Origin of the sequence: Alteribacter salitolerans, assembly GCF_016901055.1 — a bacterium.
Taxonomy (GTDB): domain Bacteria; phylum Bacillota; class Bacilli; order Bacillales; family Salisediminibacteriaceae; genus Alteribacter; species Alteribacter keqinensis.
On sequence record NZ_JAFEUX010000004.1, the window covers coordinates 173,015 to 228,505 of the forward strand.

Here is a 55,491-nt window from a genome sequence, read left to right on the forward strand (position 1 = left end):
CGATAGTGTACTCTTCTTCAGGTACTTCTTCACGGAAAGAACGGTAAAGTTTCATGTGCTCAAGGAATACAACCGGATCGTTGTCACGGATTGCAGAGATTAAAAGTCCTTTTGCATCGTATGGAGTAGATGGAATCACCACTTTTATCCCAGGGCTCTGTGCCATAAGTCCTTCAAGGCTGTCCGCATGAAGCTCAGGCGTTTTAACTCCACCGCCGAATGGTCCGCGGATTGTTACAGGAGAGTTATACACGCCGCCGGAGCGGTAACGCATACGTGCCATTTGCGCTGCAACAGCGTCAAATGTCTCGAAAATGAAACCGAAGAATTGAACTTCCATTACCGGACGGAAGCCAGTTACACTAAGACCGCAAGCCAATCCGCCGATACCGGACTCTGCAAGTGGCGTATCAAATACGCGATCTTCCCCAAATTCCTTCTGAAGACCTTCTGTGGCACGGAAAACTCCGCCATTTTGACCTACGTCTTCACCGAATACGAGGACGCTTTCGTCGTTCTTAAGTTCGTTGCGCATCGCATCCGTAATCGCTTGAATCATTGTCATTTGCGCCATAGCTTACTTCGACTCCTTTTCTTTATATTGTTCCATTTGCTCCTTCAGGTTCTGAGGAAGTTCCTCGTACATGAAACCGATAAGGTCAGTAACCTTCTGCTTAGGAGCGCTGTCTGCTTTTTTGATTGCTTCTTTAATATCTTCTTTCGCCTGTTCAACGATTTTGTTTTCTTCGTCTTCACTCCAAAGGTCTTTCGACTCTAGGAATTTACGGAAACGCACAAGTGGATCTTTCTTTTCCCACTCGTCGTCCTCATCAGACGTACGGTACCTTGTTGGATCGTCCCCGGCCATTGTGTGCGGGCCGTAACGGTATGTGAGTGTTTCAATTAAAGTAGGACCGTTACCGTCAAGCCCACGCTGACGCGCTTCTTTTGTCAATGCGTAAACAGCAAGAATGTCCATTCCGTCTACCTGTACACCGTGAATTCCGGCTGCAACTGCTTTTTGTGCAATTGTCTTGGCAGCAGACTGCTTTTCAACCGGTACAGAGATGGCAAAACGGTTGTTTTGAACAACGAATACGGCTGGTACGTTGAATGCACCTGCAAAGTTCATACCTTCATAGAAGTCACCTTGAGAAGCACCACCGTCACCGGTATAAGTAATGGCAATTGTGCCTGTGTCATTGCGCTTAAGCCCCATCGCTACACCGGCAGTCTGAGTGATCTGCGCACCGATGATGATCTGTGGCATCATCACGTTTACACCTTCAGGCATCTGCCCTCCGCCGTAGTGTCCACGGGACCATAGGAATGCCTGGTCCATTGGTACTCCGTGATAAACAATCTGAGGAATGTCACGGTATCCCGGGAGGATCCAGTCTTTTTTATCAAGAGCGAACTGCGAACCGATCATTGAAGCTTCCTGACCTGCTACAGGAGCGTAGAAGCCAAGACGGCCTTGTCGGTTAAGGGAAATCGCACGCTGGTCCCAGATACGCGTGTAGACCATACGCGTCATTAACTCCTTAAGTTCTTCATCTGAAAGGTCCGGCATCGCATCTTCGTTAACGATTTCACCGTCTTCATTTAATATTTGGAAGGTTTCAAACTGGCTTTCAATCTCTTGTAGTTCTTTTGTCTTTTCCATGAATCCTTTCACCTCTTCCTTTCTTTTCACATTACATTTAAGGCTGTCTTCAACAACACTTGACTATTCTGCAAAAGCCGGCAGCAATCAAGGCGCTGTCTGACTCGCCTGCTTTCCGGTGTTCACCATCTTATAGATTACCCATCTTCCTAAAAACAATGAGAAATCCAGCTGTTCCGACAAAAACCTCTAATGGTTGTATACCCAATACAAAATTCCCTTAACCAAAAGTCAGCTGACTTTTACACGTCAAAGCAACACTGTATTACTGTTTTTATAAAATGAGTGATACAACTTTCTTATTCGACAATAAGTTTACATTAAGCTTTTGCAGTTCGTCAATGGTTTTGCTCGTGTTTTTGTTCTTAAATAAAAATCAGGATCAGCGAACTGTTATATTGAAAAAAACTTACTGTTATACAGACAGGGGTGATTCCGGTATGTAGTTGAAGCTGCCTTTCTGTCCTTCGCTGCGGTGCAAGTTTATGAAAACAGTGCCGCTCTCAAATAAGATAGTAACAAAGAGAAATATCAGAGACAAAAAAAGACACTCGGCTGAGTGTCCTTAAACAGGTTCTTCAACGCCCATGTCAGCCGCTTCGTAAAACGCCCGTTTGGTCTCGTTGTATTCCTGTGTCCGTTCATTAAAAGCTGTGTTCAGCTGATTGATACGGTCATACGCTTCATTTACTTCATCGTGCTTTTCCTGAAGTTCCTCTATTGTGAGCTCTTCTCGTTTAATCATTTCGTAGAGTTCAATGTCCATATCAATTGTGTTGTTATACTCCTCGTACAGCTCCTGGTAGGCTTCGTATCGTGCGTCCATTGCTGCGATCATGTCTTCTGCGGCAGGCTGCACATCCTCATCAAGATTACTGACGTGACCTTCTACTTCCTGAAACTCTTCATAGGCATCATCGATACTTTGTTTTTCATTATCAATCAGCGCACGGCGCTCTTCTGCTGAAGCAATCGCTTCATCAGCCAGAGGCTCAATTTCTTCAACTTCTGTAAGAGTGAGCATTTCATCGTAAAGCTCGTGCTCCTGCTTTTCGGCTTCAGTTAACGGAGACTGTTGTTCCTGAAACACCTGTTCTTTTTCTACTGCGTTCTCTAAGTGTTCGTGCATGTCCATGGCAGCGTCGTTTCCAAAGCAGGCTGTCAGGACTGCAGCCAGACCAACCGTGCCCAGGAGCTGGATACCTTTCTTCACTTATGTAATCCCCCTTCAAAAAACTACAATAAACTTCCTTTTTCAACCTACCTTATTTTTCCCGATTTTACAAGGTATTTCTGAGTGTTTTGGACCTTTAACCAATAAGTTCTCTGAATTCTGGGTATTCATCCATTCACTCAGAGCCAATTCGCATAGCATGTAGTAAATCGCTGATAAAAAGCGGTGAAAACAAAGGAGGCAATTGCATATGTACGGATATGGAAACGGTTGTGGATGTTGGGACCCTTGTGGGTATGGATATGGTGGTCAGGTAGCTGGAGCAGGCTATAACGGTGCAGGAAAAGGATTCGCGTTAATCGTCGTTCTTTTCATTTTGCTTATCATCGTTGGTGCGTCTAAATTCGGCTGCTAATAACCAATATGGAATGAAACGGGGGTTAATACTCTCGTTTCTTCTTTTTTTTACAGGTTATTCTCCGTCTTTCGCCTGTTCATTTATTATATAATATTATATGATGGAAAACGAATCTGCATGGAAAGTAACTGTCAAAGGAGTGTGTAATGCATGATTACCATGGATGATATTATCCGCGAAGGTCACCCGACACTCAGAAAAAGAGCGGAAGAAGTGTCCCTTCCTGCATCAAATGAAGAAAAAGAAATCCTGCAAAAAATGGTGGAGTATTTAATACATAGTCAGGACGAGGAAACGGCAGAAAAATACGGCCTCCGTCCAGGTGTCGGCCTTGCAGCCCCCCAGATCAATGTGAGCAAGCGGATGATCGCTGTTAGAACTCACGACCACAACGATGAACTGATTGAACTGGGTTTATACAATCCGAAAATCGTGAGCCATTCTGTGGAAACCACCTATCTTGAAGGTGGAGAAGGCTGCTTAAGCGTTGACCGCATGGTGGAAGGTGAGGTTCCCCGCTATGCCCGGATAAAAGTAAAAGCGACCACTCTTGAAGGTGATGAGATCACTCTTCGTTTGAAAGGATTCGCTGCTATTGTGTTCCAACACGAAATTGATCACCTGAATGGCATTATGTTTTATGACCGTATTGAAGGGAACGATCCTCACAAACAGTCCCTCCCTCCAAAGGAAGTCATGAAACTAAGCGATGATCACGGTCCCGTTTCTTAATTGAAGCGGGATTTTTTATTTAGATGTACTTTTAAGTAAAATGAGTATACCCTTACGTCAGTTTATGTGTGATGAAGTTCCGCTGAACGCCATCCGCTCGCTTTCCGCGGCGGTGCCGGCAGGGAGAAAGAACCCTGCTTCTTCCTCTATAAGTAACGCTTCGAAGTGTTATGCGTCGAAGCAACTCGCAGAGGACTCACGATGTTGATGCTAGTCACTGTCGCAGGAGTCTCGCTGCTGGCGTTCAGCTGCGCATGATACAAAAAGGATTTAATTACACTTTCGGTTTTGTAAAAGAAATTTACTGACTCACAGGGATACTCATTTTAAGTAAAATTAACTGGTTGATTTCCGCCTGAAAATTGAGCTATATAAGATCGGGGCCAAGGATAAAACAGAATTCACTCGGGAGAAGCACCTTTTATCCTGAACATTTCGTGAGATATCCTGACAATTTTTTGTTTATCCTGAACAAATGCAGCTTTATCCTGAAAAATAATCTTTTATCTGGAACAATCATTCATTTATCCTGAAAATCACCTTATTTTAACTCATGTAAAAGAAAAAAGCGCTACCTTCCTTTGCAGGAAAAGTACCGCATATAAATTATGCTTTTATAAGTCCGAGTTCTACAAGGGCTTTATGAATTCCGTCGTTACCAACGTGATCTGTTTCGAGGTTGGCAGCTTTTTTTGCTTCCTCGACGGCGTTACCCATAGCGACACCTGTGCCAACATAACGGAGCATTTCCAGATCGTTCAGGCCATCTCCGAAGGCATAACTGTTTTCAAGTGAAATGCCGAGTCTTTCGAGTACAGCTTCGATACCCTTTGCTTTTGATCCGCCCGGAGGAAGAACATCAATGGCTTTTTCATGCCAGCGAATGTAGTCAAACCCCAGATGATTGTCCCGGTAATGCAATTCGTGACCATCTTCACAAAAAAGAAGGGCCTGATAGATGTCCCGCTGTTTATGAAACGACTCGTCATGAGGCGGATGAGCCATCTTAAGACTGCCCATGGACTCCTGAATTAACGGATGATTCCCGTGATTGGCACGGCCCGTTTCATGATCAAGAAACACCATCGGATGCTCTTTATACCATGCATCTTTTTCAAGTTCGAGGAGACGCTCTGAATCAAGAGGAGACCCTGAAATCTTCTGCCCTTCAAAAACAACATAGGAGCCGTTAAAACTTACAAACGAATTAATTTTTAATTCTTCCCTCAGCTCTTTAAACATAAAAGGCGCACGGCCCGTTGCAATCGCTACGTTAATATTATTTGCATGAAGCTTGGAAACTGCATCGCGTGTGGACTTTGGAAGCTGTTTATTTTCATCAAGAATAGTACCATCAATATCTAAAAAAACGACTTTCTTATCAGTCACAAGGATCGTCCTTTCTTCGTCTGAGGTGTCGGTTATTACGGGTTAAATCGTACCACCTTTCCCCGTTCACGTCTATACAGGCGGGTGACCGTTCCCAAGGATTATAAGTTAAGAAGAAACCGTTTTTTAAGCGTAAGATTAAAAATGCAGTCGGAATGTCCATCGCTTTCCACTGTTGGGCCCTCGAGCCTCCTCACTCCGTTGCGGGGTCTCTCCCAGTCCCTGCTAGCGCAGGAGTCTTCGAACATTCCGGCTTCACTGCTTCTCACATCCAAAATAAGCAGGTTTAAGTCCGAAAGTGGCCTCTGGCTTTTACATATTGTTATTATCCTTGTGCAAAACAAAAGCTTTTTTTGAGTAACCCATTCCTAAAGTTGTGTTTTTTCTGTTAAAAAATGTAAATCACTTGCTGATACTCCACATGATAGAACCCGTCATGTTATCCTTAGTTTTACGGCTATGTTGCACTTTCCTCCATAAAAAAGAGGTGGCAGAAGAGGCTGTACATCCCTTCTGCCACCCTGTTATTCTATGCTCTCGTGTTTTGACGCTGCAGTTCTTCCAGCTCCCGTCTTGTCTTTTCCGTACCATAACGGTAAATCATTTCAAAGAGTTCACGGGTGTCATATTTCAGTTCCTGCTTATCTCTGTCTGCCGCCGGTTCGTTAAAAGGCCTTACAAATATCTGTTCCGGTTCCACATCTTTTTCCCTGAAGCGGCGGATAAGATTAAGAAAGTCCTCGACTTCTTCCCCATCTACTTCAACTTCATATTGAATCAGGGCCGGATCTGTCGGCTCGGTAAAAATTTCGATCCTGCTGCCCTGATTAATGGAAATAAAGTATGTTTGCTTGTTCATTCTATCCCCTCCATTATCTCTTACAACCCTATTACCCCCTTATACAAGAGAGTATTCATCGAATTGCCCCAACCCGATTTGCCAGCGATTCCCTTCAATAAAACATGAAAATGATTCCATACTATAAATAAAATCAGAGCGCTAGTCTTGAATAAGTTGCGAGGAGGGTTTAAAATGTTGAAAAGGTGGAGAGAACGGTTATTAAAACGATGTCGCGATTTATTTCCTAAAAAGATATACGCGTAGTCATTGAAATGATCCTTCTTTCTCAGCGAGGAGAAAGAAGGTTTATCATTTCTATGCGTAGAAGTGCAGGAAGACATAACTCAGCATTTCATAGACGTACATACGTATAATTAACTCATTTCTATCAATGCATACTTTTACTTAAAAACTGCGAAAAGAAACGCTGTAACCGGCAAATTGAACCGGCAATATGAAGCGAGGGACTGCCCTGCCTGCCGTTCAATTTTGTTCAGCCTTTCTTTTATTCTGCAGTAAACAAATAAAAAGGAGAGGATCCTATGATTTTCAAAGTTTATTTTCAAACAACAAAAACCGAAGTTCCTGTTCGTGAAAACACGAAATCTATTTACGTAGAAGGAAGCTCACAGGAAGACGTGCGCAAAAAACTGGCTGACCGCAACTACAACATTGAGTTTGTAACCCCCCTAAGCGAGGAAGCCCTTGAGTACGAAAAACAACATGAAGATTATAAAGTGGAGCAGCTCTAACGATGAAAGCTAAAAACCATCAAGCTGCCGTTTTCGCCCTCGGGGGTCTGGGTGAAATCGGAAAAAACACATATGCCGTCCAGTTTCAGGATGAAATCATTTTAATCGATGCAGGAATTAAGTTCCCTGAAGATGAATTATTAGGGATTGACTATGTCATCCCGGATTATACGTATCTCGTTAAAAACGAAGACAAGATCAAAGGTCTGTTTATCACTCACGGACACGAAGATCACATCGGTGGTGTCCCTTACCTGCTCCGTCAGGTAAACATTCCGATTTACGGAGGAAAACTCGCACTCGGCCTTTTAAGAAACAAACTCGAAGAACACGGCCTCCTTCGTAATGCTAAATTAATTGAAATTCAGGAAGATGACGTCATTAAGTTCCAAAAAACGTCTGTCTCTTTCTACCGTACCACTCACAGTATCCCGGACTCATTTGGTGTTGTCGTAAAAACACCTGCTGGAAACATCGTTCATACAGGCGACTTTAAATTTGATTTTACACCAGTAGGAGAACCTGCCAACCTGACAAAGATGGCTAAAATCGGTGAGGAAGGTGTTCTCTGCCTTCTATCGGACAGCACAAACAGTGAGGTACCCGGCTTTACCATGAGTGAACGTAAAGTAGGAGAGAGCATTGATAACATCTTCCGCAGCGTGGAAGGCCGTATTATCTTTGCTACTTTCGCGTCAAACATCTACCGCCTTCAGCAGGCTGTTGAAGCTGCGGTTAAATTCCGTCGTAAAGTGGCAGTGTTTGGACGAAGCATGGAAAACGCCATCAATATCGGACTTGATCTCGGTTACATTAATGCACCAAAAAATACGTTTATTGATGCTTCCCAGCTGAACAAAATTCCTGCTGAGCAAGTGGTTATTCTCTGTACAGGAAGCCAGGGAGAGCCGATGGCGGCACTTTCCCGTATCGCTTTTGGAACGCACCGTCAGATCCAGGTCATCCCTGGGGACACGGTTGTGTTCTCTTCTTCACCAATTCCAGGGAACACACTCAGCGTAAGCAAAACGATCAACCAGCTTTACCGAGCCGGCGCAAACGTGATTCATGGGTCTCTTAACGACATTCACACATCCGGTCACGGCGGCCAGGAAGAACAAAAGCTCATGCTCCGCCTGATGAAGCCGAAATACTTCATGCCAATTCACGGGGAGTTCCGTATGCAGAAAATGCACGCCACTCTCGCTGAAGGCTGCGGCATTCCTGAAGAAAACTGCTTCTTAATGGACAACGGTGATGTTCTTGCTTTGGACAAGGAAGAAGCACGTCTTGCAGGAAAGGTACCTTCAGGCTCCATCTATGTAGACGGAAGCGGAATCGGTGATATCGGAAACATTGTACTCCGTGACCGCCGGATTTTATCCGAGGAAGGACTCGTCGTTGTTGTTGTCAGCCTGAACATGAAAGAGTTCAAAGTGACTGCCGGACCTGACCTTATCTCCCGCGGTTTCGTATACATGCGTGAATCAAGTGATTTAATTAACGAAGCCCAGAAAATGCTCGCTTCCCACCTTGACGGCATGATGGAACGCAAAACTACACAGTGGTCTGAGATCAAAAATGAAATCAGCGATGTCCTAGGACCGTTCCTTTACGAAAAAACAAAACGTAAGCCAATGATCCTTCCAATCATTATGGAAGTATAATGAATAACCCCCTGAGGATGATCCTGATTCTCAGGGGGTTTGTTTTAGGTTTTACCTGACAGTGACAGGTGACCCCGGATTTTGTCGGGCGGCATACTCTTCTTGAAGTACCGAATACATTTTCAAATCCTGATGCTTTCCTTTCACATACATCCCTTTTCTTATAAGCCCCTCGTAAGTCATGCCGGTCTTTTCCATCACCCGCTCTGAACCTGTGTTTGCGGCAAAGCATCTCGCCTGAATGCGTACCAGGTCCATCTTTTCGAATCCAAACTTCAGCAGTTCCTTTGCAGCTTCAGTTGTATAGCCTTTTCCCCAGTGGTTTTTTGAAATCACATAGCCGATTTCTGCGGTTTTATGTTCCGGCTTCCACCATACAAAATCTATCGTTCCGATAAACTCTCCGGTCGCCTTGAGTTCGATTCCCCAGGGAGCCACTTGCTTTTTTTCGTACTGACTTAACACAAAATCGAGAAACCCTTTTGTATCAGCCAGAGATTGATGGGTCTCCCAGGTGACGAACCTCGATACTTGACCGTCTGACCCGTAGCGGTGCATCTCTTCTAAATCTTCCAGTCTTATTTTTCTAAGGAGCAGCCTCTTTGTTTCCAGTTGCGGCAGTTCGCAGTAAATATCTTCAATTTTCATATAGACACCCTTTCAAAAAAGCAGCACCCGCTATTGAGTGCTGTTCTTACCCGTTTAGTCATCATCGTCAAACAAAGCCTGCTCGAGGCGGTTTATGTCACTGTCTGCACCAATAACGATCAGGATATCCCCGTGCTCAAGCATTTCGTCAGCCTGAGGAGACACATTGATGTCATCAGCACGCTTGATGGCCATGATGTTACATCCGTACTTTGCACGGATATCCAGTTCAATGATGGATTTTCCGCTCACCATCCCGCCGGCCATTAGCTCCACAATGCTGTATTCATCGGACAGCTCAAGATAATCCAGTACATTTTTCGAAACCACGTTATGGGCAATCCTTACGCCCATATCACGCTCAGGGTGTACCACTTTATGTGCCCCGATTTTATTGAGTACTTTTTCATGATAGTCGTTCTGGGCTTTTACAGTGATGTGTTTAACCCCTTGTTCCACCAGCATGAGTGTTGTCAAAATACTCGATTGAATGTTGTCCCCGATCGCTACGACAACATGGTCGAAATTACGGATGCCGAGACTTTTAAGTGTATTGTCATCAGTAGCATCTGCTACAACTGCGTGAGTGGCAATGTTCGCATATTTATTGATGCGGTCCTCATCTGTGTCGATCGCAAGTACTTCCATGCCCTGTTTGGATAAGGCATGGCATACACTTCCCCCAAAACGTCCGAGACCGATTACCGCAAATTGCTTTTTCATCTATGTCCCCCATCTCAATGAGTTACTGTTTATCATTATCATAGCAAGATTTGCTTGAAATTGGCAATACCATGTTCCGTTAAGTTCCGAAAGAAACTGTGCTTCCATAAAGGGCTCTCTTTGTTTTTGGCCCTGTGATCCCATCTGGGGTGAGACCTTTTTCTTTTTGAAACTTTTTCAGGAGCCGTTCCGTCTCCGGTCCGAAGATGCCATCTTCTTTGGCCCCGATCACCCGCTGCAGACTACGGACATCGTCGCCGGTCATTGCGGGAATCATTCTAAACAGCTGGCGTGGATTGGGAGTTCTGTGAAGAGCGGCGGATGAAAGAGGACCATAGATTCCGTCTTCTCTTATACCGGAGTCTTTCTGGAGGGCCAGGACGGCTTTCTCAGTGAGGGGACCGAACAGACCATCCACGGGGCCCGGATCATATCCGGAATCCTTGAGGCCCTGCTGAAGGTCTCCTACGTCCTTTCCTTGGTCTCCTTTTTTCAAAGTCGTGTGTGAGTGTGGCGCAATGTTCCTGCGAAATGCATGCATGTTCAGGCCTGGACACTGGTTTGATTTATGCCCGCTGAATTCCCGGTGTCCCAAAACAGCGTTTACCGGTAGAAAGAGCATATTCATTAACGTTAGAACAAGATTTTCTGCTGAGCGCCGCTGAGCTGTTGGGAGCTTCTCTCTTGTGAAGTTTCCAATCAGGCATATCCCGACAGCTCTTCTGTTCGAGCCGCTCACATGATAGCTCACCGTTTCAAGCTCGTTGGACGTCCTCACTGACCCGTCCTTACTGATCACGTAATGATAGCCGATGCCCGGCCACCCGAGTGCGTCTACATGGTACCTGGCAAAAGACGCAGCACTTCCTTCCAGCGTCCCGCTGTGATGAATCGCAATCCGGTCAATATCCTGCAGTTGTCTTCGGCCGTATAACTTCGTCTTGTGTGTGTGCAGCTTTTCCAAATTTATCACCTCACAAGATAAGTAACACCATAGTCAAATATTCGGGGGTCTGTCCCCCGAACTTTCTTATATTCCTGTTGACATGTCTTAAACAGGTGTTTAACTAGCACAGGTAATCATTTTGGTGTATCGTTTCCCATGATTTAACATACTTGTTCGGGGGACAGACCCCCTTTTAGGAAAATTTAAAACCGCTGTGCGATTCACAGCGGTTCTGACGTTTCTCTGCTATTCTTTTACACCAAGAACACGGTTTACGCGTTTAGTTAGCATCTTCATGCCGCCGCCGCCGGCCTGGAAGTGGCGCAGCTGCCCTTCTGCGTCAAATACGTAGTAGCTTGGTACGTATTGATTTTCAAAGGCATCAGTCAGTTTATGCTCGCTGTCAACGAACGTCGGCTGAGTAATGTCGTGCTCTGCTGCCACTTTCTTGATCTCATCGATGTCGAGATCCTTTTCTGAACGAGGCATATGAACGCTCATAACATTCAGTTCATTCTTATACTTATCACGGAAAGCATTAACCTCAGGCATTGCTTCTTTACACAAGTGACAGCTGATTGACCAGAAGTGAATCAGAGTCGGCTTCTCCCCTACCAGTTCATCCTTCGTAAGCTGTCCGTTTAACCATTCTGTTGCGCCTTCAAGCTCAGGCATTGGTGAACGTAATTTCATTCATAATCCCTCCATATCAATATTTTTCCAGACTATGTACGGAATAGAAAAGGCCTGAACAAATCGTATTTGCCAGGCCTTTTCTGTCTGATTCTATTTTACCCTGGTTAAAGGATAATTACACCTTTAGTGTTTCTTGTCCCGGCTTCCAGTTTGCAGGGCAAAGTCCGCCAGTTTGAAGTGCTTGAAGTACACGAAGAGTTTCGTCTACGTCACGGCCGATGTTGTTGTGGTTAACAACAGAATACATAAGTTCACCTTCTGGGCTGATGATGAACAATCCGCGAAGAGCAACACCTTCATCTTCGATTAGTACACCGTAGTCGCGGGAAACCTGGTGGTTTGTATCCGCAGCAAGTGGGTATTTTAGATCGCCAAGACCATTTTCGTCACGATCTGTCTTGATCCATGCAAGGTGAGTGTGAACTGTGTCAGTAGATACACCGATCACTTCTGCATCTAAGTCTTCAAACTCATCGTAACGGTCACTTAGAGCTGTAATTTCAGTTGGGCAGACAAAAGTGAAGTCCATTGGATAAAAATAAAGAACTGTCCACTTGTCTTCTTTCATGTTCTGCTCAAGGCTTACTTTACCGAATTCTTTGTTGGAAAGAACGGCATCCATTTCAAATCGTGGTGCTTGTTTTGCTACCATACGCTTGTCTGACATATGTAACCCCTCCTGAGATGTTGTTAGTTTAATTTACAATGATTATTATAAGAAAAGAATTATAATCAGTCAACATTTGACACGATTCTTTCTTTTCTCCACTAATCATTCACACTTCGTCAGTATTTCCATTTGTGCATTTTTTAACACAGATGAACACCAACGTCTCCTATTATAACGAATCCTGAAACTCAATTAAAGCAAAAGCCCTTGTACTTCACATCATTTGAAGAGACTGTTTTCTTTTTTCAGATGGATGGGTATGATAAAATGAATGACATCGTTCACCAAAATAACCCAATAACCTTACCGTTGTAAAAGGAGTGATAGATTATGAACGATTGGCTGAGTTCCTTCACCTGGGAAGCACTTTTACTAGCAGCTGCACTATTAATCCTGCAGTTGATTGGTATATTTGTCGTATATCTGATTGTCCGTGCCATCGGCCGCCGCATTATTTCATCCAGCTTTGACCGGATGAGCAAGCAGCGCAGTATGACACCCGGACGAACAAAAACCCTTGAAAAGTTATCCTTGAACATTTTTTCCTATGTATTGCTCTTTGTTTTCATCACCATTATTATCGGTCTGTTTGACTACGATGTGACTGCTCTTATAGCCGGTGCCGGTATCGTCGGTCTTGCCATCGGTTTCGGTGCCCAGGGCCTTGTAAGTGATGTTGTAACAGGCTTCTTCCTCCTTCTCGAAAAGCAGGTTGAAGTAGATGAATACGTCACAATCGCAGGGATTGACGGCGTAGTCGAAGAAGTTGGTCTCCGGACAACAAGAATCCGCGGCTTTGATGGAACTGTTCATTACATTCCTAACCGGGAAATCGGCTCACTAAGCAATCACACCAGGGGCAATATGCGCGCCCTCGTGGACATCGGCATCAGCTACGATGATAACATTGACCACGCCATGAAGGTTATTCAGGACGTGTGTGACCGCATTGCAGCTGAAGATGAAACCGTCGTTGAAGGTCCGAACGTATTAGGTGTCCAAAGCCTTGATGACAGTGACGTCGTGATTCGTGTAATTGCCAAAACAATCAACATGGAGCAGTGGGGCCTTGAAAGAAAGCTGAGAAAATCAATTAAAGAAGCCCTCGATGCGAATGGAATCGACATCCCATTCCCTCATCAGGTTTATATTCAAAAAGAAGAGAAATAAAAACGAGATATCCCCTAAAGCTAACACGCTTTTGGGGACATCTTTTTGTTCAACCCTCTATTGTTGCTGGACGCGCTGGTCAACCTGCTGACAAACTTCATCTGCAGTCATACCATGACAGTTAATAACAGAACCCTGGTTTTGCGTATCCTGCATGCCCATCATATTCTGGTCCTGCCCGCTGATTACGCAGCAGTCACACCCTTCTTCATCACCTTGCTGCTGAAGCTGTATCACTTCATGTCCTTGCTGCTGAAGCGCCTCTTGAATATCCGATAATGACTGTTCTACTCCTACTCGAGCCATCGTAAATTCCTCCTTTAAGGTATTAGGAATGTTCTTCCAACGATTACTATGCCCAAAGGATTTGATTTTACTCAGTGCAAGTAGCAATTTTTCATTTTACACGCGTTATTTTTCACTTCCGTCCGATTAGTTTTCACTTTCAGCAGCTGATTTTTTACTTCCTCCTGTTTATTTTTCACTTTGCTTCAAACACCCCACCCAATTAAAAACAGCCCCGCTCACGAAGCAGGGCTGCCATAAACACACTCTATTTCTTCTGCACATCTTCCAAATAATCGATAAGAAGCTGGACGGCAAAAGGAATCGCTTCTTCTTTTGCATCCAAAGTTGACGAATGAAGTCCGCTCGGGCTGTTTACTCCAAGCCAGAACATGAGACCAGGAATTTCTTCTAAAAAGTAGCCGAAATCCTCGCCGGTCATGGCTTTTTCACATTCCACAAGCACCGAGTTCTCCCGATTGCGGGTAAAAGCCATAAAACGCTCGGCACTGGCATGATTATTATACACCTGGCAGTAATTTGCACCATAATTAATGGAAGCTGCACAGTCAAAACCTGTTTCAATCCCTGAAACAAGAGATTCGATGCGCTTTTTTACCACGTCCATCGACTCTATGGACAGCGTACGGATCGTGCCTTCAAGCCGTGCGTGTTCCGCAATAATGTTCTGCTTCGTCCCGCCGCTTATTTTCCCAACTGTTACCACTGCGGAATCCAGAGGTGCTACGTTACGGGCCACAATCGTCTGGAACTGGGTAACAAGCTGACTGCACGCAACGACCATATCATTCGCAAGATGGGGAAGTGCTGCGTGGCCGCCTTTCCCTTTCAAATCAATAAAAAGCTCGCTCGTATTAGCAAACAGAAGGCCCGGCTTTGTTGCAACCGTTCCTACAGGATACTCTGGCGCAATATGAAGAGCCATCATTTCATCAGGCTTCCAGGCACGGAATTCCTCTGATTCCAGCAGTGGCTGGGCACCGCCAGGACCTTCTTCTGCCGGCTGAAAAATAAACAGAAGATTGTCTTTTGGCTGATTAGCTGCAAAGTGGGCAAGCACACCGAGAGCGATGGTCATATGAAAATCGTGTCCGCATGCGTGCATAAACCCTTTGTGGCTTGACTGATACGCCGCACCCGTTTCTTCGGGAATTGGCAGACCATCGATGTCCGCTCTGTAACCGTAGGTTTTTTCGGGTGCGCTTCCCGTTACACGAACAAGAAGCCCTGTGCGCCAAGGCTTGATTTCAATATTGTCCTGAGGAAATTCTTCAATTGTCTTTTTTATGTACTGCTGTGTTTTAACTTCTTGAAACCCGGGCTCCGGGATCCTGTGCAGATCCCGGCGGATTTCAATCAGTCGGTCCGTTTGCATTGTCATAAATGAAACGTCTCCTTCTGACACTTATTCGTCGTTAAGTTTACGAAGCTCTTGCTTAATTTCTGTTTTTCCTTTTGTCTTATCATCGATTTCCTTGATCACACGTGCCGGCGTACCTGCAACAACAGTGTTTGGAGGTACATCTTCTGTTACGATGGCACCTGCTGCAACAACAGCTCCCTCTCCGACAGTAACTCCTTCAAGAATTACAGCGTTCGCACCGACAACTACACCGTCTTCTACAACGACAGGCTTAGCAGATGGTGGCTCGATAACGCCTGCAAGAACGGACCCTGCACCGATGTGACAGTTTTTACCGACTGTTGCACGGCCGCCAAGAACAACGTTCATGTCGATCATCGTGCCTTCACCGACAACAGAACCGATGTTGATGGAAGCACCCATCATGATTACCGCACCGTCACCGATTTCCACCTGGTCACGGATAATAGCACCCGGCTCAATGCGGGCTTTGATGTTTTTCATATCGAGAAGTGGAATCGCAGAGTTTCTGCGGTCGTTTTCCACTACGAAGTCTTCAATTTTGCTTTCATTTGTTTCAAGGGCTTTTTTAATGTCTTTCCACTCACCGAAAAGTACACCTGTGCTTCCTTGGATAAATGACTTTGTATTTGCACCAAAGTCAACATTTTCAAGGTCTGAACCCTTGATATGTACTTTTACCGGCGTTGACTTTTCTGCATTTGAAATAAATTGAATGATCTCATTTGCATCCATCATTTTCATGGTTGGATCGTCCTCCCTTAATCAGGCTAAAATATTTTACTTCCCTAATGATAGTCACTCTAAAGTAAAAATGCAATCAAAGAGTTTAATACCCCGGAGCAAAACGGCCCCGGGGTAAGTAATTGTGATTCGTTACTGAAACAAACCGTTAACGGTTAACCAGACAAACTCGGGCTCTCCATTCTCTTCAGAGCGCTCGATGACAATGTCTCCTCCGCTTGTTTCATAAATGTCCATCCACATATTGTCCATTTTATTTTCGCCACTGAAAACCTTCGTGTAATCAAGTTCACTTGTAAACAGTTCCCAGTCTGTGTCGTTCATTTCATGGGCTTTTATTGCAATCGCATTAACCTCGTCTGATTCAGGATCGACAAAGTACGTGTATGTTCCGTAGTCAAAGTAGTAACTTCCATTATACATACCTTCATCAATAAGAGAGTCGCCGATCTCCCTTACTTCCTGAGCTGATTCTCCCAGGGTAACGTCTGCCTCTTCAAAGATCTTATGGTAAAGCGGTGCTTCCTGATTTTCGGTGCTGATCCCTTTAACCAACGCAGTCTCTTTCATAACGAATTCTCGTTCCTGATGGTGCTTATTGAAAAAACCTGACGTAACATCACCGCTGTTTGCCTGAAATACGCCTCCGTTTAATAGTAGAAATAAAGCTGATGCAGCGAGAATGACTCGTGTATGTAGTTCCATCATTATGAATGTCCCCCTCTCTATTTTGAGGGTTTCCCGAATTTGCAGAACATTAATCTTTATTTTTATGTTTTTTTCTGCTATACGCATTTTTTTATTAAATAAAGGGATAACTAAGTGTACTCGGGATGAACCCTTTTGAAAGGGAAACGGCCGTTTTCTTGCAAAATGGTCCTTTCAGGTGCAAGCCCTGACCATCCCGCCACTTTTTGAGTGTGGGCTCCTTGTTGGTACAGCCCCACAGCTGGCTCGTGTCCGGGTAAACACCAGTCAGTACAAAAAGAGAGCTCGCCGCGATGGCAAGCTCTCTTTTTTTTAATATTCCCGTTCAAGAAATTCATGCTTTTTTTCTTCAGACACCTCTTCGTGCTTAACATGAAGGCTCCGGGTAGGATATGCGATTTGAACGCCTTCCACTTCAAGAATTCTCATAATATCAAGGTTGATTTGTTCTTTGATTTCCAGGTATTCTTCCCAGGCTGTTGTTTTCGTAAAGAAATAAACAAAAATGTCCAGACTGCTCTGGGCAAAGGATTCAAAACGCACAAGGATCAACTCCTGATCCACATGCTCGCTTTCTCTGAGAAGCATCTTAATCCGGTCCACACATGTTTCCATCTTGTCACGAGAAGTAGAATACGTGACCCCAAGCTTGAATGTAATCTGCCTTTTCCCCATCTTCGACCAGTTCTGGATCGGTTCATTGGCAAGTGTGGCATTTGGCACGACTACAAGGGAATGGGCGAATGTCCGGATTTTCGTACTTCTGAACGTAATGTCCTCTACAATTCCCTCAACACTCGGTGAGCTGATCCAGTCGCCGATCGTAAACGGCTTCTCCGTGATGATTACAACACCTCCGAAGAAGTTGCTGAGCGTATTTTGCGCAGCGAGGGCAAAGGCAAGTCCCCCGAGACCAAGACCGGCTACAAAGCCGTTTACGTCATAGCCCCACTCACTGGCGATGATACTGAGCGCCATGGCAACAATCGCAAACCTGACCAGCTTGGATAAAAAGGGCAGGAGGATCTGATCGAGTTCAATATCCAGTTTCCGGCCTACTTTTACAAACAGTGTGGATGACGTCGATGAAAGGTTAAATAGGCCCCAAGCCATCATAATAATAACGAGGGTTCTGAAGATCCGTATCATCGGCTGGTTAAACCCATCCGGAAGCGGAAGGTAAAGAAGGGCCAGATATATTCCGATGATGACAAAGAACAGTTGGAGCGGACTCTTGAACGCCATAAGAATATTATGGAGAACATCCGTTTTCGCACGGTCGGAATATTTTAGGATAACCCGGAATAAATACCGGGTAAAAATCTTCCTGAAGACTATAAACAATATAAAAATCCCAGCGGCTATACCGTAATCGTACAGGGAAATACCCGTTACTGTCTCAACAACGACTTCGGTGTCGATTAAGGGATCTCTTTCTTCCTCATTCATAAAGCTCATCCTTTTCGCAGCATAATATCCTTTTTATTTTACATAAGGTATGTAATTTGTCTATAGTCCCCTGGTCACTGTCATGAGGTGCTCTTGATAACGCAAATGACCCAGTGGTATACTTACCCAATGATACCAAGATTAGAGGGAAACATCTATGAAAAAACAGTTTGCCATTATTGGCCTGGGGCGCTTTGGTTCTAGTGTGTGTAAAGAACTCCATCGTATGAATCACGACGTTCTGGCTATCGATAAAGATAAGCATAAAGTAAATGAGCTTAAAAATCATGCTACTCACACAATGGTTGCCGACGGTACCGATGAAACCGTGATGAGTAAAGCCGGAATCCGCAATTTTGATCACGTGATTGTGGCCATTGGCGAGGACATTCAGGCAAGTATTCTCTGCACTTTGATTCTGAAAGACTTCGATATCAAACAGGTGTGGGTAAAAGCCCAAAACGACCATCACCATAAAGTGCTGGAGAAAATCGGGGCTGATAAGGTCTTCCACCCGGAATCGGATATGGGAGAGCGTATTGCAGAGTTCCTTACATCGGAGAAGGTTATTGACTACATCGATTTATCCGACGAATTCAGTATCGTTGAAACGCTTGCCACCGAAAAAGTAAAAGGCAAGTCTCTGGCTGATCTTGATATCCGTGCCAAGTACGGCTGTACGATCATTGCCATCAAGCAAAAGAATAAAGTTGATGTGACCCCTCACCCGGAAGACAGGCTCAACCCGGGAGATATTCTCGTAGTGATCGGCCATAAAAACGACCTTCGCAGGTTTCAAAAAGAAGGACTCTAAAAACTTCTTTCAGCACACAGTTGCTGAAAGAAGTTTTTTACATTCGTGGAGAGAATAAATGCTAAACTTAACAGTGTATTAATGTTAAACATTATTGGCATCGGAGGTCAGGTTATGAATCCTGTTCATTCACGCGTTTTGAGGGCTTTTCAATTAACATACGACTTTTATAAGCATCTTCCTGAAAGCAGTTTACAACGAAAGATTGCAGATGTACCGTCCAATACGATTGGAGAACAAGCTTATTGTATAGTCGGGGCTCGCGAAAGCTACTTGCAAGCCATGAGGAACGGGGCTTGGGCCGGGTTTTCATGCAGCCTGGAAGAACCAGAGGTTAAAAAAGCCGTTCTCGCAAAACTGGAAGAAACAAAAAACAACATACATACATTCCTTCAAGAAACAATTGAAGATCCCAGCACCCTTAATTTCACTCTTGATTTACTGGAACACGAAATTCAGCATCATGGTCAGCTGATCCGCTTCGGGTACGCTAACACATTATCATTTCCTCAAACATGGCATGAACGTTATACAGTCTGAACGTGAGCGGCTCACAAGGTGACAATAACCTTTTTAAGCCGCTCTATTTTTGTGATCGAGCTCACGAGCTTATTGTTATTCACCAGATAAAGAACAGCTGAGGGCACCACTTTCAAGAGGACTGCAATGAACCAATCCCCCCTGTCAACCCCTCCACCCACTTTTACACAATTAGTCGGGGGACAGACCCCCGAATTATTGGTTATGAAAAGCCGTTTGCTGCGTACACATAGTATTAGAGGGGTGTGGATAAGCTCCATTCTAACTGACAGCGCTATCAATAGAAAACGAATTGTTCTCTGGGAGGTGATGTGTAAAATGTTTGCTGTAGAAATCAAAAACGTCCTGAAGCGGTTCTCCAGCGGGGATCGGATGAACGTGTTGTTTAATGACCTGAATTTCACTGTACAGGAAGGTGAACTGGTTGTCGTACAAGGGAAAAATGGGGCCGGAAAGTCTACGCTCCTGAACATGATTGCTGCCATGACGCCGCCAAACAAAGGAACAGTCAGCGTTTTTGGACAGGACCTTTTGTCTCTTACCAGGCGTCCGGAGTGGAGGATGGAAACCATCGGCTATATTACAGATGACTGCTGTCTTATACCCTATTTAACAGCTAAACAGAACCTGCTCATGGGAGTGCCGTCAGATGATCCGGCATACGAGCGGGTTGAGAAGCAGGCTGTCGCTCTCCTTTTGGAACTTGGTCTTAATGAGCAGGTGATAAATGAGAATTTGGAAGGTCTTGATGTTAAAGATCAGATGCTTGCCACAATCGGCCGGATTTTCATGACCGAACCAAAGCTTATTTTAGCCGATGAACCGACAAAAGCCCTGGGCGGCTGTGAGGGCATAGAAATTCTGGAACGCCTTCTTTCTTTTTCCAGAAGAAAAGGAACCACGGTGATTATGGTGAGTAATGAAAACCATTTTATTGATCAGGCTGACAGAACGTTTCGTATGGATAACGGCCGGGTTATCCCCCTGGAACCGAGGGAACGGGCCTTGTAGCAGACAGATTAAAAACAAAGAAGCTTCTCTCATTAATCAAGAGGAGAAGCTTCTTTGTTTTCAACACCGAACATAAGTCCGAATATGACGTAAACAATATAGATCATCATTACGGCTCCCGTACCTAAGAGGAAAAACGCAATTAAAAATTTATGAAACTTCTCCATAATACTGACTCCTTATCGAATTTTCATCGTTGTTTTCTCCATTATAGCGATATCACCCTCATTTTTAAAGCCGGCAATGTTACACGAAATTATAATACACGAATGCAGCCGTTCCCGTGATAATGGCCGCATTACCCAGCATTTGTAACAGAAGCCGCTTTTTAACACTGCGCTCTCTCCGGATCTCCACCATCTCTTCCAGAAATTCGTCCAGCATCTCCTGCCCGTAATCGACCTTGGACAGTCCCTTGACCACAAGATTCACATTTACAGGATAATCATCATTTATTTTTGACGTACGCCATTCGGCTCTGATAAAAATTCCCTTATCTAAATCCAGCACTCTGTAATCCTTATACTTATAGTCGTATCTCGTTTCCCTTCTGTCATAGGGAAGATTATACTTCTCTATCTTTTCATCAAGAACCTTGATTACTTCATCTTTCGTTCCATTTGTAATCAGATAGCTATTATTTATTAACAGAGGAATGCCGTAACTTAACGCGGCTGCTCCGATGATAAATAAAACAATTCCTCCAAATTGAAAATCATCCAGAATATCAATGAAGGTAAAATAAGCCATTCCTAAGAGGAGCACAAAGACTGCCGACGAGTTTAAAAGTGTGGGACTGTTGTTATACACGCCACGGTATTTTACCGTTTTCAACACATCACTTAATGACATGACCCACATCTGAATCAATGGAAACAGTAAACTAAACCAGACGGCACCTCTCATCTTTTCACCCCTCTCCCTCTTTCATACTACACACACAGCCCAAGGTTTCATTCAGCTGCACATGATCGTCAGGGCATTTGCCTAAACAAAACGCCCGCCCTTTTCATATAGTAATAACGGAATAACGAACGAGGTGAGCAGCATGGAGGATTTTAAAAACAACCGCAGGACACCTAAACCGATTCACGAAAAACCCATAGGTGACATTTTGAGCTCGATTGACGGTTTTTTTCAGGATACGATGAAACAGATAAGTACCCCGCGTGCCATCAACGTGTATGAATATGAAACAAAGCGTGAGTACGTCATTGAAGCAGAGCTTCCCGGTGTGAAAAAAAATCAGATTTCCATTGATATTTATCACAATTACATCCGGATTGCAGTAAATGACCATGAAGTTTCAGAAACCCGTAACGAAAAGAAAGGTTACGTCTCTCAAAGCCGCAAGTTTCAGCGGGCAGAGCGCACAATCAGCCTTCCTTTTTATGTAAATGAAAGTGAAGTGAAAGCAACGCTGAAAGACGGCCTGCTCGTAATCCGGATTCCCAACCGCCGGAAACGGATCCAGGTTGATTAACAAGGGGGAATGTTTATGTACCCAGAAGAGCAACGCTGGCTGACACACCCACGTCCCTGGCCCCAGTCAGGGCAGACGAAGTACCAAGGTCAGTGGGAGCAGCCCCAGTCGTACGTGCACCATCCTTTCCCGGAGCCCGGAGGCTACAGCCATTCAGGGTGGCAGGCCCCTCAACAGCATGGCTGGTATCATGGATCCCCCCATCAGGGGAACTACCAAGGCTACGGCCAGCAGCCATACGGAGGCAGCTATTACCCGCACCAGTACGGCCAATACGGGTATCAGCCCCAGTCAAAATTCGGCGGTATTTTATCCACCTTCCAGGGAAAAGACGGAAAGTTTGATTTTAACAAAGCGTTCGTCACCGTGGACCAGGTGATGAAAACCGCAAACCAGATCAGCCCCCTCATGAAACAAGTAGGAAGCTTTTTTACAAACTTGACCCCTTAGGACCTGGTGAAAGTCTTCAGGTCCTGTTTTATTCCGTAAAAATTCCGATTAAAATCACAATAGTCGTTACAGCAACCACAAGAAGAAACCCATAAAACATTTTTTTGTTCATTGGAAAACCTTCTTTCTTTCAGAACTTAAAATGATGTTGAAATTCATGATGTTCTGCAGATTAAGAATAGTATTCTTCGTATGTATTCCCTTTTCCCTTTTAACTTTGATACCAGTCTTATCCCCCACTCTTATTTATCGGGACCCTGCTGCGTGAGGTCTCTCAGCACATTGTGATAGACTTATTACTATCATACCAAATATGGAGCTGATTACCTTGAATTCAACGATTGAAACCTTGTTAAATCACCGTTCGATCCGTAAATTTACACAAAAACCGCTCACCCGTGAACAAATCGAGACCATTGTTGAAAGTGCACAGATGGCATCTACTTCCAGCTTTATTCAAGCCTATACCATTATTGGAGTGAAAGACGAGGCTAAAAAAGCCAAACTTGCCGAACTTGCCGGCAATCAGCCTTATGTTGAACACAACGGACACTTCTTTGTATTCTGTGCCGACCTCCACCGTCATAAGACAGCAGGCAGTATGGAAAACACCGATGTTACGGCATCGATTGAAAGTACCGAAAAATTCCTGGTCGCGGCCGTCGATGCTGCCCTCGCAGCCCAGAATGCCGTGATTGCTGCTGAATCAATGGAACTTGGAATCTGCTACATCGGGGGTCTTCGAAATGATATTGAAGCTGTAGGAGAATTACTGAACCTTCCGGATTATGTAATCCCTGTATTCGGACTGGCTGTAGGGGAGCCTGCAGCAGAATCCAGTATTAAACCGCGTCTGCCTCTTACACATATTTATCACGAAGACAGCTACGAACGAAATGAAAAAGCTTTCACGAAGGGGCTTGAGGAATATAACAGCACCATTTCTGCCTACTACGACCTCCGTACTGCCGGTAAACGAAAAGACCGCTGGACCGAGCAGATGGCCGGCATGCTAAAAGAGCCGAAGCGCCTTCATATGAAGGGCTACCTTGAGAAAAAAGGCTTTATGAAGCATTGATAAAGAGAAGCACCTGCTGCGGAGTGATTAATCCGCCGGCAGGTGCTTTTTTAATCTGTAATTCAGTTTTCGTCTGGTAGTTTATCAGTTATTTTTATTCAGTACGTGAAATATAGCCAGATAAGCCCGAAGAAACCAGCCAGAACGGCAAGACCCAAAATGGCTGACCGTCTGCTCGAACCACGGGAATTTGATCCAGTCTTTCTCCCTTTTAACGTTTCATATTCACTTTCCCGCCGCCCCTGTATCATCTGATGATCGTGTTCGTTATACCCCATCACTCATCCCCCTTTTCTTATTCGTATTGCACTCAGGACCGGCTGATGATCTTACCTGAAAACAGAAATGCGATCCCGGCCGCCATGTTTGAAAAGACCAAAGGCAGAAACGAGTATTGTCCAAAGGTGACTGCAGCAGCTGCATTACCATGTGTCCCACCTGCCACTGCCGGTGTATGATTTGACGTCAGTATCAGCCCAGACACGATTTGGAAGACGACAAATAAAACATTAAAACTGATCATAAAAACGAAAAATTTCTTTACCTTCATGGATAACGCCCCCTGATCTTTTTACGAAAAGGAGGCGTTAAAAGTTTCATGTTATGCAGGTTTCGCTTCTTTCTTCAGGTACTTGAGCTTTGACCACCGTTTCTGCGTATCATAAACAAACAGCACGACGATAATCCAGAACAGGAATCCATCAAAGCCAAAGCCTGCCTGGGATTCCCCGCCCATGAAGTTAAAAAGAATCAGCATTAACATAAAATAAAGATTAAACATGATACCGAAAATTATGTTTTCTGCTTTTCCCGCTCTGAGTGAATTTAAGACGTAAACCCTTCCGATAACCACAACCACAAGAGCGGCAATAATCATCCCTTTGGATAAAATAAAGTCCGGCTGAAAAAAATCAACCCATAAAAATAATGCAATTAACCCAAATAGTAATGTATTCAAACCGATTCCTACACTTCTCATGTTAAAGTCCCACGCACCTTTTCTGCTCGTTTAATGCTTTCCTTAGTCCAGACCGGGGCATCGGGATGATTGAGAACTTCTTCTGTTGTCATCCAATAGACTCCACCCACTTCTTCCGGACTTTTTACCCACGGCTCTCCCTGCACGTTTCCGCAGAGAAACACGACATCCACAACAGGGTCCTCGCCGGCCAGAAATGACGTGTTGTGTACATAATGAAGCGGCCCGGAAATGTCCACTCCCACTTCCTCTTTCACTTCCCTCTTGATTGTGCTTTCCAGAATGTCAGAAGCGGCCCCTTCGTTTAATGCCTTGCCTCCAACGAGTGCGAGCGTGCCTGCCGCGTGGGACTCTTCTTTTCCCCTTTTAATGACCAGCCATTTGCCGGCCCGGTAAATCGCCGCTTCAACGTTAACAATAAACATGGTCTTTCCCCTCGCTTCGCATGTAATTGACTCGTGACGCTGCATCAGCCTTCAACGAGTGCCCGGTATACAATTTCTTCGTCATCAGCCACTCCGATTAAATAATAAATACCGCCCTTACTTACGTTGAAAATATTTGTACCTTCAGGCAGATGGGTGGCAGACCGGTTCCTGAAAAACCACCTGCTACCGGACTGTCTTTCTATTTCCCCAAGCTTCTCAACAGGCTCGTGCCCCAATTCCCGTACATATTCCGCATCATTTGGAATAGACGATCCCGTCCCATTGGAGGATATCCGCATCGGGATTATCACTGAGAATATCACCTGCGGTTGGATTGCCATTACCTGAACTACAGGCTGCAACTGTTGTTATAACCACGAATATCAAAATAAGCTTTCGAATCCAGTCTCCCTCCCTTAGCCTTTTTCGCTCAGGCTTTGGTTGATGTCATACAGACTATCAATGATAAGGTTCATATCTTCTGCGGGGAATTCCAGGTCGATATTATTTCCCCACCTGTTTCCCCCGTGGCCCCATGTGACAGAGCGGGCCAAAGTGTTTCTTACATCGTCAATTTCACTTCTGACAAATTCCAGTTCGGAATCAGAAAGCTCCGGAGCCATTTCTTGTACATTATGTAAGGTTTGATAAAGCAGCATATCAAAATCTCTTAAAAACCTCGGATACTTCTCCATATTATAGCTGGTAAAATCGTGCATCAGATTCACATCATTCCTAAACCGGTACTGCTCCAGCTGATCAAGAGCATCTTCATTCCCCGGGTACTCATTCAGTGCTGCAACAAAACCCCTCATTGTAATCGTACGTTCAGCCAGCTCGTTCGCAAACAAGACACGCTCAAGGTTCAGTCTGTCCTGCTTTTCCTGATAGAGAAAGCCGCACAAGAGAAGTGTCGCTGCCACGGCAGCGGCCAACAGCACATACACCTTCTTTTTCATTCACAAAACCCCGTTCTCTCCTGGTTAGTCCCTTCCATTCTATCACATCATTTCCATCATTAAGAGACTATTGCAAACAATCAATCTCCACATATTCATCGAAGTTTTAACATTGCCAACCCGTTTCGCATATGCTAATATAAAGTTAATCCCGACCTAATCAATGCGAATTATATGTATTATCCCACTTTACACAATGTTACACAAAATTGTGCGGGGACAGACCCCCGAAGAAAGTCCGGGGGGAGTCCAGAAGAAAGGTGAATGAGTAATGGGACGTGAATTTGTTGATCTGTTCGACCGGTGGGCCGAGTCTTATGATGAGACGGTACATGGTGTTGATGAAGAATATAAAGAGGTTTTTTCGAATTACGATGTTATTCTGCAGGCTGTAGCAAATGCCTCAGGCGGCACAGTGGTTGAGTTTGGTGTAGGTACGGGAAACCTCACCTCGGTTTTAAAGGCAAAGAGTCTTCGCGTTACAGGTGTGGAGCCTTCAGGAAAAATGCGCTTGATTGCCATGGAAAAACATCCGGATGTGCCGATTATTGAAGGAGACTTTCTTGACTACACTTCCATTGAAGGAGGCGTCGACACCTTTGTTTCCACCTATGCTTTTCACCATTTAACCGATACAGAGAAAAAAACGGCAGCAAAGCGTTACTTTGAGTCACTCAACTGTGGCGGAAAAGTCGTATTCGCTGATACAATGTTTATAGATGACACCGCAAAACAGCGTATGATCAAACAGGCGGAAAAACAAGAGTTCTTTAACCTTGCCCAGGATCTTCGTACGGAATACTACACGACGATTCCGGTATTATCCGAAATTTTTCGGGAGGCAGGGTTTGAAGTGGAATTTACTTCCCTCAATCCTTACGTCTGGCTCATGAGTGCGGTGAAGAAGACCCAATAAGAGGCCACTGAAAAAGTGCAAACCAACTTTTTCAATGCCTTTATTAAAGTGGCAATGGCTCCACCCGGTTGCGCGTCTGTTACGAGAAACCCACTCATAACAGGCTCTTACAACATGCAACCGTTCCGCTCATTGCTTAAAGGTACTGAAAAAATTAAAGATCGAATTTTTCCAGTTCCTTCCAATAACCTTAGGAGGCTGTTAATATGACAAAGAAAATGAACGTAGAAAGTTTCAACCTGGACCACACGAAAGTGGCGGCACCTTATATCCGTCTGGCGGGTACTACAGAAGGTGCAAATGGAGACACGATTTACAAATACGACATCCGTTTCTGCCAGCCAAACAAGGAACATATGGATATGCCCGGACTTCATTCACTTGAGCACATGATGGCAGAGTTCAGCCGGAACCACCACGGACAGATCGTTGACATCTCACCAATGGGATGCCAGACAGGGTTTTACCTTAGCGTGATTAATGACAAGAGCTACGATGCGATTATTGACCTTGTTGAAAAAACGCTCAATGACGTCCTCGTGGCAGATGAAGTTCCAGCCTGCAACGAAGTCCAGTGCGGATGGGCTGCTTCTCACTCCCTCGAAGGAGCAAAAGAGATTGCTGAGCTTATGCTTTCCCGCAAAGATGAGTGGACAACTGTTTTTGCTGAAGAAAACCGTTAATCAGGAGATTCGCCCATGACCATCTATCAGGGTATTCATACACTCATCGGTAATACACCGTTATTTGAAATAACCAGAATCCCTCTGCCGAACCGGGTACGACTATTCGCCAAGCTAGAATACTTCAACCCCGGCGGCAGCGTGAAAGACCGCCTCGGCCAGGAGCTCATTCGTGACGCTATTGACGGCGGTCATATTTCTGAAACCGGGACAATCATTGAACCGACAGCCGGAAACACCGGTATCGGCCTTGCCCTTGCCGCTGTCGGTACAAAAGTGAACGTCATCTTTGTTGTCCCGGAGAAATTCAGCATGGAGAAACAGACGCTCATGCGGGCAATGGGAGCCACTGTGATTAATACACCTACAGAACTGGGGATGAAAGGGGCAATCGCCCGTACAAAGGAGCTCCTTGCGAAAACACCGGACTCCTATTCCCCAGCCCAGTTTGCCAACAATGCCAATCCCATGACCTATTACAAAACCCTCGGTCCGGAACTCGTTGCCGATTTAGAAGGCAAAATCGACGTCTTTGTTGCAGGAGCCGGTACCGGCGGCACGTTTATGGGAACGGCCCGATATCTGAAAGATCATATTAACAATGTAAAAACTGTTATCGTTGAGCCTGAAGGTTCGATTTTAAACGGAGGAAAGTCCGGTCCGCACCGTACAGAAGGGATCGGCATGGAATTTCTCCCTCCGTATATGGATACGTCATATTTTGATGCCATCCACACCATCACGGACAAAGAAGCGTTCGCCCGGGTAGAAGAGCTTACCCGTAAGGAAGGCCTTCTCGTTGCTAGCAGTTCGGGAGCGGCATTTGACGCTGCCCTTCGTGAAGCCAAAACGGCAAAAGAAGGGGCTCATATTGTCACGGTCTTCCCAGACAGCAGCGAACGTTATTTAAGCACAGGGATTTATGAAGGGACTGACGCGTAATGAAAAAGAAAACCCAGCTCATTCACGGCGGCGTTTTCGGTGACAAACATACCGGTGCTGTGAGCACCCCGATTTATCAGGTAAGCACCTATAAACAGGACGGAGTCGGCAATTTTGCCTACGAATACTCCCGGACAGGAAACCCGACCCGTGAAGCACTCGAAAAGCTCATCGCAGACCTTGAAGGCGGCCACCGCGGCTTTGCCTTCGGATCTGGAATGGCGGCCATTGCAGCTGTGATGAACATGTATAAAGCAGGCGATCACATCGTGTTTACCGATGATGTGTACGGCGGATCATACCGTCTTATGACAAAAGTACTCAACAGATTTAACCTCGACGTCACATTCGTTGACACAAGCAATCCGGCAAAAGTGGACGAAGTGATCCAGGATAACACAGTTGCCATTTACGTAGAAACACCGACGAATCCACTCCTTAAAGTAACGGATATCGCTGAGATGAAGAAGCTTGCTGATGAATACAGCCTTCACTTGATCGTTGATAACACATTCAGTACGCCTTACTTCCAAAATCCGATTGAGCAAGGTGCGGATATTGTGCTCCACAGCGCAACCAAGTACCTCGGCGGACACAGTGACGTTGTTGCCGGTCTTGCGGTTGTAAACAGTGAACAACTGGGCGAAGAGCTTCACTTCGTGCAAAATTCCGTTGGGGGGATTCTGGGACCTCAGGACTCCTGGCTTCTTATCCGCGGCATTAAAACCCTCGGCCTTCGTATGGAGCATACGGAGAAAAATACAGCGAAGATCGTTGAGTTTCTGGAAAGCCGTGAAGATGTGTCCAAGATTTATTATCCCGGACAGCCGTCCCACCCGGGTCATGAAACCCACAAAAAGCAGGCATCCGGATTTGGCGGCATGATCTCATTTGACGTAGGCAGCGGTGAGCGGGCAGAACATGTGCTTGCACAAACCCGTTATTTTACCCTGGCAGAAAGCCTCGGAGCTGTTGAGAGTCTCATCAGCCTGCCGGCAAAAATGACCCACGCCTCAATCCCTGCTGACCGCCGGGCGGAACTCGGTATTACGGACGGATTGATCCGCGTTTCCATTGGTATTGAAGATGCTGATGATCTGATTGAGGACCTGAAGCAGGCATTGGACAGTAAATAAGGCGAACCCCCTCCGGCATGTTGATACCGGAGGGGGTTTTAGTGTTTCGGGGAGGGTCATAATTCCTGGATTCATGATATCCTTTTTCTCTTCTTCCCGTTTCACCCCTCCACAGCTTCCACTTCCGTCAGCTCAACAGTTCCATCATGAATCAGATAAAAGAAGCCACTCGGGCCATGTATATCCAAAGGTTCCCCGCCGGCAACATGAACCGAGGTTATCGCTGAATCATTAACTGCCCCTGCAATAACAGCCACCTCAAATCTGGAATATGTTTCTGTCTGAAAACCAATCGTGTGTATTGGAGAGTCACCCTCAAAACCGTAGTATGCCGAACTTCGGTACCAGGCATATCCTTTGTCACTCTCGGCAATAGAAGCTACACCAAGAGCATCATTGTATTCGTAAAAAATAAACGTTTCTCCATCGTATTCCTCTACAGAAAGAACCGCATACCCGCCAGCACCTTCACTTATCACTCCTTCCTGAATCGCTTCCTCTTTCGTTTCATACCAGGTAAGACTCTCACCACCGCTACAAGCAGCCATGATCATCACACTGCACATCAATACAGCTATAAGTAAACGTTTCATTATCTTTGTCTCCCCTCCCTCATTTCTACATGTCAGCCTCACAGTCCCGCAGATAGATAGGCGATAAACGACCCGCCTGCGTAAATAATAAGAGCGGTTATCCATGCTGCTGCAGGGCTCATGGAAACTACAATACGAAGCCCAATTACCGTAAGAATAAGAAGCCAGATGCCGAACACTTCAAACATGGCAACAAGAGGAAAGACTTGATCGAGAGGATCAAAAAATACCGTTAAACCAGTGTATGTCTGCAACGGGTCCAGCCCGAATGCCAAGATAATCAAAAGGTTCACTAAAAGACCGATCCCTGTAAGGAGATTGACAAATACATTTAATGAAAACAGTTGCTTGAATGTTGCTTCCCCAGCTGTGATTTTAGCAGCGATCCACATAACAAAGGCAGCAAACAAAGAGCCGATTACCGGAATAAACAACATAGAAATAAAAGTCGTGAGTCGCATAATCCCTTCCGCCGCTTCAATGAAAACCGCTTCGTCTGCAGGCACATCCCCAATGAGTGTCTGAAAATCCGTTGTGTAGGCAAAAATCCCCCCAAAAACGGCAAAGACCGCCGTCACTATTAAGAGCGGCAGGGCAACCGTCGGGTTTTCTTTCATTCTGGAGAACTGCTCCGCCGGGCTCGTAATGATTTTAAATAAAGATGGTTTCTTTTTCTCAGGTTGCACCGGGTCTATATTATGTACAGCTTCTGACATGATACATTCCTCCCCCTTTTTATGTTACGGTAATGTTTACGGCGCAAATAAGGAAGAAGTTTCAAATTATGTTAAAGTTTTTCATGGAAGATCCATTGGTGCTTTGTCGAAATTCGACTAATTCTCTTTAAATCCTTAAAAACTTTGCATAAAATCGGGCAAGTTCTCCATAAACCGTCGCCAATTCTGCATAAACTGTCCGAAGTTCTCCATAAACCGCAGAAACTTCTCCATAAAAAAGACGCGCTTCATGATGAAGAGCGTTTTACCCGATTTGATCGTCCTGTCTCCACGACCGGCGTTTCACAGGAAGAGCGGAAAGAATATTCAGCCGTTTAAATGTACGGACAGCCTGCCGCATATGGCAGAAGGCAGTAATCGCATCTTCGTTCACCTGCCTGACTGTAACGACACGCTTAGTGACAATGCCTTTCTCACTCATATAAATCATTTCAACGGGGGTCCGGTCAGCAATACTCCGTCTGAACAGTCCTTCCATTAGAGCCCCTCCTCCTGTAAAAATGGTACTTATATTATACAAACAAACGTTCTCTATCACAATCATTTTACCCCTGCCAAATCATTCCTAAACAGCTACGTATGAAACTCTCCCTTTTCCTTCTGTTTCTCACGCATGGCAAGAATGTGATTCAACCGGTAGATGCTTCCCCGGCCGACGTACGCCTGTTTTTTTGCTTCAAATCCTTCATGCAGAAGAAGCATTTTATCCACCAGTTCACACGTCTGCACCTGGGGGATATCCGGGATCTCATGGTGGCTGTTTATACATTCTTCCGCTGCCGCTCCGGCTTCGCTTACGTTCGATGAAATAAAAAGATCTGCCAGTCTTTTTTTATTTTCCTCTTCCTGACCCGGAAGTGGTGAGACCATAATCGTCGGAATTCGGGCGGCGATGGCTTCTGTCATGGTTACACCGCCGGGCTTTGAAATGAGCACATCCGACGCTTTAACGTAATCGGAAAACACCGGTGTGTAGGGAAAAGTTCTTACATCATGACGCGTTTCCAACGTAATGAGTTGCTTGGCTGCTTTCACGTTCTCCCCTGTAAAGCAGAGGATCGTCCAAACACCCTCAGCCTTTATTTCAAAGCTTTTAATGACATTTTTATAATGAAGAAGTCCTTCTTTCCCTCCGCTGATGGAAACCACTTTTCCATTGACCGGGAGGCCGAGACGGTGTCTCAATTCTGTTTTTTCCTCGGGTTGGAACCATTTCTTTCTTACACTGATGCAGCCGTGGACGAACTGGGCAAAAGGAAACGCATGCTGCAGTTCGTCTACCTCTTTTTTGCACGGTAAAAAAACGGCAGTGACTTCTTTTGTGAGACTCATCCCATGAAACGAATAGTCGGTAACCAGGGAATATAATGCAGGAGGCTTCTTGAATTGACCGCTCTGAATGGCTCCGCTTGCCACCGAAGCAGCAAGAGGGTGGGTTGCGATGATGATGGCAGGTGCTCCCAGTCTCATCCGCTGCCAGGCACCGGACCAGAGGGTTTCCCCAGTAAAAACACTAGACTTATATGGCACATCTGAACGTTTGTAAATGGTACGCCACAGGGAAGGACAGACTTGTACCATCGAAAGGTAAAGAGAAGGAATGCGTTTTTTTAAAACAGGAGGCAGACAGCTGAAAAGATCGATGACTTCACAGCGGGCTCCTCTTTTTTCCCATTCTTCTTTCACGACATCACAAACAGCATCATGACCGGCTCCGGCTGAGACCGTTAATAAGATCACTCGCATGCTCACTTCACCTGCCTCTAAACAAACCATTTATTATTAGTGTAGTGTGTGATGAGCCAAAAGATTCCATACAGAAACAGGCATTTTATTTTTTGGCTGTGTTAAAGATTTAGCGAAGCAGGGCACTGAAAAAAGTCCATTTTCTTTAGGCGCTTGCGAGGCCTACCCGGAATTCGTTCTTCCCGCAGGAGTGTCGCACATTCGCTCCAATCAACGCTTTATACAACAATGACCTTTACCACATTAAAGACCATGCGACCACAGAGTGGCAGTGTTAAGTTCAGTGGTTGACTTTTTTCAGCTGCCTCGCAGATCATGCGGGGGCTCACAACCGTGCGTGATTGCAATTGAGCGGAAATCAACACCAGCCTCTTTCAAAAAAAAGACAGCCTCCTAAGAGACTGTCTCGATCGTTTTTCTCATGGCCACATGGGGTATGCCGGCATCAAAAAACTCCCCGGATATCGTTTCATATCCTAAACGGGTGTAAAAGCGTTCTGCAGTGATCTGCGCATTAAGCTTTATATCCTCGATTGGATACCCTTTGGCTTCCTGTTCAATTTTCTCCATGATTTCCACTCCGACACCCTGGGTGCGGTATTCTTTTAACACGCAGATCCGCTCCACTTTACCGATGTCATCCAGAATTCTGAGACGTCCTGCCCCAACCGGCTTTTCGCCGTCATAGGCAACGAAATGGACAGCATCCTTTTCGTACTGGTCGATCTCTTCTTCTTCAGGAACGTTCTGCTCGTCCACAAAGACGGTACGTCTCACAAAGAAAGCGTCTTCCTGTTCTTTATCCGATGCCACTACTCTTACTTCCACGACTATTCTCCTTTACCAAGTCGGAAGGTTTCGTAAACAGTCCACATATTGTTATCAAGCTGATACAAAAGTGAAAAGCGGTCGATCATTTCCTCGTGGTTAATGGACTCCATTTTCAGTCGTCCGAACACATCGGAGCACTCGTCGTTATCAAGCTGCTGACCGATCGTAATGTGCGGGACAAACTGGTAGTCGTAATGATGCTCAAGCTTACCTGAATTGAGTCGTTCACGAAGGGTCGTTAATGTATCGTTTTCACGGACTTTCATATAGATCGTGTTCGTTACAGGGTGGAAAGAGCCGAACTTATAAACCTCCATTGTAAACGGACTTGTCTGACTTGCAACATTACGCATTTCTTCAAGAATCTCAGGCAGATCCTCTTCTTCTGCTTCAAACGATTCTTTGATCGTTACGTGGGGCGGTATGAGCGCATAATGAGAATCGTACCTTTTTCTGTATGAGTTTGCGATATCCTGTAATTTTTTTGATGGAAAAATAGCAATGCCGTATTTCATGTTGAATGCCCTCCTTATGTAATCACTTTATCATTTTGAACCGCTTTTTATTCAGACAGCCTGCCGACACAATAACCCTGTCTTTTACGTTTATTCAACATATACCACGAATTCTCCTTTTTTTCTACTATGATTGTTTCCTGTTAAAATGTAAATAGTCATTCAATTTCAAATGATTATGCTAAACTGTAGGTAGGACGCACCAGACATAGGAGGAATGCACAATGAGTGAAAGAAAACCTGTTCATTGCCACGTAGTAGAAACGGCAGCACGCAAATTGATTGAAGAACGGGGTGTTACCCTGGAAGACATCGCAAAAATCGTTTACGATATGCAGGAACCTTACAACCCTGACCTGACGATGGAGGACTGCCTCGACAGTGTGGACAAGGTGCTTCATAAAAGAGAAATTCACCACGCAGTCCTGGTTGGAATTGAGCTGGATAAACTGGCCGAGAAAAAACAGCTCTCAGAACCGCTCCAGTCAATTGTAGAAATGGACGAAGGCCTTTTCGGTGTCGATGAAACGATCGCCCTCGGTTCTGTTTTCGGATACGGTAGCATTGCGGTTACGACATTTGGTTATCTCGATAAAGAAAAATCCGGAATTATCCGGGAACTGGACCAGAAAAAGGACGGCAAGATCCACACGTTCCTGGATGACCTTCTTTGCAGCATTGCAGCAAATGCATCAAGCCGCCTGGCACACCGGCTTAGAGACCGCCAGGAACGTCTTCGGGAAGAAGAGATCAGAGAGCGTGACCGTGAAGAACGGATCGGTTAATTTAAGAGGCAGAGCCGGCCCGGTTCTGCCTTTTTTATTTGTACTCATGTCAGTGGTATTCTTTTCCCTGAAATCACATACGCTAACGAAAACAATGGTTGGGGTGACAATAATGCCGGCAAAAAAGAAGCAGCCTTTAAAGCGTACACGATGGGTCTATTTGAAGCAGATTTTTACATCCAAGTTTCAGGCAGGGTGTCTGAAAGCCAAGCTCGAGGAAAACTGGCAGAACGGCTACGAGATTCCCCCGTGGGTGGAAATACGCAAGCTGAAGGAAAACCGGTATGTGGTCAGGTATACGTACGATGAATAAGACATCCGAGAATTTTTTCACAAATCTATTGACTTCTATTTCCCGCTGAGATATATTATTAATTGTTGCAATAACGTTCCGTTAGCTCAGTTGGGAGAGCGCCACCTTGACAGGGTGGAGGTCACTGGTTCGAGCCCAGTACGGGACACCATAATATGTACATATTCCTCATCACATTGTGATGAGGTTTTTTATTTTGTTTGCGCAAAAAAGCTTATCTGTCAATTGACAGATAAGCTTTTTCATTTTGATAGAAACTATCCTTTTTGCCACAAGAGAGCCAGGGTGCCTTCCCCGGCGTGGACGGCGATGGTGGAACTGATCTCTCCGGTCATGATGTCCAGGTTGGGCATTTTTTCTTTAAGTTTTGCTTCCAGCTGGGAAGCTTTTTCCGGTACATTTCCGTGCATGATCTGAGCCTTGTTTACCGGGTGTTCCTGATGGTATGTGTAAAGAAGTTCAACGAGGCGGTTCATCGCTTTTTTCTCTGAACGGACGCGCTCGAACAGGTTGAACTCTCCTTCAGGTGTGATCGTAATGACAGGCTTAATTTTAAGCACACTTCCGATCAAGTACTGGGCACCGCTCATGCGGCCGCCTTTATAAAACTGATCAAGGCTGCCCAGAAGTATGTAGTTCGCTGTACGGCCTGCCTGATCTCTTACGTGCTCAGCGATTTCAGCGGCTTCCTTGCCTTCCTCTGATAGTCTGATGGATTCATTGATTAAATGTGTAATCGCATAACTCATACATTTTGAGTCAACGACTTCCACGGGGAAGTTGTCTACCATGTCACTCCCCTGTTTGGCACTTGCCATTGTCCCACTCAGCTTATCGGAAATATGAATCGACACAGCTGAGTCGTAGTCTTCTTTTAATTTCTCATATAATTCAGCGAACACACCGATTGCAGGCTGGCTGGTTTTTGGTACTTCCTTCTCTTTACGAATCCGTTCATAAAGCTCGTCCACCGTTAGATCAACCCCGTCTGCGTAGGAGACATCATCAATAATAATGCTGAGCGGCAGCGAGTAAACGTCCGGATGGTTTTTAAGCTCTTCAGTCAGGTAGGCAGTACTGTCCGTAACAAATGCAATTTTCCCCATCTATATCATCTCAATTCTTAAAAGAGTTTGTAAACGTATTCTTTAAAACTATTATATCTTAAGTTCTTTTTTATACCAAGTACTAATTGTTGGTACTAAACTCTATTTTACAGCATAATAAAAGAACCGCCCGAATTCAGACGGTTCTATCCCTTGATACACATGGATTTCCCAAAATTCCTGCCATTATCGTAATCTTACACAAAATTGTGCGGGGACAGACCCCCGCTTACCAGAAGCGGCGGGCGGAGCGGTAGTTTTTATCGTATTTCGTGTTTTTGATCGGTACGATTTCGATTCCTTTTCCGGCACTCGGGGCGTGAAGCATCTGCCCGTCTCCGTAGTAAAACCCGACATGGTATACGAAGCCCTTTCCTTCGTCTTTCGCAAAGTAAATGCAGTCCCCCGGTTTGAGGTCTTCACGGGCGACAGGCTCCCCTGCTTTTTCCTGGTCGGATGCGTCCCGGGGGATGGTGATTCCGAAGTGACGGTGGACGGTATATGTAAATCCTGAGCAGTCAAAACCGAATCCGCTCATCCCTCCCCAAAGGTACGGAAGTTCAAGAAACATTTCTCCATTTTTGACCAAAGCCTCACCCAGTGGAGCAGGAATGTCCCTTTCTTTTTCATATACATTCACATCACCTGACTTAATCTGTGCTGCACCGTGTGGCGTGTTTACCGATACAAACGCACCTTCAACAATGTCACTTGCCAGTGGAAGCCTGGTTTCATAACTGATTTCAAGAATTGGTTCCTGATTTTGATAAAGCCACGCTGTTTGTGTTTTTACTGCTGCGAAGGGAGTATCAGACTCAATATTTGTTTCTGACCGTTCGATAACCTGGCATTTTGGAATCCATCCGGGATAGCCTTTTTCGCTTTTTCTGGAAGGCTGATCATTTACGCAGACATGAAGCCAGTCTTCTCTTTCCTCAATCAGTGTGACCATTTGTCCGTACAGTACCTGTGACTGAACAATATTATCGTCTGTCAGCTGCCTGCGGTCTTCTGTTGTTAACCCGCCAAGCCAGCCGCGGATGTCCGCGGGCTCTTTCAGTGCCGCCTGATCCATTTCACGGGGCTTGTCCGGTGACGTCCAAAGCGTTGCGACTGCTGCTTTTACGATGTATTCTGTACTCATTTATACGCCTCCTCAAACTCTCCCACACTTGTTATTCCGAGCCCCGGTTCCGTCTGCATGGTGATTTTATTCTTTGAGTAAACCATCCCGCCGTTCACGATGTCTTCTTTTAACATAAGGGGGCTGTCAAAATCAAAGCGGGTAACATTTTTCTTACTTGCAGCAAAGTGTGCAGCAGCGGAGATTCCCACACGGGTTTCGATCATACTGCCTGTCATGCATTCGATCCCTGCCGCTTCTGCAAGACGGTTAATCGCCTCTGCCTTATAGATGCCGCCGGACTTCATGAGCTTAATGTTAATCAGATCGGCACAACGGTTTGTAATGATGCGAAGGGCATCCTCTGGTGAAAAGACACTTTCGTCAGCCATAATCGGTGTGATTGTGCTGTCTGTAACCATCTTCAACCCTTCGAAATCATAAGCTTTGACCGGCTGTTCCACAAGTTCGACCCCAAGGTCCATGTCAGCCATTTTATTAATCGCGAAAACCGCATCTTTTGGATTCCATCCCTGGTTTGCATCAAGACGGATTTTAATGCCGTTCCCGATCCTTTTACGGATTTCCGAGATACGCTCGATGTCTTTATGTATGTCATCAATGCCTACTTTTACTTTCAGGACCGTAAATCCGTCGTTCACGTATTCGACAGCGTCCTCCCCCATCTCTTCAGGAGCGTTAACGCTTACGGTATAATCTGTTTCAAGCTCATTTTGATAGCCGCCAAGGTACTGGTAAAGAGGTACGTTCATTTTTTTTGCCAGAAGGTCGTACAGGGCCATGTCCACTGCGGCTTTCGCACTTGTGTTCCGGACAAGGATACGATGGAGCTTCTGGAATACCTGTTCGAAATTTGTTACGTCCATCCCGGTTAATGCGGGGCGGATCGTATGTTGTATCGCTCCTTCAACGCTCTCCAAGCTGTCTCCTGTGACAACAATGGTTGGCGGTGCTTCTCCAAAACCCGTAAGCCCGTTGTCACAATGAATCGTCACAATGACCGCCTCTGCCGTTTCAAGAGTGCGCAGGGCCGTTTTGAACGGTTTTCTTAAAGGAACCGCAATACGCTTCGTCTTTATTTTTTCAATGATCATCTGTTTTCACTTCCAATCGAAGGATTATTGTTCGTACAAATGACACGCGACAAAATGGTTCGGGCGGGCTTCCAGCCACTCCGGTTTTCTCTTAGCGCACACATCCATGGCTTCAGGACAGCGTGTTCTGAACGGACAGCCGCTCGGAGGATCGATCGGACTTGGAACGTCCCCTTTTAAAATGGTCCTTTCTCTCGTTTCCTCAACATCCGGGTCCGGTATCGGAATAGAGGAAAGCAGCGCCCGGGTATACGGGTGCAGCGGTTCTTCATATAAATCTTCACTGTCTGCAAGCTCCATCATGCCACCCAAATACATAACCCCGATCCTGTCACTAATGTGCTTGACCATGGATAAATCGTGTGCAATAAACAAGTAGGTAAGTCCCCGTTCTTTTTGAAGGTCTTTCATGAGGTTCACAACCTGCGCCTGAATGGAAACGTCAAGAGCTGAGATAGGCTCGTCCGCAATAATAAATTCCGGATCCAGAGCAAGTGCTCTGGCAATTCCGATCCTCTGACGCTGACCCCCGCTGAATTCGTGAGGAAAACGAGTTGCATGTTCTTTGCTTAAGCCTACAGTTTCCAAAAGATGATGGACTCGCTTTCTTCTTTCTTTGCCCTGGTATATGTCATGGATATCCATCCCCTCGGCGATTATGTCTTCCACTGTCATTCTTGGATTTAAGGATGCATAAGGATCCTGGAAGATCATTTGCATCTTCCGGTTAAATTTCTTTATCTTTTTCCCTTTCAACGTATGTACATTTTCACCATCATAGATGACTTCACCTGATGTCGCCCGGTACAGGCGGATGATCGTCCGGCCGGTGGTGGACTTCCCGCACCCTGACTCGCCGACCAGACCAAGCGTTTCACCTTCGTATACGTCAAAGGATATATCGTTGACCGCTTTTAATATCTTCCCTTTTCCTACTTCAAAATGCTTTTGCAAGTTTTTCACTTCTACTAACTTCTTAGCCATATGAAACCCCTCCGCTTATGTTTCATTCCTGATCGCTTTCTTTTTTTTCTCAGCAGCTTCAATAAACGCCTTGAACAACCGGACAGACTGCTCATCAGTCATACATTCCGGGTGCCATTGCACGCCTAAAACAAACGTATGTTTCGTACTTTGAAAAGCTTCGATCACCTGATCGGAAGACCGGGCGATCACATTAAAACCCGGTGCCATCTCTCGTACTGTCTGATGGTGAAAGCTGTTAACTTTGTACTTTTTCTGCTTGGAAATGCTGTGAAGTAAACTGCCTTCTGTTACTTCTATGAAATGGGACCCGTGACTTCTGGGGGCCCGCTGAGTGTGTTGAAGGAGGGCATGATCCATTTGTGTGTAAATATCCTGATACATATCTCCACCGGCAGCAATGTTTAATATCTGGCAGCCTCTGCAAATGGCAAGGATCGGCTTATCCTGCTTCATCGCCTCCTTCAACAGATCAACTTCAAACACGTCCCGGTCGGGATGAATAAGTCCCAGATTCGGGTGAGGCTCTTCACCAAACAGGGTTGGGTCGATATCTCCGCCCCCGGTGACAACAATCCCATCAACGGTGTTCACGTAGTTACTCATATGATCCTGGTTTGTAACATTAGGGAGCACAAAAGGGGTACCGCCTGCCCGCAAAACAGACCTGATATTGTCATACGATGTTTGAAGCGTGCGATCGTCCACATAAGAAGATGTAATACCAATGATGGGCTTCTTCATGATGAAAAACTCCCTCCAAGTTCATTTCGCTCACTCTCTTACTCTATGTATATATAAAGCTTTCATTCCTTATGTAAAAGGACATCACCCCGGTAAAACTCACCGGGGTGACTGACCAATATGACCTTACTCCATGCTTGCCCATTTGAATTCTACGAATCCAACCGGGTGTCGTACTACGTCTTGTACGTTGTCTTTCTTAATGAACGTTGTGTTGTAGTAATAAAGTGGAACAATAACATAGTCATCCATAAACACTTTCTCGGCTTCAATCATAAGATCAAAGCGTGCTTCCGGATCCGTTTCAGCCAGGCTCTCTGATACAAGCTGGTCATATTCTTCGTTGGACCATCCCGTTCTGTTCATTGGGTTTCCTGAAGTAAAGTTGTCCAGATAGTTCATTGGATCGTTGTACCCGCCAAGGAACGAAGAACGGGAATATTGCAGTTCCAGGTCACGCTGGGCATCAAGGAAAACAGCAAATTCCTGATTCTCAAGACCAATCTCCACACCAAGGTTTTGCTGTAACATTTCTTGAATGGCTTGAGCAACAGTATGGTTAAGATCACTTGTGCTGTATGTGAGATTTACTTCTGGAAGCTCATCGTATCCTTCCTCTTCCATCCCTAATTCCAGCAGTTCCTGTGCTTCTTCAAAGTCGAACTCATGAAGGTCACCAGCTGCTTCACGGTAAGTGGAACCGTCTGGATGCTGGAAATCATCAAAAACGTAGCCGGTCATGACAGGCTGACCTTCTTGTGTGATATAGTCAACAATTTCCTGTGCATTAATCGCTTTTGCAAAGGCAGCTCGGATATTGCGGTTTTGGAATGGTTCCATATCCACATTAAATCGCTGGAACTCAATACCTGAACGTGGGTACTGAATCGTTTCAGGTCCACCGACAAGTTCGCCTGCCATATCGGAAGGAATGCCTGTCATATGAACTTCATCGTTGCCATAAAGCTGATAAGCTGTGTTGGAGTCCTCGATCATAACGTACTCAACGCCGTCAAGGTTAACGGTGTCCGCGTCCCAGTAATCTTCATTTTTCGTAATAAGCAAGTATTCATCGTCTTCCCACTCACTAACGACAAACGGACCGTTTCCTACAAAGGTATCTGCACTGTTCGCCCAGTTGTCATCACCTTCCACTGTATCTTTATGTACAGGGAAAAGCTGCGGCATAGCAACAATGGACGGGAAGAAGTCAACAGGGTTCTCCAATGTGACTTCAAGTGTTTTTTCATCAATTGCTTCTACTTGAACATCTTCTGCAGAACCTTCTCCTTCGTTAAATGCTTCTGCTCCGGCAATCCAGTAGGAGTGGTGGGCAGCTGGCGAAGCTGTTTTTGGATCTGCAAGGCGCTTGAATGAAAATTCAAAGTCCTCCGCCGTTACAGGCTCTCCGTTGCTCCAATTCGCATCTTCACGAATGTAGAACGTGTATGTAAGACCGTCATCAGACACGTCCCAATCCTCAGCCATTGCAGGCTCCGGCGTTGCTTCGTCTTTTGCAAGTCGTGTCAGACCTTCCATAACATTGTTAAGAATGGCATAAGACGATTCGTCATTCCCGATCGGCGGATCAAGTGAAGTCGGGTTTCGTTCACTGTTGTAAATAAGGATGTTCTCTCCGTCACCAGACTCCTCTGCAGCTGCATCTTCTCCATTACCGTCCTCATCACCGGTCGTTTCTTCGTCGCCGGAACATCCGGTGGCAATCATCGCTGTTGCCATTAACCCGGTTCCAAGCAGCCACTTCAAACTTTTCGATTTTTTCATTCCTGTTTTCCCCCTTGTTTGTTTTGGTGATCAATGAAACCAGTAAAACCTGCTTTGTTCTCCTTCACCTCCTTAAAAATATAACCGTATTAAAACGGCTTCTCTGCGCGGGTATCCTGCAGCCAGCACTTTGTATAATGCTTGTTTGAGAGTTTCGTATAATCAGGATCAAGTGATACGCACACTTCCATGGCATAGTCACAACGCCGGGCAAATGCACAGCCTTCAGGCGGTGAGAATAAATCCGGCGGACTTCCGACAATCGGCACGAGCTTTTGGCTCCTGTCCCCGTCCAATCGCGGGACACTGTGAAGGAGACCACGCGTATACGGATGCTGGGGATCATAAAAAATCTCTTTTACCGTGCCCGTTTCCACGATCTCGCCTGCATACATCACGTTGATGCGGTCTGCTATCTGAGCCACTACGCCCAGGTCATGGGTGATGATAATAATGGCAACCCCTGTTTTTCTCTGTATTTCTTTAAACAAATCGATAATCTGTGCCTGGATGGTCACATCAAGTGCGGTTGTCGGTTCATCGGCAATGAGCAGTTCAGGCTTGCACATCAACGCCATGGCAATCATCAGACGCTGGCGCATTCCTCCACTGAACTGGTGTGGATACTGCTGAAGACGTTCTTCAGGGTTTGCAATCCCCACCAGGTGAAGAAGATCGATTGCTTCTTTTTTAGCATCCGCTTTACTGATCTTCTGATGAGTCAGAATCCCCTCGGTCAGCTGGTCGCCGACTTTAAGGGTAGGGTTGAGGCTTGTCATCGGGTCCTGAAAAATCATCCCGATCTGTTTCCCCCTGACTCCCCTCATTTGTTTTTCAGATAATGAAGCAAGATCCTTCCCGTTCATATGGATCGTTCCGTTTTTTATCCGGCCGGGCGGCTGTGGAATCAGACGCATGATACTCTGTGCAGTCACACTCTTTCCGCAGCCCGACTCTCCTACAATGGCCACAGTCTCTCCTTTATCTACAGCAAAGGTTACGCCTCTGACGGCCTGAACTTCGCCTCCCTGCGTGGAAAAAGAAACCGCTAAATCGTTTATTTCAAGTAATGCTTGTCCCATAGGCTACCTCCTTAGCTTTGGATCGAGTGCATCCCTTAATCCGTCTCCAAATACGTTGAATGCCAGCATTGTCAGTGAGATAAAGAAGGCAGGGAAAAACAGCCGCCACCAGTATCCTGTATTCAGTACACCAAGAGCATCGTTGGCCATCGATCCCCAGCTCGCTACCGGAGCTGAAACACCTAACCCTAAAAAGCTTAAAAATGCCTCTGCGAAAATGGCTCCCGGTACTGTCAGTGTCATGGAAACAATGACCGGCCCCATCGTATTCGGCAGTAAATGCTTGCGAATGATTCTTGATGTATCGGCGCCGAGAACTTTGGATGCGAGCACATATTCGTTTGTTTTCAGCTGGAGAACCTGTCCCCGGACAATCCTTGCCATACCGATCCACCCGGTGAGTGTCAGGGCAACGATAATGGTAAAAAGACCCGGTCCCATAATAACCATAAGTAAAATAACGACAAGAAGATATGGAAGGCCGTAAAGAATATCAATGATACGCATCATGACATTGTCTGTTCTTCCGCCTTTGTATCCTGAAACCCCTCCATAAATCACCCCGACAAAAAACTCAATCAGGGCAGCAGCAAATCCGATAAACAATGAAATTCTCGCACCGTACCATGTTCTGGTAAACATATCTCTTCCCAGGTTATCCGTACCAAACCAATGCTCACGGGAAGGGCCCATGTTCTGGTTGCTTAACGTTTGATCGGAATAGCTGTAAGGGGTGAGCATCGGCCCGATAATCGCCATGATCGTCAAAGCGATGATCACAACGAGTCCACTTACAGCAAGCTTGTTTTTCAAAAGTCTCTGCCAAGCATCTTTCCAAAACCCGACACTCGGGCGGACAAGTACATTCAGCTCAGCTTTATTCTTATCTACGGGGACAAAAAGCCGGTCTTCCGACGATCCTTTTGCCCTCTTCTCAGTTGTTACCGGCATTCTAGTCCTCCTTCGAGTGCAGCTTGATTCTCGGATCAATAAATCCGTATAAAATATCAACAATAAACATCATCACGACTAAAATTGTACTGTAGATCACCGTTGTAGCCATGATCATCGGATAATCACGATTACTAATACTGTTTACAAAGTACTGCCCGATTCCCGGAATCGAGAAAATCCGCTCTATCACAAAACTCCCTGTAAGAACCGAGGCAGTCAGTGCCCCCATAATCGTCACAACCGGCAGAAGTGCATTCCTAAGGGCATGTTTGACAACGATTTGGACTGAAGTGAGCCCTTTTGCTTTAGCTGTACGAATATAATCCTGTGTCAGAACTTCAAGCATGTTTGAACGTGTAAGTCTTGCAATAATGGCCATAGGACCTGACGCAAGAGCAAGTGCTGGTAAAATCACGTGCCTGTATGTACCCCACCTTGCAATCGGGAAAAAATCCACATGTACTGCTATGTAGTTAATAAACAGCATTGACTGAATAAAGTTCGGGATGGAAATGCCGATAACAGCGAGCACCATCGTCATATAGTCAATCATCTTGTTATGGCGGAGAGCGGCAAAAACACCCAGTACCACACCTGAAAGAACGGAGAAAATCAATGAAGCAATACCTAACTGAAGTGAAGCGGGGAATCCGCTTTCAATCATGTCGTTCACATCACGGGACCTTGATGTCATCGACGGTCCAAAATCAAACGTGGCGACATTCTTTAAGTAGGTTACATACTGGACTGGCAGTGGCTGGTCCAGGTTATAATAGGCAGCCAGGTTGGCACTTGCTGCATCGGAACTTCCTGCATCCCCTGTATCCAATGGATCCCCTGGTATGGCATGCATCAGAAAAAAGGTCAGGGTAATGATAATCCAGACCGTAAGAATCATCCATAAAAAACGTTTTAATATGTATTTAAGCAAAGTCTTGAGGCCCCCCTGTTGTAAAAGGTCTAAATTTTCCAAACATTCAGCACACACGAAATGCCCTCCGTCGAGGTGGTACAGGGACCATTAGTCAACTAGTCCTGTGACCTATTAACATCTCAGCTCCTTCCTCCATTAACAAAGTTTTGAAATTACATGGTCATTATATCAAAATAGATTTTACATCACAAATAATTATAAGAATTTTCTATATTTTATGCGCTGGATATGTCAGGTTTTTTCACATGGAAAATGCATGAATAACAATGGGGGAGAAAAACGATTTCTCGGTGAAAACCTTATAGATATATGAAGGTAAGCCCTTACATTGCAAGTAAACATTCATGTCCCCACCCCACCCTCAAAAGGATGGAAAAAGAAAATAATGAAGAAATATCCTGCATAAACACTATATACTATCCTATCTGAATTATGTAAATCCTGCGAGTGACTATAGGTCTATTTGTCCATCATTTCATACATTTCATATTCTATTAAAACAAAAAGGAAGGTCGGAAATGTTCATCCCGGTCCCTTCCTCTCCAACTCTTGTTGCATAAAAACCCTGTGTACCGCCATCAAAAAAAGCGGCTGGGACATAAAGAAAGTGTTTAGCTGAGAATCCGAATGATGCGCTAACATAGCGGATGAAATATACGCAGGCTCCTGCGGGTTAAAAGGAAGCCACTGAAAAAGTACAAAACAACTTTTTCAGTGGCTTTTATTTGAATGGCTTCAGCGGTTGCGCGCCTGATACGAGAAACCCACTCATACCAGGCTTTAAAAAATGCCAACCGTTACGCTCATTGCTTAGAAGGCACTGGAAAAGTTAAAGATCGAACTTTTTCAGTGCCTTCTGAGTCCCCGCAACGGTGAGAAGGCTCACCCGCTTCCCGCGGAAAGCGGAGTATATTTCAGGAGCGGTTTATTAGCGCCGCTTTTATTCGTTCGGATTCTCGTTGGCTAAAACACTTCAGTCCCAGCATTTATTCAGCCATCCATTCGTCAACCAGATCACGGTTTTCTTCAATCCACTCTTTCGCCCCTTCGTACGGGTCGTCCAGGTCATTGATTGTCGCCATGAGGTCACCGAGAGACTCGTCGTCCATCATCCAGTTGTCCATCCACTCCACCACTTCCGGATGATCATCAGCAAATCCTTCACGGGTCATGTAATAAATATCATCGGGGTCGCCGAACACGTTCTCCGGGTCTTCCAAATACTTAATGTCATAGTCGGCAAACAGCCAGTGCGGGCTCCAAAGCGTCACCACAATCGGCTCTTCATTTTCATACGACTGCATAAACTCTGCATTCATGGCAGGGTCTGAGCTTGTAACCAGGTTCAGATCCAGGTCGTATTCGTCTATGGCATCCCGGGCAAGATCCGTTAGGGCCGCTCCTTCTTCAATACCGACAATTTGTCCGTCAAACTCTGAGGCCATATCGTTTAATTCTTCGATCGAATCAATATCCATGTACTCTGGAACGGCAAACCCAAGCTCTGTTCCCTCATACCAGATTTCCCTCATGTCAACGTCATCACCGTACTCTTCTTCGTAGGATTCATCCGTATTCGGAAGCCATACTTCAGGGGCAATATCCAGCTCACCCCTGGAAATTCCGAGCCAGACCGGCGCTTTGTCCATGGACTGAATGTCCACTTCGTAGCCCTCTTCTTCCAGCAGCACCTTCCACATGTTTGAGACAGCAATATTTTCAGCCCAGTTATTCCGGCCAATCACAATCTCACCTTTATCTTCGGATGTCTCTTCAGCAGTTTCATCTCCACCGGCGTCCCCGCCTTCTTCAGGTGCTTCTCCACCGCCGCCGCAGGCTGTTGCGGCCATAAGCATTCCCAGTGAAAGTGCAAGTAACCCTTTATGCTTCTTCATCCATGTACACCTCTTTTTCCAAATTTACGTTACCAGAACGTATTTTTTCCAATCATACGTTTGTTATTCACTAAGCCTGTCCGGGAGGTGTTATGATTGGATAAATGAGTGAAAGAGAGGAGTTATTTTTATGGAAAGCCCCCTTCATGAACATTTAAAAAAACAGGCCCTGTACTGGCTGAAAGATAAAGTAGTTGACCTCTGCGCAAGCGAGGTAAAGTTATTTGTGAAACGAAAAAAACTGAAAGCAGACGCCCTCGGCATTAATATCAGGCGTCAGGAGTCCCGGATCATTGAAGTAAAAGTGTCCAGATCTGATTTTTTGCGGGATGAGGTCCTCCGGATGCCCTATGGCTATCATGAAATTGCCGATTATGCCTATATAATGACGCCAGCCGGACTCCTCGTCCCGGATGAGGTACCCCCGGGATACGGTCTTCTCGAGATTGACGAATTTGACAATGTGGCTGTGAGGAAAAACCCTGTCCGCAACCCGAACCCGGTTGTGGATCTTGAAATTTTAACGAAGCGTACCGCCCGTGCAGCCACAAATGCCGTCCTGTTTAAAGAGCTGAGTAAAGAGCAGCGGGATGTGACAAAAGGGGCATTTGCCAGGAACCCGAAAGCCCATCTCGTAAATGCCACTTGTCCATTATGTAAAAAACGCCACAAGTACCTGATCCGGGCTGAAGGTCAGGAAACGGTAAACTGTAAAGGACGGGGGTGCAAACACACAATCCCCCTTGATAAAGCCCGTGTTCATATCGTGACTTCGTATAATGAAAGGTTTTATAAGGATCTTCATAAAATTATGGAAGATGAATAGTAGATTTTAGCCGGTAATGCCTCCTCATAGGGCGCGGTTTCCATTTATATGGGAGAAAATCTGGAATTCTTAACATAAAAGGTCTTAACAACCAGGCCGGAATTCTTAACTTTGAGGAAGGACATCTTAACACAAATCCCCTAATTCCCTTCCCCGGGCAAAAAAAAAAAAGACTGCGCACTACCAGGCGCAGTCGTTCCCCGATATAGTTGCTACTACTAAGACCAGGCAGCGCCAGCGATGATGACAAGAAGGATGAACAATACGAGAATCAACCCGATGCCGTATCCTCCGCCTGATGGTGCACAACCGTAATTATATCCACCGTAACCCCAGCACATATGTGACACCTACCTTTTTTTAAGGATGTACTACAGTATAGTTTGAAAAGTCCGAACGGCTTGTTCATTCGCCCGGTATCAGCAAAATATCTCTGTATATGTGTGGATAAACTTGACGGGAGTCTATCAGGATTGCTGTTATTTTACACTTAGCAATCTGTTTTTTACGGTTAATCGTCGGCATTCTACGGTTGGCCTTCGCTTTTCTACACTTCGCCAGCCCCTTTTTCCACTTAGTACTTCAGACCCCAACCACAGCGCTCCCGAAAAAAAAGTTAAATGAGCCACCCCATTTTTCGCTTTCCCCGTTTACTTAATAGGTGAAGGGAGAGGTGGCTCATGGCAAAAGCGATGGTCAATGATCATGTGGACAGTTTTAAGAGATATTCTCAGTTTGACAGTGTGAAGGAGTTTAACGCGCATTTGAACAGTTGGCTCAGCGATCCGGCAGTAAAGCTTGGTAAAAAGGAAGTGATCGGGTTAAAAGCGCTGAGCAGATATGCCGTAAAGGTGATTGGTGTTGCAAATGCGAATGTGGCGACGGTGTTAAAGACCGCTCAGGGACAGCTCTCACGGGCCACATACAAACGGATGATCCAAAAAGCAAAGGCGGCCGGGATGGTTACTGTATATGGAACGGTAAGAAAGTCGGGAGCACAGTCGAGTAATCTGGTTGTGTTTAACCCTTATCCGGTACAGAATGAGCCGGGCCCCCCGGTGAAAATGAACCCCCATAAACAAAGTTCTTTTAAACCAAAAGATCCAAAAAAGATCGTTAAAAATAACGTAAGGCACGATAAAATGAGCCCGGCCGTTCCCGAACGGTTCTCAAAAGTGGTGTCCAGCTTTTATCCGGAACAGGGGGCTGTTAAGGAATTTTGGTCCATGACCACACGGGCGGCATGGCGGTATTGCTTTGAGCATTGTGACTGGCTCACCGATGAAGCCGTTCTTGCGTTCAAGGAGATGATCTCAAGGCTTAAGCAAAAGAAAGTAAACAACCCCGTTGCGTATTATTTCGGCATACTGATTAAAATGCTCGAGCAAAAATACTACGAAGACCTTAACAGACTCGCAGACAACATAACTGAACCACCGAAGGGCCACTGGCTTCACGCAAATTAAAAGAGGCTGACCCCCAAGGTCAGTTTTTACCTTTTGGGTCAGCCTCGAAGCAGAGAGCGGAGCCATTGCCAATCTACTCTTAAGAAAGACTCTCTTATCTGGCAGTCTTCACGGTCTGCCTGTTCGGAGACGGCAGCTTTTTTCCGATCAGCAGTTTTCCCGGTGCCCAGAGATGAATCAATTTCGCAACTGCAATCGAACCGATCAAGGCGGCAACGAAAATAAACAACGTATATATAATGGGGCTTACCCCCGCAATCGCCGGGATCGGGTAAATCACAAGAGTGTGAAGCAGGTAAATGTTAAACGAGTACTTACTCACAAACATAACCGGCCACGGAACCTTTTTCGCCCGGGCTGCGATAAACAGAATAAGGGCCACCACAGCGATTGTATATACGATATTATCCAGCCGCTTGGATGAAACCACATCAATAAAATCCGTTCTGACGTTCACAATAATCCACCCAAGAGCAATCACCGGCACCGCTGTAACCGTGCGCCTGTGACTGATAATCCAGGTTTTCACACGGTCAAAATGACGCCCTGCATAATATCCGAGGGTGAAATAAAAGATCCATCCAAAAAACGGAATCCAGTGCCCCCTGAGCCAGATATACTCGGCCACCTGGTTTGAAGGCGGTTCATTAAAATTGAAGAAGCCGATATAAGCCGCCTGAACCGCGAATGCGACAAGCAGTACAGGCGCTGCCGGCAAGCGTTGAAGCTTTTTATTCAGCAAAACATGAAGGATGTAAAACTGAAAGATAATTAACACAAAGTAACCTGTATATCCCCCGGCAAACAAATTCAAAGCTCCGTTTTGAAAGAACGCTCCTGGCGTGTCTGACTGAAGCAAGGCAAAAATTAATCCCATAACTGCAAAGGGGACAAGCAGAAACCGGATCCGTTTTTTAAAGAAGCCCGGAGGCACTCCATCTGGATAGGCTCTTGCCAGAAGAAGCTCTGATATAAACACAAATGCCGGCGTACCAAAAAAGGCCGCAAACCGGATAAAAATAAGAAAATATTCCTCAAACTGGGACAGGGCCCCTTCATAATTTGCCAGTGTTGTGTTCACTGCGTGAACAAGGACTACGGCTAAACAGGCAAGCGCTCTGATCCAGTAGACTTCATAGATGATTTTTTTACTCATGCTGAAACGCTCCTTCTGCCAAAGCTTGACCAGACTCTGTCTATATCCTTCGTTTATTCCATGATTTTTTGAACGTGGAAAAGATTACATTCCCTCTACAGATCCGGAAACTCACAAGCCTCTTCGGGTCCTGGCGCTTATCTCATTCTCTTTCATCGGTACACTGAAAAAGAATCCGGCAGGGTCCCTAAAACCCTTCCTTGTAAAGCAGGCCTGATGCTTTTCTATCAGGTTCTGTTAAAGATTATTTTTGATTTATAACACTATTGATTGCACCGAATACGCTGAATAAGCGTTCACATCTCAGCTTCGACACAAAAAGCTGCAAAGCATACCTCGCTGAGGAAAAAGCAGCGATGCTTCATATGAAAGCAGGCTCACCTCGCTCCCCATGGAATGAGCGTAAACCAACAACTGTACTTACAAAGCCTTCTATTAACCGATTTCCCTCTTTTCCCTTTACGGTAACCGGTTTTTCCGCGATGCTTTTTTAAGCGGTTCACCGCCTCCTGAGCTCGTTTGTATTAATCGTCCTTCTCTGGTCTAAATCCAGAGGATGGGTCATCTATATGGTAAAGACAAGCTCGTTTTTCCGGGAGGTAGGATGATGATAATTATGCTCGTCAAGCAGATGGTTCTCGGATTATCGATCGCAGCGCCGATCGGCCCGATCAATATTGAAATTATCCGGCGTGGTATTTTTCAGGGCTTCTGGCCCTCGCTGCTCGTAGGCGCAGGGGGAATGAGTGCCGACCTTGTGCTGATGTTTTTTATGTACAAAGGTCTATCCGGTATCCTGACTTTAGAAGCTGTGCAGTTCCTTCTTCTTGTCCTTGGCGCTTTTATCCTGACTTACACCGGTTTTTCGGGGCTGCGGCAGCCTGCTTCTTTATCTGAACCCGTTATGGATATGCGTGAAGATTCGCCGGTTTCCTATGAAAAAAAATCTCTCCTCCACGCTTATGTAACCGGGGCATCCATTGCTGCTTTCAATCCTCTGAATCTATTGTTCTGGCTCGGTATCTACGGATCTGTTCTGAGTGACACATTTGCGGACGAAAATAAACTCCGGGCATTCATTGTAAGCAGTGCTGTCTTTTTAGGCATCGGGCTCTGGAACCTGAATCTCGCATTTACGGTCCAGTTCGGTAAAAAACTTCTGACACCGAGGATGCTTCAGGGGATCTGCACCGCGGCCAGCATTGTTCTTATCGGCTTCGGGGGTTACTTCGCGTGGAAAGCGGTTCTGAAAGTGATTGTATTTATGTAAAACAGAAGCCGGGCGGCGGGGCATCCCTCCTCCTGGCTTCCTTGTTGTCTAGCTGATCTTAAATGCTATTTTTCCGAGCTGTTTTGCTTCTTCCAGCCTTTTAAACGCTTCTTCGTAGTCATCAAGATCATAAACCCGGTCCATCACAGGACGAATTTGGTGGGTCTGGATAAAGTCCAGCATCTGAATATACTCTTCATGGCTCCCCATCGTAGAGCCAAGCAGGTTGTACTGACCGTAGAAAAACTTCCTGAGATCCATTTCCACTTTATCACCTGTAGAAGAGCCGAATGTCACGATCGTCCCGCCTTTTCGAAGCGTATCAAGGGACTTGTTAAAGGTAGCAGCACCCACGCACTCAATAACAAGATCCATCTCGCAGCCCCCGAGTCCCTTTTTCCAGTCTTCTGAGGAGTCCAAGGCCTTCTCAGCTCCGAGTTCAAGGGCTGTCTGGCGTTTTTCTTCTGAACGGCTGGATACATATACCTTCGCACCGGCGGCTTGGGCAAAAAGAAGCAGGAATGTTGCCACACCACTGCCGATACCCGGAATAAACACGTTCATTCCGGCCTTCAGATTACCTCTTGTAAACAGTGCCCGGTAAGCGGTAAGTGCTGCGAGGGAAAAGACGCCTGCCTCTTCCCAGGATAGGTAATCCGGTTTTTTTACAACAGCCGAAGCTGGTACTGTTACATATTCAGCGAACGTTCCGTTGTTCGGAAAGCCCAGTACTTCAAACCCCGAGGGTGGAGCATCACTGTTCTTTTCCCAGTACAGCCCTGGATTGACCATAACTTCGTCTCCTTGTGAAACGGCCGAAACATTATCACCGGTTGTGTCTACGATCCCTGCCCCGTCAGACCCGATTACAAAAGGGGGATCTTCAGGATCGTGCCGGTCCAATACGAACAGATCCCGGTGATTGAGACCTGCTGTCTTCAGTCTGATCCGGACCTCGCCTTTTTTCGGTTCTGTCTGGGGCATGTCCTGAATCTGTGTGAGGCCTGCAAAGCCTTTTTTATCCTTATGAACAACTGCTTTCATTGTTATCATCCTCCTCGATTTTTTTGTGTTCCTCACAGTATAGTAAATTTCCTTCTTTGTTTCACGCAAAGCAGATTCCCCGTCTATTTCACGGACTTCGTTGCCACTGCCTTTTCCTCTGCACCGCCTTCCCTCTTCTTTCCTCATTCATGTATATTCCCCTATGGTTAACAGAAACTACCTGTAACAAAAGCAGGAGGTGAGGAGTTTGGACAAGCGCAACCATGATATTGAAGAAACGTTACGCCCATATGAGGTGCCATTGTCAATTGACTTAACAAAAAATATCGACCAGCTCCTTACCTTTCTTGGACACAGCGAAGATATTGACGTTGCCAGATTTAATCACCTGCCCGTACCTTTTGCCGTCATTCATTTTGAAGCGATGAACAATGAAGATATGATAACGGATGCCATTAACAGTCCTCTGATGAAATCACAGGATAGGAAAGCCGATTTATTTACAAGCGATCCGTCTCTTCTTTTCTCCAAGATTCAGGGAACAAAGTCTGCCCCTCTCCACACTTTTAAGGACCTTATTGAAGAACTTCTTCACGGAAACGTTATTGTCCTGGTGGAAGGCTGCACGATTGGCTATGGTGTGCATGGATTTTTAGTGGAAACCCGAAATGTAGACGAGCCGCAGAACCAGACCGTGATCAGAGGCCCAAAGGAAGGGTTTGTAGAGAATATTAATGTAAATTCTTCCCTTATTCGCAGAAAAATCAGGAATCCCCAGCTTCGCTTTAAAACCATGACGGTCGGCAGAAGCACCCAGACAGAAATACGTCTGTGCTACCTGGAAGACGAGGTAGACAAAGACGTTTTAAATGAAGTGATCCGGCGAATCGAAAACATCCGTACAGAAGAAGTTTATGAAAGCGGCATGCTTGAAGAACTGATCGATGACTACGGAAAAAAACACCGCTGGTACAGCCCGTTCCCTGTTGCACAGACGGCAGAGCGCCCCGACACGGTCTCTTCTGAGATCCAGGAAGGAAAAGTAGCTGTGATTGTAGACGGCACACCATTTGTCATTGTGTACCCGATGACGTTTCTTTCCTATTTTCAGGCAGCGGAAGATTACTACCAGCGCTTTGATTTTGCCTCCTTTATCCGGTTTATCCGTCTCGGGGCATTTGGGATCAGCTTGTATCTTCCTTCCCTTTATATAGCCATTACTACGTATCATCCGGAGCTTGTTGCTACAGATCTTCTTATCAACCTGGCCGCGCAGCGGGAGGGCATTCCTTTTCCCGCTTTTATTGAAACCCTGTTAATGGAAGTCATCTTTGAAATCCTCCGGGAAGGCGGCGTCCGGATGCCGAGGACGATCGGTCCTGCAATTTCGATTGTAGGGGCGATTGTTCTAGGGGATTCCGCTGTGCGTGCCGGTCTCGTGAGTCCAGCTATCGTCATTGTCGTGTCACTCACAGCAATATCCAGCTTCGTGGCACCTGCCTACAATTTTTCCATTTCAGCCCGGATTCTCCGGTTTGTCATGATGATATTTGCTGCGACTACCGGCCTTTACGGTGTGATGTTTTTCAGTACGATCCTGCTCATTCATCTGTGCTCGCTGGATTCCATGGGAAAACCTTATTTTTCACCTCTTGCCCCGATTAATTTTAAACATCATAAAGACGGCTTTTTCCGCTTTCCACTCTGGGTGAAAAACGTCCCGTTTCTCCGCCCCTGGATTCAGCATAAGGCGAAAAAGGAGAATACCGGATGATAAAGTTTGCAAAATGGATAATTACATTAGCCATAACCGTTTCTATTTGTACCGGATGCGGAGACAAAATGGAGCTTGATCAGCTCGCTGTCGTTGTTGCAATAGGCATTGACCAGGTGGAAGACTCGGAGGATTTTGAAGTCTCTTTTCAAATCATTAACCCCCACGGTGCCTCTGCCCGGGTGGCTACAGAAGGCGGGGGAAGTGAAGACGCTTCTGTCTTTACGTTTACGACACGGGGAAAAACCCTGGTGGAAGCGGTTGACCTCGCTAAAAACATTGCACCGAGACGGCTGTTTTTTTCACATATGTACTACATAATTATCGGTGAGAATTTTGCAAGAGAGACCGGAATTAATCGGGTTTTCGACTTTGTGGAACGGGACCAGCAAATGCGGATGCAGTTTCTCGCATTTATCGCCAAAGACACAACTGCAAAAGACATGTTGTCTGTTTTCACACCTCTTGATGAAAACCCTGCAAAATCGGTAAGGGACAGAGTGATGGTTGCCTCCGGTTCCCTTGGTATTTCAGGGCATCTTACGTTAGCCGACGCTATACGTGCTTATGTAAAGGAAGACCATCACCCGACCCTGCTGGGACTTAGAAATATTTCCAGTGAGAACAGTGACAATACAGAGGTTTTAAGTAACATTGACGAACATTCCTTCTCCCTTGACGGGCTGGCTGTTTTTAAAGATGACAAGCTGGTGGACTGGATGAATACCCAGGAGTCTCAGGGATGGGTGTTTTTAAACAACCTTGTAAAGGACCGCACTATTTTTGACACGAAGTGTGAAGGAGGATATATAGGTGTTCGTGTTCACTCTTTGAATGAGACTGTTAAAGCTGCTGTAAAAAACGGCAAACCCCACTTTACAATCAGCCTGACCGGGAAGGGCTACATGCTGGAAACATCCTGTGATCTGGATATTGGCGACCCTGAGGACTTCAAAAAGATTAAAGAGGCAGTTAATGATGAACTGAGAAATGAAATACAAATGGCCATTGATAAATCAAGGGAACTCGGGTTTGATGTGGTTGGTTTTTCTGAATGGTTTCACAACCAGCAGCCAAAGAAATGGAAGGAATGGGAAGGTGACTGGTTTCACCACTTACAGGAAGGAGAAATCGTTCTTAACGTTGACATTGACCTGACTAATACAGGAATGAGGTTTAATTCTGTAAATGAAGCCAAATAAGCGTAAGCAAAAAAAACCTTCACAAGTGACGCTGATATTCACATGGGC

At 45.6% G+C, this 55,491-nt stretch carries 64 protein-coding genes and 1 tRNA gene (1 of these 65 running past the window's edge); 23 read left to right on the top strand and 42 right to left on the bottom strand.

Annotated features, from left to right (window positions below):
- The 3 genes from JSY36_RS09465 to JSY36_RS09475 all read right to left on the bottom strand — a co-directional run.
- On the bottom strand, window positions 1-574 hold the 5' portion of the coding sequence (locus tag JSY36_RS09465; protein WP_205166190.1) for an alpha-ketoacid dehydrogenase subunit beta. Its footprint begins 404 nt before the window's first position; 574 of the gene's 978 nt are visible here — the first part of the coding sequence; it begins with the start codon at window positions 572-574; the stop codon falls past the left edge of the window.
- A 3-nt stretch (window positions 575-577) separates the two neighbouring features.
- Window positions 578-1,666, bottom strand: a complete 1,089-nt coding sequence (gene pdhA, locus JSY36_RS09470) for a pyruvate dehydrogenase (acetyl-transferring) E1 component subunit alpha (RefSeq protein ID WP_205166191.1) — start codon at window positions 1,664-1,666, stop codon at window positions 578-580.
- Between the two features lie 565 nt (window positions 1,667-2,231).
- On the bottom strand, window positions 2,232-2,879 hold the full coding sequence (locus JSY36_RS09475) for a DUF745 domain-containing protein (protein ID WP_205166192.1): 648 nt from the start codon (window positions 2,877-2,879) through the stop codon (window positions 2,232-2,234).
- A 211-nt stretch (window positions 2,880-3,090) separates the two neighbouring features.
- Between JSY36_RS09475 and JSY36_RS09480 the strand changes: the two genes are divergently transcribed.
- Entirely contained in the window at window positions 3,091-3,255 is a 165-nt protein-coding gene (locus JSY36_RS09480; RefSeq protein WP_122897317.1) for a YjcZ family sporulation protein, read from the top strand.
- 153 nt (window positions 3,256-3,408) lie between these two features.
- Window positions 3,409-3,990, top strand: coding sequence for a peptide deformylase (def, locus tag JSY36_RS09485; RefSeq protein ID WP_205166193.1), 582 nt, complete (start codon window positions 3,409-3,411; stop codon window positions 3,988-3,990).
- 606 nt (window positions 3,991-4,596) lie between these two features.
- On the opposite strand, the gene JSY36_RS09490 is transcribed toward def, so the two are convergent.
- Both JSY36_RS09490 and JSY36_RS09495 read right to left on the bottom strand, forming a co-directional pair.
- Window positions 4,597-5,379, bottom strand: a complete 783-nt coding sequence (locus JSY36_RS09490; protein ID WP_205166194.1) for a Cof-type HAD-IIB family hydrolase — start codon at window positions 5,377-5,379, stop codon at window positions 4,597-4,599.
- Between the two features lie 529 nt (window positions 5,380-5,908).
- On the bottom strand, window positions 5,909-6,238 hold the full coding sequence (locus JSY36_RS09495) for a hypothetical protein (RefSeq protein WP_205166195.1): 330 nt from the start codon (window positions 6,236-6,238) through the stop codon (window positions 5,909-5,911).
- 524 nt (window positions 6,239-6,762) lie between these two features.
- Here JSY36_RS09495 and JSY36_RS09500 point away from each other — a divergent pair.
- The gene (locus tag JSY36_RS09500) at window positions 6,763-6,972 is read left to right on the top strand and encodes a DNA-dependent RNA polymerase subunit epsilon (protein WP_205166196.1); all 210 of its coding nucleotides are present in this window, start codon (window positions 6,763-6,765) and stop codon (window positions 6,970-6,972) included.
- Between the two features lie 2 nt (window positions 6,973-6,974).
- Window positions 6,975-8,639, top strand: coding sequence for a ribonuclease J1 (gene rnjA, locus JSY36_RS09505; protein WP_122897322.1), 1,665 nt, complete (start codon window positions 6,975-6,977; stop codon window positions 8,637-8,639).
- 51 nt (window positions 8,640-8,690) lie between these two features.
- Here the strand turns inward: rnjA and JSY36_RS09510 are convergent, their stop codons facing one another.
- The 5 genes from JSY36_RS09510 to JSY36_RS09530 all read right to left on the bottom strand — a co-directional run bounded on the left by JSY36_RS09510 (window position 8,691) and on the right by JSY36_RS09530 (window position 12,319).
- Window positions 8,691-9,287 (bottom strand): GNAT family N-acetyltransferase, encoded by a 597-nt coding sequence (locus tag JSY36_RS09510; RefSeq protein WP_205166197.1) that lies wholly within the window; start codon window positions 9,285-9,287, stop codon window positions 8,691-8,693.
- A gap of 54 nt (window positions 9,288-9,341) precedes the next feature.
- Window positions 9,342-10,010, bottom strand: a complete 669-nt coding sequence (locus JSY36_RS09515; RefSeq protein ID WP_205166198.1) for a potassium channel family protein — start codon at window positions 10,008-10,010, stop codon at window positions 9,342-9,344.
- 79 nt (window positions 10,011-10,089) lie between these two features.
- Complete coding sequence (locus JSY36_RS09520) at window positions 10,090-10,974, bottom strand: peptidoglycan recognition protein family protein (protein ID WP_205166199.1); 885 nt, start codon at window positions 10,972-10,974, stop codon at window positions 10,090-10,092.
- 228 nt (window positions 10,975-11,202) lie between these two features.
- On the bottom strand, window positions 11,203-11,649 hold the full coding sequence (locus tag JSY36_RS09525; RefSeq protein ID WP_122897326.1) for a redoxin domain-containing protein: 447 nt from the start codon (window positions 11,647-11,649) through the stop codon (window positions 11,203-11,205).
- 118 nt (window positions 11,650-11,767) lie between these two features.
- The gene (locus tag JSY36_RS09530) at window positions 11,768-12,319 is read right to left on the bottom strand and encodes a peroxiredoxin (protein ID WP_122897327.1); all 552 of its coding nucleotides are present in this window, start codon (window positions 12,317-12,319) and stop codon (window positions 11,768-11,770) included.
- A gap of 333 nt (window positions 12,320-12,652) precedes the next feature.
- Here JSY36_RS09530 and JSY36_RS09535 point away from each other — a divergent pair, with 333 nt between their 5' ends.
- The gene (locus JSY36_RS09535; protein ID WP_205166200.1) at window positions 12,653-13,492 is read left to right on the top strand and encodes a mechanosensitive ion channel family protein; all 840 of its coding nucleotides are present in this window, start codon (window positions 12,653-12,655) and stop codon (window positions 13,490-13,492) included.
- A 57-nt stretch (window positions 13,493-13,549) separates the two neighbouring features.
- Here the strand turns inward: JSY36_RS09535 and JSY36_RS09540 are convergent, their stop codons facing one another.
- The 5 genes from JSY36_RS09540 to JSY36_RS09560 all read right to left on the bottom strand — a co-directional run bounded on the left by JSY36_RS09540 (window position 13,550) and on the right by JSY36_RS09560 (window position 18,083).
- Window positions 13,550-13,798: a YkuS family protein gene (locus tag JSY36_RS09540; protein ID WP_205166201.1), complete on the bottom strand. Its 249-nt coding sequence runs from the start codon at window positions 13,796-13,798 to the stop codon at window positions 13,550-13,552.
- A gap of 247 nt (window positions 13,799-14,045) precedes the next feature.
- Complete coding sequence (locus tag JSY36_RS09545) at window positions 14,046-15,173, bottom strand: N-acetyldiaminopimelate deacetylase (RefSeq protein ID WP_205166429.1); 1,128 nt, start codon at window positions 15,171-15,173, stop codon at window positions 14,046-14,048.
- A gap of 30 nt (window positions 15,174-15,203) precedes the next feature.
- Window positions 15,204-15,926, bottom strand: a complete 723-nt coding sequence (dapD, locus tag JSY36_RS09550) for a 2,3,4,5-tetrahydropyridine-2,6-dicarboxylate N-acetyltransferase (protein ID WP_205166203.1) — start codon at window positions 15,924-15,926, stop codon at window positions 15,204-15,206.
- Window positions 15,927-16,058: 132 nt separating this feature from the next.
- Window positions 16,059-16,634 (bottom strand): hypothetical protein, encoded by a 576-nt coding sequence (locus tag JSY36_RS09555; RefSeq protein WP_205166204.1) that lies wholly within the window; start codon window positions 16,632-16,634, stop codon window positions 16,059-16,061.
- Between the two features lie 312 nt (window positions 16,635-16,946).
- Complete coding sequence (locus tag JSY36_RS09560) at window positions 16,947-18,083, bottom strand: mechanosensitive ion channel family protein (protein ID WP_205166205.1); 1,137 nt, start codon at window positions 18,081-18,083, stop codon at window positions 16,947-16,949.
- A gap of 157 nt (window positions 18,084-18,240) precedes the next feature.
- Between JSY36_RS09560 and JSY36_RS09565 the strand changes: the two genes are divergently transcribed.
- The 3 genes from JSY36_RS09565 (at window position 18,241) to JSY36_RS09575 (ending at window position 20,448) form a co-directional block, all read left to right on the top strand.
- Window positions 18,241-18,897 carry a potassium channel family protein gene (locus JSY36_RS09565; protein WP_122897333.1) on the top strand — a complete coding sequence of 219 codons (657 nt, stop codon included), beginning with the start codon at window positions 18,241-18,243 and terminating at the stop codon, window positions 18,895-18,897.
- A gap of 114 nt (window positions 18,898-19,011) precedes the next feature.
- Entirely contained in the window at window positions 19,012-19,437 is a 426-nt protein-coding gene (locus JSY36_RS09570) for a hypothetical protein (RefSeq protein ID WP_142996772.1), read from the top strand.
- A gap of 318 nt (window positions 19,438-19,755) precedes the next feature.
- Window positions 19,756-20,448 carry an ABC transporter ATP-binding protein gene (locus JSY36_RS09575; RefSeq protein ID WP_205166206.1) on the top strand — a complete coding sequence of 231 codons (693 nt, stop codon included), beginning with the start codon at window positions 19,756-19,758 and terminating at the stop codon, window positions 20,446-20,448.
- A 32-nt stretch (window positions 20,449-20,480) separates the two neighbouring features.
- Here the strand turns inward: JSY36_RS09575 and JSY36_RS20675 are convergent, their stop codons facing one another.
- Both JSY36_RS20675 and JSY36_RS09580 read right to left on the bottom strand, forming a co-directional pair.
- Window positions 20,481-20,615, bottom strand: a complete 135-nt coding sequence (locus tag JSY36_RS20675) for a hypothetical protein (protein ID WP_272873280.1) — start codon at window positions 20,613-20,615, stop codon at window positions 20,481-20,483.
- A 79-nt stretch (window positions 20,616-20,694) separates the two neighbouring features.
- On the bottom strand, window positions 20,695-21,354 hold the full coding sequence (locus JSY36_RS09580) for a hypothetical protein (protein ID WP_205166207.1): 660 nt from the start codon (window positions 21,352-21,354) through the stop codon (window positions 20,695-20,697).
- Window positions 21,355-21,496: 142 nt separating this feature from the next.
- Here JSY36_RS09580 and JSY36_RS09585 point away from each other — a divergent pair, with 142 nt between their 5' ends.
- The 3 genes from JSY36_RS09585 (at window position 21,497) to nfsA (ending at window position 23,459) form a co-directional block, all read left to right on the top strand.
- Window positions 21,497-21,931 (top strand): Hsp20/alpha crystallin family protein, encoded by a 435-nt coding sequence (locus JSY36_RS09585; RefSeq protein WP_205166208.1) that lies wholly within the window; start codon window positions 21,497-21,499, stop codon window positions 21,929-21,931.
- 15 nt (window positions 21,932-21,946) lie between these two features.
- Window positions 21,947-22,381 carry a YppG family protein gene (locus tag JSY36_RS09590; RefSeq protein ID WP_205166209.1) on the top strand — a complete coding sequence of 145 codons (435 nt, stop codon included), beginning with the start codon at window positions 21,947-21,949 and terminating at the stop codon, window positions 22,379-22,381.
- A gap of 328 nt (window positions 22,382-22,709) precedes the next feature.
- Window positions 22,710-23,459 carry an oxygen-insensitive NADPH nitroreductase gene (gene nfsA, locus JSY36_RS09595; protein ID WP_183163759.1) on the top strand — a complete coding sequence of 250 codons (750 nt, stop codon included), beginning with the start codon at window positions 22,710-22,712 and terminating at the stop codon, window positions 23,457-23,459.
- 98 nt (window positions 23,460-23,557) lie between these two features.
- Here nfsA and JSY36_RS09600 read toward each other — a convergent pair whose 3' ends face one another.
- The 6 genes from JSY36_RS09600 to JSY36_RS09625 all read right to left on the bottom strand — a co-directional run bounded on the left by JSY36_RS09600 (window position 23,558) and on the right by JSY36_RS09625 (window position 25,825).
- Window positions 23,558-23,737 (bottom strand): hypothetical protein, encoded by a 180-nt coding sequence (locus JSY36_RS09600; protein WP_205166210.1) that lies wholly within the window; start codon window positions 23,735-23,737, stop codon window positions 23,558-23,560.
- Window positions 23,738-23,769: 32 nt separating this feature from the next.
- Complete coding sequence (locus JSY36_RS09605; protein WP_205166211.1) at window positions 23,770-24,009, bottom strand: hypothetical protein; 240 nt, start codon at window positions 24,007-24,009, stop codon at window positions 23,770-23,772.
- Window positions 24,010-24,060: 51 nt separating this feature from the next.
- Window positions 24,061-24,438 (bottom strand): hypothetical protein, encoded by a 378-nt coding sequence (locus tag JSY36_RS09610; protein WP_205166213.1) that lies wholly within the window; start codon window positions 24,436-24,438, stop codon window positions 24,061-24,063.
- A complete protein-coding gene (locus JSY36_RS09615; RefSeq protein WP_205166214.1) occupies window positions 24,435-24,863 on the bottom strand; it encodes an NUDIX hydrolase in 429 nt (142 codons plus the stop codon). Before JSY36_RS09615 ends, JSY36_RS09610 begins: the two co-directional genes overlap by 4 nt.
- 44 nt (window positions 24,864-24,907) lie before the next feature.
- Entirely contained in the window at window positions 24,908-25,177 is a 270-nt protein-coding gene (locus JSY36_RS09620; protein WP_205166215.1) for a hypothetical protein, read from the bottom strand.
- A 105-nt stretch (window positions 25,178-25,282) separates the two neighbouring features.
- Window positions 25,283-25,825, bottom strand: a complete 543-nt coding sequence (locus tag JSY36_RS09625) for a hypothetical protein (RefSeq protein WP_205166216.1) — start codon at window positions 25,823-25,825, stop codon at window positions 25,283-25,285.
- Between the two features lie 271 nt (window positions 25,826-26,096).
- On the opposite strand from JSY36_RS09625, the gene JSY36_RS09630 reads away from it, so the two are divergent.
- The 4 genes from JSY36_RS09630 to JSY36_RS09645 all read left to right on the top strand — a co-directional run bounded on the left by JSY36_RS09630 (window position 26,097) and on the right by JSY36_RS09645 (window position 29,502).
- Window positions 26,097-26,741 (top strand): class I SAM-dependent DNA methyltransferase, encoded by a 645-nt coding sequence (locus tag JSY36_RS09630; protein WP_205166217.1) that lies wholly within the window; start codon window positions 26,097-26,099, stop codon window positions 26,739-26,741.
- A 206-nt stretch (window positions 26,742-26,947) separates the two neighbouring features.
- Window positions 26,948-27,424 (top strand): S-ribosylhomocysteine lyase, encoded by a 477-nt coding sequence (locus JSY36_RS09635; RefSeq protein WP_122897346.1) that lies wholly within the window; start codon window positions 26,948-26,950, stop codon window positions 27,422-27,424.
- A gap of 15 nt (window positions 27,425-27,439) precedes the next feature.
- Window positions 27,440-28,366, top strand: a complete 927-nt coding sequence (locus tag JSY36_RS09640) for a PLP-dependent cysteine synthase family protein (RefSeq protein ID WP_205166218.1) — start codon at window positions 27,440-27,442, stop codon at window positions 28,364-28,366.
- Window positions 28,366-29,502 carry a bifunctional cystathionine gamma-lyase/homocysteine desulfhydrase gene (locus JSY36_RS09645; protein ID WP_205166219.1) on the top strand — a complete coding sequence of 379 codons (1,137 nt, stop codon included), beginning with the start codon at window positions 28,366-28,368 and terminating at the stop codon, window positions 29,500-29,502. The genes JSY36_RS09640 and JSY36_RS09645 overlap by 1 nt, the downstream gene beginning before the upstream one ends.
- Before the next feature lie 101 nt (window positions 29,503-29,603).
- Here the strand turns inward: JSY36_RS09645 and JSY36_RS09650 are convergent, their stop codons facing one another.
- The 6 genes from JSY36_RS09650 to JSY36_RS09675 form a co-directional block, all read right to left on the bottom strand.
- Window positions 29,604-30,095 carry a hypothetical protein gene (locus tag JSY36_RS09650; RefSeq protein WP_205166220.1) on the bottom strand — a complete coding sequence of 164 codons (492 nt, stop codon included), beginning with the start codon at window positions 30,093-30,095 and terminating at the stop codon, window positions 29,604-29,606.
- A gap of 38 nt (window positions 30,096-30,133) precedes the next feature.
- Window positions 30,134-30,811, bottom strand: coding sequence for a YknW family membrane protein (yknW, locus tag JSY36_RS09655; protein WP_205166221.1), 678 nt, complete (start codon window positions 30,809-30,811; stop codon window positions 30,134-30,136).
- A 265-nt stretch (window positions 30,812-31,076) separates the two neighbouring features.
- Window positions 31,077-31,310: a hypothetical protein gene (locus JSY36_RS09660; protein WP_205166222.1), complete on the bottom strand. Its 234-nt coding sequence runs from the start codon at window positions 31,308-31,310 to the stop codon at window positions 31,077-31,079.
- A 95-nt stretch (window positions 31,311-31,405) separates the two neighbouring features.
- Window positions 31,406-32,578 (bottom strand): MGDG synthase family glycosyltransferase, encoded by a 1,173-nt coding sequence (locus tag JSY36_RS09665; RefSeq protein ID WP_205166223.1) that lies wholly within the window; start codon window positions 32,576-32,578, stop codon window positions 31,406-31,408.
- A 393-nt stretch (window positions 32,579-32,971) separates the two neighbouring features.
- Window positions 32,972-33,406 carry a GNAT family N-acetyltransferase gene (locus JSY36_RS09670; protein ID WP_205166224.1) on the bottom strand — a complete coding sequence of 145 codons (435 nt, stop codon included), beginning with the start codon at window positions 33,404-33,406 and terminating at the stop codon, window positions 32,972-32,974.
- A 2-nt stretch (window positions 33,407-33,408) separates the two neighbouring features.
- A complete protein-coding gene (locus JSY36_RS09675; protein WP_122897353.1) occupies window positions 33,409-33,924 on the bottom strand; it encodes a YjcG family protein in 516 nt (171 codons plus the stop codon).
- Between the two features lie 224 nt (window positions 33,925-34,148).
- On the opposite strand from JSY36_RS09675, the gene JSY36_RS09680 reads away from it, so the two are divergent.
- From JSY36_RS09680 to JSY36_RS09690, 3 genes are all read left to right on the top strand, one after another.
- Complete coding sequence (locus JSY36_RS09680) at window positions 34,149-34,709, top strand: phosphatidylglycerophosphatase A family protein (RefSeq protein ID WP_205166225.1); 561 nt, start codon at window positions 34,149-34,151, stop codon at window positions 34,707-34,709.
- 112 nt (window positions 34,710-34,821) lie between these two features.
- Window positions 34,822-35,022, top strand: coding sequence for a hypothetical protein (locus JSY36_RS09685; RefSeq protein ID WP_122898616.1), 201 nt, complete (start codon window positions 34,822-34,824; stop codon window positions 35,020-35,022).
- Window positions 35,023-35,097: 75 nt separating this feature from the next.
- A tRNA-Val gene (locus JSY36_RS09690) sits at window positions 35,098-35,173 on the top strand.
- 106 nt (window positions 35,174-35,279) lie between these two features.
- On the opposite strand, the gene JSY36_RS09695 is transcribed toward JSY36_RS09690, so the two are convergent.
- The 10 genes from JSY36_RS09695 to JSY36_RS09740 all read right to left on the bottom strand — a co-directional run bounded on the left by JSY36_RS09695 (window position 35,280) and on the right by JSY36_RS09740 (window position 46,744).
- The gene (locus tag JSY36_RS09695) at window positions 35,280-36,128 is read right to left on the bottom strand and encodes a DegV family protein (protein WP_236784705.1); all 849 of its coding nucleotides are present in this window, start codon (window positions 36,126-36,128) and stop codon (window positions 35,280-35,282) included.
- 229 nt (window positions 36,129-36,357) lie between these two features.
- Window positions 36,358-37,272, bottom strand: a complete 915-nt coding sequence (locus tag JSY36_RS09700) for a C40 family peptidase (RefSeq protein ID WP_205166228.1) — start codon at window positions 37,270-37,272, stop codon at window positions 36,358-36,360.
- Window positions 37,269-38,366 carry a dipeptide epimerase gene (locus JSY36_RS09705; RefSeq protein ID WP_205166229.1) on the bottom strand — a complete coding sequence of 366 codons (1,098 nt, stop codon included), beginning with the start codon at window positions 38,364-38,366 and terminating at the stop codon, window positions 37,269-37,271. The genes JSY36_RS09700 and JSY36_RS09705 overlap by 4 nt, the downstream gene beginning before the upstream one ends.
- A 24-nt stretch (window positions 38,367-38,390) precedes the next feature.
- Complete coding sequence (locus tag JSY36_RS09710) at window positions 38,391-39,350, bottom strand: ABC transporter ATP-binding protein (protein WP_205166232.1); 960 nt, start codon at window positions 39,348-39,350, stop codon at window positions 38,391-38,393.
- A 15-nt stretch (window positions 39,351-39,365) separates the two neighbouring features.
- A complete protein-coding gene (locus JSY36_RS09715) occupies window positions 39,366-40,094 on the bottom strand; it encodes a gamma-glutamyl-gamma-aminobutyrate hydrolase family protein (protein ID WP_205166233.1) in 729 nt (242 codons plus the stop codon).
- Window positions 40,095-40,220: 126 nt separating this feature from the next.
- A complete protein-coding gene (locus JSY36_RS09720; RefSeq protein ID WP_205166234.1) occupies window positions 40,221-41,879 on the bottom strand; it encodes a peptide ABC transporter substrate-binding protein in 1,659 nt (552 codons plus the stop codon).
- An 89-nt stretch (window positions 41,880-41,968) separates the two neighbouring features.
- Window positions 41,969-42,961 carry an ABC transporter ATP-binding protein gene (locus tag JSY36_RS09725; RefSeq protein ID WP_122897361.1) on the bottom strand — a complete coding sequence of 331 codons (993 nt, stop codon included), beginning with the start codon at window positions 42,959-42,961 and terminating at the stop codon, window positions 41,969-41,971.
- A 3-nt stretch (window positions 42,962-42,964) separates the two neighbouring features.
- A complete protein-coding gene (locus JSY36_RS09730) occupies window positions 42,965-43,912 on the bottom strand; it encodes an ABC transporter permease (RefSeq protein ID WP_122897362.1) in 948 nt (315 codons plus the stop codon).
- Between the two features lies 1 nt (window position 43,913).
- The gene (locus tag JSY36_RS09735) at window positions 43,914-44,846 is read right to left on the bottom strand and encodes an ABC transporter permease (RefSeq protein ID WP_205166235.1); all 933 of its coding nucleotides are present in this window, start codon (window positions 44,844-44,846) and stop codon (window positions 43,914-43,916) included.
- A gap of 989 nt (window positions 44,847-45,835) precedes the next feature.
- Window positions 45,836-46,744 (bottom strand): glycine betaine ABC transporter substrate-binding protein, encoded by a 909-nt coding sequence (locus tag JSY36_RS09740; protein ID WP_236784706.1) that lies wholly within the window; start codon window positions 46,742-46,744, stop codon window positions 45,836-45,838.
- Between the two features lie 130 nt (window positions 46,745-46,874).
- Here JSY36_RS09740 and JSY36_RS09745 point away from each other — a divergent pair, with 130 nt between their 5' ends.
- Entirely contained in the window at window positions 46,875-47,570 is a 696-nt protein-coding gene (locus tag JSY36_RS09745; protein ID WP_205166236.1) for a hypothetical protein, read from the top strand.
- Between the two features lie 218 nt (window positions 47,571-47,788).
- On the opposite strand, the gene JSY36_RS09750 is transcribed toward JSY36_RS09745, so the two are convergent.
- Window positions 47,789-47,911 carry a YjcZ family sporulation protein gene (locus JSY36_RS09750; protein ID WP_205166237.1) on the bottom strand — a complete coding sequence of 41 codons (123 nt, stop codon included), beginning with the start codon at window positions 47,909-47,911 and terminating at the stop codon, window positions 47,789-47,791.
- A 339-nt stretch (window positions 47,912-48,250) separates the two neighbouring features.
- Between JSY36_RS09750 and JSY36_RS09755 the strand changes: the two genes are divergently transcribed.
- Entirely contained in the window at window positions 48,251-49,036 is a 786-nt protein-coding gene (locus tag JSY36_RS09755; RefSeq protein ID WP_205166238.1) for a hypothetical protein, read from the top strand.
- 94 nt (window positions 49,037-49,130) lie between these two features.
- Here the strand turns inward: JSY36_RS09755 and JSY36_RS09760 are convergent, their stop codons facing one another.
- Window positions 49,131-50,192, bottom strand: coding sequence for an acyltransferase family protein (locus tag JSY36_RS09760; RefSeq protein ID WP_205166239.1), 1,062 nt, complete (start codon window positions 50,190-50,192; stop codon window positions 49,131-49,133).
- 604 nt (window positions 50,193-50,796) lie between these two features.
- Between JSY36_RS09760 and JSY36_RS09765 the strand changes: the two genes are divergently transcribed.
- Window positions 50,797-51,462: a LysE family translocator gene (locus JSY36_RS09765; RefSeq protein ID WP_236784707.1), complete on the top strand. Its 666-nt coding sequence runs from the start codon at window positions 50,797-50,799 to the stop codon at window positions 51,460-51,462.
- Between the two features lie 48 nt (window positions 51,463-51,510).
- On the opposite strand, the gene JSY36_RS09770 is transcribed toward JSY36_RS09765, so the two are convergent.
- Window positions 51,511-52,506 carry a zinc-binding dehydrogenase gene (locus JSY36_RS09770; RefSeq protein ID WP_205166240.1) on the bottom strand — a complete coding sequence of 332 codons (996 nt, stop codon included), beginning with the start codon at window positions 52,504-52,506 and terminating at the stop codon, window positions 51,511-51,513.
- Window positions 52,507-52,714: 208 nt separating this feature from the next.
- Here JSY36_RS09770 and JSY36_RS09775 point away from each other — a divergent pair, with 208 nt between their 5' ends.
- Window positions 52,715-54,241, top strand: a complete 1,527-nt coding sequence (locus JSY36_RS09775; protein ID WP_205166241.1) for a spore germination protein — start codon at window positions 52,715-52,717, stop codon at window positions 54,239-54,241.
- A complete protein-coding gene (locus tag JSY36_RS09780) occupies window positions 54,238-55,443 on the top strand; it encodes a Ger(x)C family spore germination protein (protein ID WP_205166242.1) in 1,206 nt (401 codons plus the stop codon). Before JSY36_RS09775 ends, JSY36_RS09780 begins: the two co-directional genes overlap by 4 nt.
- Window positions 55,444-55,491: the final 48 nt, after the last annotated feature.

Bases quoted from the DNA above. Each gene is read 5' to 3' on its own strand.
- JSY36_RS09540 (WP_205166201.1), bottom strand. From the start codon at position 13,798: ATGGCTCGAGTAGGAGTAGAACAGTCATTATCGGATATTCAAGAGGCG.
- JSY36_RS09720 (WP_205166234.1), bottom strand. From the start codon at position 41,879: ATGAAAAAATCGAAAAGTTTGAAGTGGCTGCTTGGAACCGGGTTAATG.
- JSY36_RS09575 (WP_205166206.1), top strand. From the start codon at position 19,756: ATGTTTGCTGTAGAAATCAAAAACGTCCTGAAGCGGTTCTCCAGCGGG.
- JSY36_RS09780 (WP_205166242.1), top strand. From the start codon at position 54,238: ATGATAAAGTTTGCAAAATGGATAATTACATTAGCCATAACCGTTTCT.
- JSY36_RS09765 (WP_236784707.1), top strand. From the start codon at position 50,797: ATGATGATAATTATGCTCGTCAAGCAGATGGTTCTCGGATTATCGATC.
- JSY36_RS09565 (WP_122897333.1), top strand. From the start codon at position 18,241: ATGAAAAAACAGTTTGCCATTATTGGCCTGGGGCGCTTTGGTTCTAGT.
- def (WP_205166193.1), top strand. From the start codon at position 3,409: ATGATTACCATGGATGATATTATCCGCGAAGGTCACCCGACACTCAGA.
- JSY36_RS09600 (WP_205166210.1), bottom strand. From the start codon at position 23,737: ATGGGGTATAACGAACACGATCATCAGATGATACAGGGGCGGCGGGAA.
- JSY36_RS09555 (WP_205166204.1), bottom strand. From the start codon at position 16,634: ATGATGGAACTACATACACGAGTCATTCTCGCTGCATCAGCTTTATTT.
- pdhA (WP_205166191.1), bottom strand. From the start codon at position 1,666: ATGGAAAAGACAAAAGAACTACAAGAGATTGAAAGCCAGTTTGAAACC.
- JSY36_RS09645 (WP_205166219.1), top strand. From the start codon at position 28,366: ATGAAAAAGAAAACCCAGCTCATTCACGGCGGCGTTTTCGGTGACAAA.
- JSY36_RS09615 (WP_205166214.1), bottom strand. From the start codon at position 24,863: ATGTTTATTGTTAACGTTGAAGCGGCGATTTACCGGGCCGGCAAATGG.
- JSY36_RS09605 (WP_205166211.1), bottom strand. From the start codon at position 24,009: ATGAAGGTAAAGAAATTTTTCGTTTTTATGATCAGTTTTAATGTTTTA.
- JSY36_RS09750 (WP_205166237.1), bottom strand. From the start codon at position 47,911: ATGTGCTGGGGTTACGGTGGATATAATTACGGTTGTGCACCATCAGGC.
- JSY36_RS09770 (WP_205166240.1), bottom strand. From the start codon at position 52,506: ATGAAAGCAGTTGTTCATAAGGATAAAAAAGGCTTTGCAGGCCTCACA.
- JSY36_RS09665 (WP_205166223.1), bottom strand. From the start codon at position 32,578: ATGCGAGTGATCTTATTAACGGTCTCAGCCGGAGCCGGTCATGATGCT.
- JSY36_RS09660 (WP_205166222.1), bottom strand. From the start codon at position 31,310: ATGGAAGGACTGTTCAGACGGAGTATTGCTGACCGGACCCCCGTTGAA.
- JSY36_RS09570 (WP_142996772.1), top strand. From the start codon at position 19,012: ATGAATCCTGTTCATTCACGCGTTTTGAGGGCTTTTCAATTAACATAC.
- JSY36_RS09700 (WP_205166228.1), bottom strand. From the start codon at position 37,272: ATGAGTACAGAATACATCGTAAAAGCAGCAGTCGCAACGCTTTGGACG.
- JSY36_RS09755 (WP_205166238.1), top strand. From the start codon at position 48,251: ATGGCAAAAGCGATGGTCAATGATCATGTGGACAGTTTTAAGAGATAT.
- JSY36_RS09710 (WP_205166232.1), bottom strand. From the start codon at position 39,350: ATGGCTAAGAAGTTAGTAGAAGTGAAAAACTTGCAAAAGCATTTTGAA.
- JSY36_RS09525 (WP_122897326.1), bottom strand. From the start codon at position 11,649: ATGAAATTACGTTCACCAATGCCTGAGCTTGAAGGCGCAACAGAATGG.
- JSY36_RS09510 (WP_205166197.1), bottom strand. From the start codon at position 9,287: ATGAAAATTGAAGATATTTACTGCGAACTGCCGCAACTGGAAACAAAG.
- JSY36_RS09560 (WP_205166205.1), bottom strand. From the start codon at position 18,083: ATGAATGAGGAAGAAAGAGATCCCTTAATCGACACCGAAGTCGTTGTT.
- JSY36_RS09725 (WP_122897361.1), bottom strand. From the start codon at position 42,961: ATGGGACAAGCATTACTTGAAATAAACGATTTAGCGGTTTCTTTTTCC.
- JSY36_RS09500 (WP_205166196.1), top strand. From the start codon at position 6,763: ATGATTTTCAAAGTTTATTTTCAAACAACAAAAACCGAAGTTCCTGTT.
- JSY36_RS09730 (WP_122897362.1), bottom strand. From the start codon at position 43,912: ATGCCGGTAACAACTGAGAAGAGGGCAAAAGGATCGTCGGAAGACCGG.
- dapD (WP_205166203.1), bottom strand. From the start codon at position 15,926: ATGAAAATGATGGATGCAAATGAGATCATTCAATTTATTTCAAATGCA.
- JSY36_RS09675 (WP_122897353.1), bottom strand. From the start codon at position 33,924: ATGAAATACGGCATTGCTATTTTTCCATCAAAAAAATTACAGGATATC.
- JSY36_RS09535 (WP_205166200.1), top strand. From the start codon at position 12,653: ATGAACGATTGGCTGAGTTCCTTCACCTGGGAAGCACTTTTACTAGCA.
- JSY36_RS09650 (WP_205166220.1), bottom strand. From the start codon at position 30,095: ATGAAACGTTTACTTATAGCTGTATTGATGTGCAGTGTGATGATCATG.
- JSY36_RS09685 (WP_122898616.1), top strand. From the start codon at position 34,822: ATGCCGGCAAAAAAGAAGCAGCCTTTAAAGCGTACACGATGGGTCTAT.
- JSY36_RS09680 (WP_205166225.1), top strand. From the start codon at position 34,149: ATGAGTGAAAGAAAACCTGTTCATTGCCACGTAGTAGAAACGGCAGCA.
- JSY36_RS09745 (WP_205166236.1), top strand. From the start codon at position 46,875: ATGGAAAGCCCCCTTCATGAACATTTAAAAAAACAGGCCCTGTACTGG.
- JSY36_RS09625 (WP_205166216.1), bottom strand. From the start codon at position 25,825: ATGAAAAAGAAGGTGTATGTGCTGTTGGCCGCTGCCGTGGCAGCGACA.
- JSY36_RS09515 (WP_205166198.1), bottom strand. From the start codon at position 10,010: ATGAAAAAGCAATTTGCGGTAATCGGTCTCGGACGTTTTGGGGGAAGT.
- yknW (WP_205166221.1), bottom strand. From the start codon at position 30,811: ATGTCAGAAGCTGTACATAATATAGACCCGGTGCAACCTGAGAAAAAG.
- JSY36_RS09635 (WP_122897346.1), top strand. From the start codon at position 26,948: ATGACAAAGAAAATGAACGTAGAAAGTTTCAACCTGGACCACACGAAA.
- JSY36_RS09695 (WP_236784705.1), bottom strand. From the start codon at position 36,128: ATGGGGAAAATTGCATTTGTTACGGACAGTACTGCCTACCTGACTGAA.
- JSY36_RS09585 (WP_205166208.1), top strand. From the start codon at position 21,497: ATGGAGGATTTTAAAAACAACCGCAGGACACCTAAACCGATTCACGAA.
- JSY36_RS09640 (WP_205166218.1), top strand. From the start codon at position 27,440: ATGACCATCTATCAGGGTATTCATACACTCATCGGTAATACACCGTTA.
- JSY36_RS09545 (WP_205166429.1), bottom strand. From the start codon at position 15,173: ATGCAAACGGACCGACTGATTGAAATCCGCCGGGATCTGCACAGGATC.
- JSY36_RS09760 (WP_205166239.1), bottom strand. From the start codon at position 50,192: ATGAGTAAAAAAATCATCTATGAAGTCTACTGGATCAGAGCGCTTGCC.
- JSY36_RS09590 (WP_205166209.1), top strand. From the start codon at position 21,947: ATGTACCCAGAAGAGCAACGCTGGCTGACACACCCACGTCCCTGGCCC.
- JSY36_RS09530 (WP_122897327.1), bottom strand. From the start codon at position 12,319: ATGTCAGACAAGCGTATGGTAGCAAAACAAGCACCACGATTTGAAATG.
- JSY36_RS09705 (WP_205166229.1), bottom strand. From the start codon at position 38,366: ATGATCATTGAAAAAATAAAGACGAAGCGTATTGCGGTTCCTTTAAGA.
- JSY36_RS09610 (WP_205166213.1), bottom strand. From the start codon at position 24,438: ATGAGAAGTGTAGGAATCGGTTTGAATACATTACTATTTGGGTTAATT.
- JSY36_RS09480 (WP_122897317.1), top strand. From the start codon at position 3,091: ATGTACGGATATGGAAACGGTTGTGGATGTTGGGACCCTTGTGGGTAT.
- JSY36_RS20675 (WP_272873280.1), bottom strand. From the start codon at position 20,615: ATGGAGAAGTTTCATAAATTTTTAATTGCGTTTTTCCTCTTAGGTACG.
- rnjA (WP_122897322.1), top strand. From the start codon at position 6,975: ATGAAAGCTAAAAACCATCAAGCTGCCGTTTTCGCCCTCGGGGGTCTG.
- JSY36_RS09580 (WP_205166207.1), bottom strand. From the start codon at position 21,354: ATGAGAGGTGCCGTCTGGTTTAGTTTACTGTTTCCATTGATTCAGATG.
- JSY36_RS09740 (WP_236784706.1), bottom strand. From the start codon at position 46,744: ATGAAGAAGCATAAAGGGTTACTTGCACTTTCACTGGGAATGCTTATG.
- JSY36_RS09715 (WP_205166233.1), bottom strand. From the start codon at position 40,094: ATGAAGAAGCCCATCATTGGTATTACATCTTCTTATGTGGACGATCGC.
- JSY36_RS09630 (WP_205166217.1), top strand. From the start codon at position 26,097: ATGGGACGTGAATTTGTTGATCTGTTCGACCGGTGGGCCGAGTCTTAT.
- JSY36_RS09495 (WP_205166195.1), bottom strand. From the start codon at position 6,238: ATGAACAAGCAAACATACTTTATTTCCATTAATCAGGGCAGCAGGATC.